Origin of the sequence: Pseudomonas sp. NPDC086278 (genome assembly GCF_050280905.1) — a bacterium.
Classification (GTDB): domain Bacteria; phylum Pseudomonadota; class Gammaproteobacteria; order Pseudomonadales; family Pseudomonadaceae; genus Aquipseudomonas.
Window position 1 is genome coordinate 1 of record NZ_JBNNWE010000035.1, and the last position, 54,965, is coordinate 54,965.

A 54,965-nucleotide genomic window follows, 5' to 3' on the forward strand; every position below is an offset into this window, starting at 1 on the left:
CAGTCGATCAGTGCATGAAGGAAATGCGCGAAGTGGTGCGCACCGATGACATGGATGCCGGCCTCGCCGCTTTGCTTCCACGGCTGGAAAAAGCCATGCACAAACCACGCGGCGGCATCGCCTTGAAACCCTGGGTCACGTGTTGCACCAGCGTCTCCATACCTTTCGCCAACCTCGGCGTCCAAGCTTCCTGATCGCCCTTTTGAGGGGCCATGGGGAGTTGGCCGGAATGACAGGCACCACAAACACGGTTGTACACAGCTTCCGGATCCTGTGTAGCCTGAGCGCTGTAAAGCGGTATCAAGACACCGGCAGCTAGCAGCCATTTCGTCATCAAACGACCTATTCAGGGTTGAGAGCGTTCTGCGTTCTGATGCGCAATCAAGGTCAATCGCTCCCGTGAACTTCATCCTACGCTGGGACAAAGCGCACACAAAATCTGCGGCATTATATACTGGCGTCACTGAAACGGAAACGACACCGCTTGCCGCGTCCATTCCCGGCGCCGCCCACATCGGAAATCCCATGCAACTCAAGAACCCCATCCTCGGCCTGTGCCAACAGTCCACCTTCATGCTCAGCGCTGCCAAAGTCGACCAATGCCCCGACGACGAAGGCTTTGAAGTGGCCTTCGCCGGGCGTTCCAACGCCGGTAAATCCAGCGCGTTGAACACCCTGACGCATGCCAGCCTGGCGCGGACCTCGAAAACCCCGGGTCGCACGCAACTCTTGAACTTCTTCAAGCTAGACGATGATCGTCGTCTGGTCGACCTGCCGGGTTACGGTTACGCGAAAGTACCCATTCCGTTGAAGCTGCACTGGCAGCGTCACCTGGAAGCTTATCTGGGTGGTCGCGAGAGTTTGAAGGGGCTGATTCTGATGATGGACATCCGTCATCCAATGACCGACTTCGACCTGTTGATGCTCGATTGGGCGGTCGCCAGCGGCATGCCGATGCATATTTTGCTGACCAAAGCCGACAAGCTGACCTACGGCGCCGCGAAAAACGTCTTGCTCAAGGTTCAGTCGGACATCCGTAAAGGCTGGGGCGATGCGATCAGCATTCAGTTGTTCTCGGCCCCGAAACGCTTGGGCCTGGAAGACGCCTACACTGTACTGGCAGGCTGGATGGAGCTGGCGGACAAAGGCTCGGAACCTGCCGAGCAATAAATCGCGGGCAAAAAAAACCCCGGACTTCTTATGGGGAGGGGGAAGTTCCGGGGTTCAAGTTCCGGACCGCTAGGGCGGGGTCCAGATATCTGCCAACACTTAACACAACATAGGAGCATCGAAGGGCTTCACCAGCCATTCAGTAACTCTGAGTGGCGGTTCACAGGTTTAGTTCCGACGCTTCAAAAAACCATTTGAAATAAGCCGGGTAATTTTCCGAACTAAGCACCCTTCCTGATTTTCTGCCGCGGCACTATGCCGCAGCAGAAAACCTCTGTTCAGACGGCTCAGTGAGCCTCATCCCAGTTATTGCCGACGCCCACTTCAACCAAAAGCGGTACATCGAGCTTCGCGGCGTCGCTCATGTGAACGCGAATTTCATTGCGAACCTGGTCGACCAGATCCTCACGCACCTCAAGCACCAATTCATCGTGTACCTGCAGGATGACCTTGGCGTCCAGGCCCGAGGCCGTCAGCCAGCTGTCCACAGCCACCATGGCTTTCTTGATGATGTCCGCCGCAGTGCCTTGCATCGGGGCGTTGATCGCCGTGCGTTCGGCACCTTTGCGCAGGGCCGGGTTTTTCGCGTTGATTTCCGGCAGATACAGACGACGTCCGAAGATCGTTTCAACGAAACCTTGCTCGGCCGCCTGCGCGCGGGTGCGCTCCATGTATTCCAGCACCCCCGGATAGCGCGCGAAGTAGCGGTCGATGTAAGCCTGTGACTGTTTGCGGTCCACGCCGATCTGCTTGGCCAGGCCAAACGCGCTCATGCCGTAGATCAAACCGAAGTTGATCGCCTTGGCGCTGCGCCGTTGATCCGTAGTGACCTCGCTCAGTTCAACGCCGAAAACTTCGGCAGCGGTGGCTCTGTGCACGTCCAGGTCATTACGGAACGCATGCAGCAAACCTTCATCCTTGGCCAGGTGCGCCATGATCCGCAGTTCGATTTGCGAGTAGTCCGCCGCCAGCAGCTTGTAGCCTTTTGGCGCAACGAACGCCTGACGAATCCGCCGGCCTTCGGCGGTGCGGATCGGAATGTTCTGCAGGTTTGGATCAATGGATGACAAGCGTCCGGTGGCCGCGACGGCCTGCTGGTAGTTGGTATGGATGCGGCCTGTGCGAGTGTTGATCTGCTCGGGCAGGCGGTCGGTGTAAGTGCTCTTGAGTTTGCTCAGCGAGCGGTACTGCATCAGCACCTTGGGCAGCGGGTAATCCTGTTCCGCCAACTCGGCCAACACTGCTTCGGCCGTCGAGGCCTGGCCCTTGGCGGTTTTGCTGAGGACTGGCAAACCGAGCTTTTCGTACAGGATGACGCCCAGTTGCTTCGGCGAGCCAAGGTTGAATTCCTCGCCGGCGATGGCAAATGCCTCACGCTCCAGGGCGACCAGTTTCTCGCCCAGCTCCACGCTTTGAATGCCTAGCAGTTTCGCGTCCACCAGCGCGCCTTGCCGTTCAATCCGGGCCAGGACGGGCATCAGGGGCATTTCAATTTCGTTAAGCACCTTGCCCAGGCTTGGCGTTGCCGCCAGTTTTTCCTGCAAGGCCAGATGCAGGCGGAACGTGACATCGGCATCTTCGGCGGCATACGGGCCGGCCAGCTCAAGGGAGAGCTGATCGAAGGTCAGCTGCTTGACGCCTTTGCCGGCGATTTCCTGAATGTCGGTCTTGCTCTGGCCCAGGTACTTGAGCGCAAGGCTGTCCATGTCGTGCCGGGTGGCGGTCGAATCGAGTACATAGGACTCGAGCATGGTGTCGTAGGCAATGCCCCGAACCGTGATTCCGTTGTTCTGATCGCCGCCGATTGCGCAGTTGGCGAGGATGTTGGTATCGAACTTGGCGTGCTGGCCGACCTTCAGCTTGTTCGGGTTTTCCAGCAACGGCTTCAATGCCAGCAGAACGGTGTCGCGATCCAGCTGTTCCGGCACGCCCATGTAGGAATGGGTCAGCGGAATGTAGGCCGCTTCGTCGGCAGCGACGGAAAACGACAAGCCCACCAGTTGCGCGTGCTGAGCATCGGTGCCGTTGGTTTCGGTGACGAACGCGATCAGCGGCGCCTTGTCGAGTTTGCCCAGCCAGGCTTCGAAACGCTGCATGTCGAGGATGGTTTCGTACTTCGCTTCGACAGCGCCCGGCTGCTCCTGAGCAACCTCGACAATCTCCTGGCCTGAACGCTTGGCGTCGCGCTGGTTCTCGTCGAACCAGCTCTTGAATTCCAGCAGGGTGTAGAGCTCGGCGAGCTTGTCGTGATCCGGCTGGCCCATTTGCAGGTCATCGAGACCGATGTCCAGCGGCACGTCGATCTTGATGGTCGCCAGCTTGTAGGAGAGGAACGCCATCTCCTTGTGCTCTTCGAGTTTGGCCGGCAGGGTTTTTGCGCCGCGAATCGGCAGGGTCGGGACGATGTCGAGCTGCGCGTACAGCTCGGTCAGCCCGCCGTTGACGCCAACCAGCAAGCCCGAAGCAGTCTTTGGACCGATGCCCGGAACGCCGGGAATGTTGTCGGACGAATCGCCCATCAGCGCCAGATAATCGATGATCTGCTCGGGAGCGACGCCGAATTTCTCCTTCACGCCTTCTACGTCCAGCGCGCTACCGGTCATGGTATTGACCAAGGTAATGTGGCCGTCGACCAATTGCGCCATGTCCTTGTCGCCGGTGGAGATGACGACCGGACGATCAGCGGCCGCGCTGCTGCGGGCCAACGTGCCGATCACATCATCGGCCTCGACGCCTTCGACGCACAGCAGCGGGAAGCCCAGCGCGATCACGCTCTGGTGCAGCGGCTCGATCTGCACGCGCATGTCATCGGGCATGCTTGGGCGGTTGGCTTTGTATTCGGCGTACATGTCATCGCGAAACGTCCCACCCTTGGCGTCGAACACCACGGCGAACGGACTGTCCGGGTACTGCTTGCGCAGACTCTTGAGCATGTTCAACACGCCTTTGACCGCGCCGGTCGGCAAACCTCGGGATGTGGTCAGCGGTGGCAGGGCGTGAAAAGCGCGGTACAGGTAAGAAGAACCGTCCACCAGGACGAGGGGGGCTTGGCTCATGAGCAGGATCAACCTTTTCGGCGGGGCCGGCGCTAGAATAGCGGGACCGTTGACGACAAAGGGACAAGGTTATCATGCGCACACTAAATCGCCTGTTGCTGGCTGGCATGTTTGCAATCGCACCATTGGCCGTCATGGCGGCGGACGATGTTTCGAAGTCGGAGCCTGAAGTCACGATTCACACGGAAGGTGACAAAGTCATTCAGGAGTACCGTCAAAACGGTTTCCTGTATGCGATCAAGGTCACTCCGAAAGGCGCACCCCCGTACTTTCTGGTGCGCGCGGACGGTAGCGATGCGAACTTCATCCGCTCGGATCAGCCGGATATGCTGATTCCGTCGTGGAAAATTTTTGAGTGGAAGTAGTTTCTTAATTTCAATTGGCGCCGGCTCAAGCAGCGGCGCCCGTACTGGCAGTTAAAACATGTCTGTGTTCACCCCGCTGGCTCGGCCCGAGCTGGAAACCTTTCTCGCCCCTTACGGGCTCGGCCGCCTGCTTGATTTCCAGGGAATTGCCGCTGGCAGTGAAAACACCAATTTCTTTATCAGCCTGGAGCAGGGCGAGTTCGTCCTGACCCTGGTCGAGCGCGGTCCGGTTCAGGAGATGCCGTTCTTCATCGAGCTGCTCGACGTGCTGCACCAGGCCGACCTGCCGGTGCCTTACGCCCTGCGCACCACCGACGGCGTCGCCCTGCGTGAACTGGCCGGCAAACCGGCGCTGTTGCAACCGCGTCTGGCGGGCAAACACATCAAGGTCGCCAACGCGCAGCACTGCGCTCAGGTCGGCGAACTCCTGGGTCATCTGCATCTGGCGACTCAGGCCAACATGATCAAGCGCAAAACCGATCGTGGTTTGGACTGGATGCTGGAGGAGGGCAAGCAATTGCTCTCGCACCTGGATGCCGAGCAAAGCGATCTGCTGCAACGGGCGCTGGACGAAATCGCCGAGCAGAAGACCAAGATCCTGGCGCTGCCGCGGGCCAATATCCATGCGGACCTGTTCCGCGATAACGCGATGTTCGAAGGCACGCACCTGACTGGCTTGATCGACTTCTACAACGCCTGTTCGGGGCCGATGTTGTACGACGTGGCGATTGCCCTGAATGACTGGTGCTCGGATGACGATGGATTGATCGACGGGCCGCGAGCGCGGGCGTTGCTCGGCGCTTATGCCGCGTTGCGACCGTTCACGGCTGTCGAAGCGGAGCTGTGGCCGACCCTGTTGCGCGTGGCGTGCGTGCGGTTCTGGCTATCGCGGTTGATTGCCGCCGAGTCGTTCGCCGGGCAGGACGTGTTGATTCACGATCCGATGGAGTTTCAGCTGCGGCTGGCGCAACGGCAGAAGGTCAGCACACCGTTGCCTTTCGCTCTTTAAGTTGTGGCCAACAAGCTCCCCTGTGGTGAGGGGGGCTTGCCTGTGGCGAGGGGGCTTGCCCCCGTTGGAGTGCGAAGCACTCCCATGCAATCTGATGGGTTTGACCTAATTTGGGGCCGCTCCGCAGCCCAACGGGGGCAAGCCCCCTCGCCACAAAAGCCCCTTCACCACAAAAGTTCTCTCACCACAGAAGCCCCTTCACCACAAAAGCCTCCTTACCAAAGAAGCTCGCTGGCCACCAACGGGGCTGTGTGTGGGTTACAGCGACTCCAGGCACCCCGCCAAATCATTCCCCAACTTCTCCAGCACCTGCTCATACCCTTGGGCTGTCGCCGGCGTGTATCCGCCCAGCGCATCCAGTTCCGCCAGCTTCACCGGCAAACCTGCCACCAGCGTTTCCGCCAGGCGGGGGCGAAGCGGCGGCTCGCTGAATACGCACGTCTTGCCCACTTCCTGCAACCGCGCGCGCATCGCTGCAACGTGCTGGGCGCCCGGCTGGACTTCGGCCGCTACGCTGAACACGCCGGTGTGCTTGAGCCCGTAAGCATCTTCGAAGTAGTCGAAGGCTTCATGGAACACGAAATAGGGCTTGCCGGCGATACCCGCCAGACGTGCCTTCAGGCGCAGGTCCAGCGCGTCCAGACGGTCATCGAACGCCTTGAGGTTGCTCTGATACCGCGCGGCGTTGGCCGGATCGGCTGCGCTCAAGTCTGCGGCCATTTTGCTGGCGATCACCCGTGCGTTAACTGGCGACAACCACAAATGCGCATCCAGCGTGCCCGGGCGGTGATCGTGATCATGCTCGTCGGCGTCTTCGGCGTGGGAGTGACTGTCTTCGGCGAATCGACGCAGTTTCAGCCCCGGTAGATCCTGCACCGCGACGCTTGGCAGCGTACGACCATTCAGTACGCGAGGCAGGAAACCTTCCATGTCCGGGCCGATCCAGTAAACCAGGTCCACCGATTGCACCTTCCGTACGTCGGAGGGGCGCAGGGCGTAGTTATGCGGTGAAGCGCCGGGTGGCAGCAAGACTTCCGGAACCGCCACGCCATCCTGCACCGCCGCGGCGATCAGTTGCAGCGGCTTGATGCTGGTGAGGACTGTGACCTCGGCGTGAGCCGCACCGATCATCAGGAAACTTGCGAGAAATGCGACACAGATAGAAAAAAGTCGGGACACGGTGACCACTCGAAGAGGCGAGAACGGGTAACATAATAACGTCTCTCACAAAACTCGTCGCCGCTCATGCCTAAAACACCGATTGCCAGCCGTCCCCACGACCATTCTCATTGCGTGCACAGCGCTCTGACGGAGGCCGATGCCTTGTGCGCGCGTCAAGGCCTGCGCCTGACGGCCTTGCGCCGGCGAGTGCTGGAGCTGGTGTGGCAAAGCCACAAACCGCTGGGGGCCTACGACATTCTGGCGGTACTCAGCGAGCAGGACGGCCGCCGCGCTGCGCCGCCCACCGTGTACCGTGCGCTGGATTTCCTGCTGGAAAACGGCCTGGTGCACCGCATCTCCTCGCTGAACGCCTTCGTCGGCTGCAATCACCCGGAGCACGCCCACCAGGGGCAGTTCCTGATTTGCCGCGAATGCCACGCCGCCATTGAACTCGAACAGAAGTCCATCAGCGACGCGATCATCGGCAGCGCCAAGGATGTCGGGTTCATCGTCGAAGGCCAGACCGTTGAAGTGGTCGGGCTCTGTTCAGGTTGCCAGGGGGCTTGATGAGCAACGCGCTGATCCGCCTCGAGCAGGTTGCCGTCACGTTTGCTGGCCAAGTCGTGCTGGATAACATCGAGCTGAGCGTCGAGCCGGGGCAGATTGTGACCCTGATCGGCCCCAATGGCGCCGGCAAAACCACGTTGGTGCGCGCCGTGCTCGGCCTGTTGAAGCCGGACAGCGGCAGCGTGTGGCGCAAGCCCAAGCTGCGCGTCGGGTACATGCCGCAAAAACTTCACGTCGATCCGACCTTGCCGCTCTCGGTGCTGCGCTTTTTGCGTTTGGTGCCCGGTGTAGACCGCACTCGCGCCTTGGCCGCCCTCAAGGAAGTCGGTGCCGAGCACGTCATCGATAGCCCGGTGCAAAGCGTGTCGGGCGGTGAAATGCAGCGCGTGTTGCTGGCCCGGGCGCTGCTGCGTGAACCGGAACTGCTGGTGCTCGACGAACCGGTGCAAGGCGTCGACGTGGCCGGCCAGGCCGAGCTCTACAGCCTGATCACCCGACTGCGCGACCGTCACGGCTGCGGCGTATTGATGGTGTCCCACGATCTGCACCTGGTCATGAGCACCACCGACCAAGTGGTTTGCCTCAATCGTCACGTCTGCTGCTCCGGGCATCCCGAGCAGGTCAGCGGCGACCCGGCGTTCGTCGAATTGTTCGGCAAAAACGCGCAAAGCCTGGCGGTTTATCACCACCACCATGACCACGCCCATGACTTGCATGGCTCGGTGGTCACCGCTCCCTCGGCGGCCCAACCCCACGTTCATGGAGATAGCTGCAAGCATGGCTGATTTTCTGCTTTACGCCCTGCTTGCAGGTCTGGCGCTGGCGCTGGTGGCGGGCCCGTTGGGGTCGTTCGTGGTCTGGCGGCGCATGGCTTATTTCGGCGACACCTTGTCCCACGCGGCGCTACTCGGCGTGGCGCTGGGTTTCTTGCTCGATGTCAGCCCGACCGTTGCGGTCACCGTGGGTTGCCTGCTATTGGCGGTGCTTTTGGTGACTTTGCAGCAGCGCCAGCCGCTGGCCTCTGACACCTTGTTGGGCATTCTTGCGCCGAGCACGCTCTCGCTGGGCCTGGTGGTACTAAGCTTCATGCATGAAGTGCGGATCGACCTGATGGCTTACCTGTTCGGCGACCTGCTGGCGATCAGCCCGACCGATCTGGCCTGGATCCTCGGCGGTAGCGCGGCGGTGCTGGCGTTGCTGGTAGTGTTGTGGCGGCCGTTGCTGGCCATCACCGTGCACGAAGAGCTGGCGACGGTCGAGGGTCTTCCGGTGGCATCGTTACGCCTGACGCTGATGTTGCTAATTGCCGTGGTGATCGCGGTGGCGATGAAAATAGTCGGGGTCTTGCTGATTACGTCGCTGTTGATCATCCCGGCGGCTGCGGCACAACGTCACGCCCGCTCGCCGGAGCAGATGGCGCTGGGCGCGAGCCTGCTGGGCGTGCTCGCGGTGTGTGGCGGGCTGGCGTTGTCCTGGTTCAAAGACACCCCAGCAGGGCCCTCAATTGTTGTGACGGCCGCCGCACTGTTTCTGCTGAGTTTTGTCCTGCCCCGTCGAGGGGTGTAGACTTGCTCGTTTTTTGCGCAAATAGAGAGTCGCAGGAATGAAGCTGTTAGCCTCCCGTTATCTGCTCCTTGTCGCATTTTCGCTGCTACTGGGTGCATGCCAAAGCACGCCCCCGGCGGCCAACGAGCCCGCCGATGCACGGGCCACGGCCATCGCGCAGCTGGAACAAAACCTGGCCAGCAGCGAGCTGGCCACGGCGGAAGATCAACTGGCTGCCTTGCAGGCCCAGTCGCCCAACGATCAATCCCTTGAGCAATACCAGCGGCAACTGGCCGAAGCCTATCTGCGTCGCAGCCAGATCGTGCTGCAAAAAGGTGATGTGAATGCTGCCGCCACGGCCCTGGCCCGCGCTCGGGCATTGATGCCCAAGGCCCCGGCGCTGACCGGAGGGGTGAATAACGCCATCGTCAATGCGCGCAAGGCCGAGCTGGATAAAGCCGAAGCTGCGCTCATGGCTGCCGAGGCCCGGCCAAAGGCCAAAGTGATCGACCCGACTGCCGAAAGCACCACCGTTGCACTGAACCTCAGCGATATGGGCAAACTTCGTCGACAACTGGATGCCATCGCCGCCGATGTGGTGAATTACCAGTGTGACGTGAGCATTCAGGCGCCACGCACTGAAGATTTCCCGTGGTTGACCACGTTGCTGTCCAATCGGGTGAAGAAACTGGATGCGGATTTTGATCTGAAGCTTGAGAAGCAGCTTCTGCGCAATATTCCGGCACAGATGGTTTTGAGTCCGCGTAAACCTTAAAAGCTTCGCGAGCAAGCCCGCTCCCACAGTTGACCGCGTTGTTGAATTGAACGCGGTCTACATATGGGAGCGGGCTTGCTCGCGAAGGCATACTTCCTATCGATACAAAACCTAAGCCGGAATCGCCTTGGCCTTAGGCTCCCTATCCCACACCCGATGCTGCCCGATCGCGGCAAAAAACGGCTTGATCAGCGTCGCATCCTTGCCAACGATCAACCCCGCATCAGCCTCCAGCTTCAACACATCCAGCAACTGCTTCGCCTCGCCATGCAGGGCAATCGCTTTCAAGTGCTTGTACGCCTCAAGCAGGTAATGCAGCGCCACGCCATCGCCGCTCAAGGCCTTGATCGACGCCGCGCCACCCGGCACAAACACCGCGTCAAACGCCACTGAAGGCAAGCCTTCCATCGAAGCGTCCACAGGCAACGACTTGCCGTCGGCGGTTTTCACCGGCGCCGAGGTCGGGCCCAACAACTTGGCGTGCGCGCCCTCGGCCTCCAACGCTTTCTTCATTGCGTCAATCGCCGCACCATCGACGCCGTTCGCGGCAAGAATCGCCACTTTCCGGGTTTTTATGTCGCCTGGCAGCAGGTTGGCCTGGCTCAAGGCCGGCGAGCGGTCCAAAGAGGTTTTCGGCACCTCGACGGTCCCGGCTTTCGGCGCTGGCAGGCCGAGGTTCGCCGCCACGCGCTTGGCCAATTCCAGGTCGATGTTGGCCAGAATCTCATTCACCTGACGCGCGCGGATGAACTCACGTTCTACCTTGCCCAGCTCGAAGCTGTAGGCCGCGATGATGTGTTCCTGCTCGTGCTTGCTCATGCTGTGGAAAAACAGCCGCGCCTGGGAGAAATGATCGCCGAACGACTCGCTGCGTTGACGGATCTTGTTGGCGTCAATGCGTTCCGGGTAGGTCTCGAAACCGCCATCCTTCGCGGCGGGCGGTGTTTCTTTCGGCCAGCCACCATCGATGGAATTCGGCTCGTAGGACGCGCGCCCCTTGTCGATGGTGCTGCGGTGCTGCGCATCGCGTTGACCGTTGTGAAACGGTGCTACCGGACGGTTGATCGGGATCTCGTGAAAATTCGGCCCACCGAGTCGGCTGATCTGCGTATCGGTATAGGAAAACAGTCGGCCTTGCAGCAATGGATCGTTGGAGAAGTCGATCCCCGGCACGATGTGGCCAGGGCAGAACGCGACCTGCTCGGTTTCAGCGAAGAAGTTGTCCGGGTTGCGGTTGAGCACCATTTTGCCCAGCGGCGTGATCGGTACGATTTCTTCCGGGATCAGCTTGGTCGGGTCAAGGATGTCGAAATCGAAGGTGTGTTCGTTTTCTTCTTCGATGATCTGCACGCCCAATTCCCATTCCGGGTAGTCGCCCATCTCGATCGATTCCCAGAGGTCGCGCCGGTGGAAGTCGGTGTCCTTGCCGGCAAGCTTTTGCGCCTCGTCCCACACCAGCGAGCAGGTGCCGGCGGTAGGGCGCCAGTGGAATTTGACGAAGCGCGATTTACCCTCGGCATTCACCAGGCGGAAGGTGTGCACGCCAAAACCCTGCATGCTGCGCAGGCTCTTCGGGATCGCGCGGTCGGACATGGTCCAGATCACCATGTGCGCCGATTCCGGCACCAGCGAGACAAAGTCCCAGAAGGTGTCGTGCGCCGAGCCGCCGGTAGGAATCTCGTTGTGCGGCTCGGGTTTTACCGCGTGCACAAAGTCAGGGAACTTGATCGCGTCCTGAATGAAGAACACCGGCATGTTGTTGCCGACCAGATCGAAGTTGCCTTCGTCGGTGAAAAACTTCACGGCGAAACCGCGGACGTCGCGCACGGTATCGCCCGACCCGCGTGGGCCCTGCACCGTGGAAAAGCGCGTGAACACCGGGGTTTTCTTGCCCGGATCCTGCAGGAAACCAGCTTTGGTCAAAGCGGAGTGGTTTTCGTAAGCCTGGAAGTAACCATGAGCGCCGGTCCCGCGCGCGTGGACGATGCGCTCCGGAATGCGTTCATGGTCAAAGTGCGTGATTTTCTCACGCATGATGAAGTCTTCAAGCAACGAAGGCCCGCGAGCGCCGACCTTCAACGTGTTCTGATTGTCCGAAACCTTCACGCCCTGATTGGTGCGCAGCGCCTGTTCGGTGGCGTCGGAGCGAAACTTTTCCAGGCTGTCGAGCTTGGCGTTGGTGTTGCCGCGGTCCAGGGTGTCGGTCCCGGCCATTGCGCTTTTCGGAGCGGCAGGCTTCTTGATACTCATCGGTCTAAACTCCTCGTTGCGATTCCCGCCGTAGCCAGGATTCTTATGCATTCCCCAGGCACGGCACCGGGGGCGTTGTCGAGTTGCCTTATTAGTGACTGATGGGGTTTTTAGCCGTTCCTTTTTTATGACCTTTGATCGCGTTATTGCCAAATCGAAGGTTGAATGCGGAATAAATGCTAATAACCTCTATACGGACAGGCTAAAATGCGCGCCCGGCTAACCGCTGATCCCTTTCTAACGCGCCCCACAAGGTTCGCTACGTGATCGAGTTCCAAAACGTCCACAAAACCTACCGCGTCGCCGGTAAGGATATTCCCGCCCTGCACCCGACCAATCTTTCGATTGAGAATGGCCAGGTCTACGGTCTTATCGGCCATTCCGGTGCGGGAAAAAGTACCCTGTTGCGTCTGATCAATCGCCTGGAAGAGTCCAGCGGCGGCAAGATCTTTGTCGACGGCGAAGAAGTCACCGCGCTCGACGCCAACAGCCTGCGGCGCTTCCGTCAGCAGGTCGGGATGATTTTCCAGCACTTCAACTTGCTGGCATCCAAGACCGTGGCTGACAACGTTGCGCTGCCGCTGACCCTCGCCGGCGAGCTGTCGCGCAGCGACATTGACCAGCGTGTGGCCGAGTTGCTGGCGCGAGTAGGTTTGTCCGACCACGCCAAAAAGTACCCGGCGCAGTTATCCGGTGGCCAGAAGCAGCGCGTCGGCATCGCCCGCGCCTTGGCGACCAAGCCGAAAATCCTGCTGTGCGATGAAGCCACCAGCGCCCTGGACCCACAGACCACGGCGTCGGTCCTGCAATTGCTGGCCGAGATCAATCGCGAGCTGAAGCTGACCATCGTCCTGATCACCCACGAGATGGACGTGATCCGCCGCGTTTGCGACCAGGTGGCCGTGATGGACGCCGGCGTCATCGTCGAGCAAGGCTCGGTGGCCGAGGTGTTCCTGCACCCGAAACACCCGACCACCAAGCGTTTTGTGCAGGAAAGCGAGCAGATCGACGAAAGCGAACAGCGCGACGACTTCGCTCACGTGCCGGGGCGCATCGTGCGTCTGACTTTCCAGGGCGAAGCGACCTACGCACCGCTACTGGGAACCGTCGCTCGGGAAACGGGCGTGGACTACAGCATCCTGGCCGGTCGTATCGACCGCATCAAAGATATCCCCTACGGGCAATTGACCCTGGCTGTCACCGGCGGCGACATGGAGGCGGCGTTTGCCCGCTTCACCGCGGCTGACGTCCACATGGAGGTGCTGCGCTGATGGAAGCTCTGACAAGTTTCTTCGTCAATATCGACTGGTTCGAAATCTGGCTGGCGACCGGCGACACCTTGATGATGCTTGGCGGTTCGCTGCTGTTCACGGTGCTGCTGGGCCTGCCACTGGGCGTGCTGCTGTTTCTGTGCAGCCCGCGGCAGTTGCTGGAAGCCAAAGGCGTCTACGCGATGTTGTCGCTGATAGTGAATATCCTGCGTTCGCTGCCGTTCATCATTCTGCTGATTGTGATGATTCCGTTCACCGTGTTGATTACCGGCACGTCGCTGGGCGTCGCCGGGGCGATTCCACCGCTGGTGGTGGGCGCCACGCCGTTCTTCGCTCGACTCGTGGAAACGGCATTGCGTGAAGTGGATCGCGGCATCATCGAAGCGACCCAGGCCATGGGCGCCACCACGCGGCAAATCATTACCAACGCCTTGCTGCCGGAAGCCCGTCCAGGCATCTTCGCAGCGATTACGGTGACCGCCATTACACTGGTGTCCTACACGGCGATGGCCGGTGTGGTCGGCGCCGGTGGCTTGGGCGACCTGGCGATCCGCTTCGGTTACCAGCGTTTCCAGACCGACGTGATGGTGGTGACCGTGGTGTTGCTGCTGGTGTTGGTTCAAGTGCTGCAGACCGTTGGCGATAAGCTGGTCGTACATTTTTCGCGTAAATAAGCTTTTGAAATTAACAGCATGAGCCGGCCATTCGCTGGCAGGCGCCACGAATGGCGCCCAGAAGGAGTTCGCTAAATGAAAAAACTACTCGTCGCGTTCGCAGCCATTGCAGCGTTCTCTGCCCAGGCGGCTGAAACCCTGACCGTCGCAGCCACGCCGGTTCCGCACGCTGAAATCCTCGAATTCGTGAAGCCGACCTTGGCCAAAGAAGGCGTGGACCTGAAGGTCAAGGTCTTTACCGACTACATCCAGCCAAACGTGCAAGTGGCCGAAAAACATCTGGACGCCAACTTCTTTCAGCACCAGCCGTACCTGGATGAGTTCAACAAGGCCAAGGGCACTGACCTTGTCGCCGTCGCCCGTGTGCACCTTGAACCGTTGGGCGCTTACTCGAGCAAGTACAAGACCCTGGCCGAGCTGCCGGGCGGCGCAAAAGTGGTGATCCCGAACGATGCCACCAATGGTGGCCGCGCCCTGTTGCTGCTGCAGAAAGCGGGCCTGATCAGGCTGAAGGAACCGAACAACATCCTGTCGACCGTCAAGGACATCACCGAGAACTCCAAGGATCTGAACTTCCGCGAACTGGAAGCCGCGACCATCCCGCGTGTGCTGACCCAGGTTGACCTGGCGCTGATCAACACCAACTACGCGCTGGAAGCCAAGCTCGATCCGTCCAAGGATGCGCTGGTCATCGAAGGCAGCGATTCGCCATACGTGAACATCCTCGTTGCCCGCCCGGACGACAAGGACAGCGACGCGATGAAGAAACTGGTCGCCGCGCTGCACACCCCGGAAGTGAAAGCGTTCATTCTCGAGAAGTACAAAGGCGCGGTAGTGCCGGCGTTCTGATTGACTGAAAGCAATGGAAAGGGGACGCCAAATGCGTCCCCTTTTTTGTGCCTGAAACACGGACCCTGTGGGAGCGGGCTTGCTCGCGAAGGCGGTGGGTCAGCTGACATGGATGCTGAATGACACACCGTATTCGCGAGCAAGCCCGCTCCCACAGGGGGGTTGTGTAGCCTCGACTATTTGCGGTTTAGCATCACCGGCAACTGCGCCACCAGCTTCGCGTTGTTCAACGGTGCGCGAATAAATCCGCGCTGCGTGCCGTCCGGCCCGATCACCGCGAGGTTGCCGCTGTGATCCACCGTGTAATTGGGCTTGCTGGTGTCCGCCGGAATGAACGGGATGCTCACCGCGTTGGCCAGTTTCTGAATGTCTTCCACCGACGCGGCGGTCAGCCCCTGAAACTGCGGGTCGAAGTAACCCAGATACTGCTTCAGTTGTTTCGGCGTGTCGCGATTCGGGTCAACGCTGACCAGGATGATCTGCAACTTAGCCGCCGCTTCCGGCGGCAGTTCGCTCTTGATCTGGCGCAGTTGGGCGAGGGTGGTCGGGCAGATGTCCGGGCAGAAGGTGTAGCCGAAAAACAGCAGGCTCCACTTGTCTTTCAGCTCGTTGACCGTCACCGGTTTGCCGTCCTGATCGGTCATCGTCACGTCCGGCAGGTTGCGGCTCTGCGGCAGCAGGATGATCCCGGCGTCGATCAGTGCCGTCGGGTCGCCCTGGCCTTTGCCGGACAGCACTTTATTGATGGTCAGGCCCAGAACCAGCGCGATCAGGGCGACGAGGATGAAGACGGTTTTCTGAGTTCGAGTCATAGGTTCAACAGTAAGTAGTGGTCTACGAGCAGGGCGATAAACAGCAGGAACAAGTAGTAAATAGAGTACTTGAAGGTGTTGATCGCCGCGTGCGGCCGAACGCCACGGTACAGCACCACGGCCCATTGCAGAAACCTCGCGCCCAGGCCCAGCGCGCAGAACAGGTACAGCAGGCCGCTCATGTGAATCACGTACGGCATCAGGCTGACCGCCAGCAGCACGAAGGTATAAAGCAGGATATGGATTTTGGTGTAGTGCTCGCCGTGGGTCACCGGCAGCATCGGGATGTCGGCCTTGGCGTATTCCTCTTTGCGGTGAATGGCCAGCGCCCAGAAGTGCGGCGGCGTCCAGGCGAAGATGATCAGCACCAGCAACAACGGTTCGGCGCCGATATGCCCGGTCGCGGCGGTCCAGCCCAGCAGCGGCGGGGCGGCTCCGGCCAGACCACCAATGACGATGTTCTGTGGCGTCGCGCGCTTGAGGAATCCGGTGTAGACCACCGCGTAACCGAGCAGCGAGGCCAGCGTCAGCCACGCCGTCAGCGGGTTGGTGAAGGCCAGCAGCAACGCTTGACCGAGCACCGCCAGCACCAAGGCAAACGTCAGCGCAGCCGTCGGTGAAACCCGGCCTTCGGCCAAGGGCCGTTTGTGCGTGCGGGCCATGACCGCATCGATACGTCGGTCCACCACATGATTGACCGCCGCCGCCCCCCCGGCGCACAGGGCAATGCCCAGATTGCCGAACACCAGCACCGTCCACGGCACTCCGGCGCGGGTCGCGAGAAACATGCCGACCAGCGAGGTGATGAGCATCAGCACCACCACTTTCGGCTTGGTCAGCTCCAGGTAGTCACGCCAGATCGCTTGGCTGTGACGTGCGCCGATCAGAGTCGCCATGGCATCTCTCCTTTTATTGTTATGGGCCCGGCTGAGTGTTTGCGCGGGCTGAACCGCCAGCGCGCGGGGGATTGTTGTTTGACCCGAACCAGGCTGGTTCGCGCGTGATAATTGACCAGCACCAACGTCAACAACAGCGCCGCGCCGCCAGCGTTGTGCGCAACGGCTACCGGCAGCGGCAAGTGGAACAACACGTTGCTGATGCCCAAGGTGATTTGGGCGGCGAGGGCGATCAGCACCAGCCCCGCGAGGCGTGTCATGCCCACCACTTTCAGTTGCCAGGCGAGGCCGAGCAGCACCAGCGTGACCATCAATGCGCCGATGCGGTGAGTCAGGTGAATCGCGGTGCGGGCATCGCTGTCCAGTTGCCCGCCGAGGTAGTTGGGGCCGATGTGTTGGGTCAGGTGAAAACCGTTGGCGAAGTCCGCTGGCGGCAGCCATTGCCCGTGGCAGGTCGGGAAGTCGATGCAGGCCACGGCCGCGTAGTTGGAGCTAACCCAGCCACCGAGGGCGATTTGCACGATCACCAGCAGCAACCCCGCCGTCGCCCAGTACTGCAAACGTTTCGGAACGGTCAGCGCGGGCAAGACGCCGGACAGGCGCAACGTCAGCAGAAACAGCAGACTCAAGGTCGCGAATCCGCCGAGCAAATGCCCGGTGACCACTTGCGGCCAGAGCTTGAGCGTCACCGTCCACATGCCGAACGCCGCTTGGGCGAACACCACCGCCAGCAGAAATAACGGCAACTTCACCGGTTGTCCCGGATGACGACGATGCACCCAGGCGCGGCCGGCCAGCACCGAAATCAGCAGCCCGAGCGTGCCGGCGAAGTAGCGGTGGATCATCTCGTTCCAGCCTTTGTGCGCCACTACCGGTGTGTCAGGAAAATGCAGCTCGGCATGGGCCAGTTGGGCTTCGCTTTTCGGCACGCTGATAAAGCCATAGCAGCCCGGCCAGTCCGGGCAGCCGAGGCCGGCGTGGGTCAGGCGGGTGTAGGCGCCGAGCAACACCACAATCAGTGCCAGCAGGGTGGCAAACAGCGCGAGGCGAAATCCAGGTTTGGCCATGACGATGCCCTTATCCGATGTTCGACAGTTTCAACAGTTGGCGCAGGTCGTTGAGCAGATCCTTGCCCTTGACCGTCGGGTCGTAGCGCAGCACCAGATTGCCGTGGGGGTCGATGATCCACAGTTGCGGCGCGCTCTTGTCGCCCGCCCCGGCTGCTTTGTTGAAAGCGCTGAAGGTGGTCAGGTCCATCGGGTAGCGCTGCAGTTGCGGGTATTCGCGGGTCAGCTTGGCCTCATAGTCGGCAGTCAGCGGTTGCGCGGCGGCCAGTGCATGGCTGGCGCGGGATGCATCGCGGCCGAGGCCGATCTGGATCTGGCGCGCCAGGTACACCAGTTGTTGGCAATCCACCGCGCAATCCTTGGGCGCCGTTACCAGCATCTGCCAGCGATCCTCTTGCGCCTGCACGCCGATGTCGGCGCGGGTCTGGCCGTTGCCGATCAGCTCGCCGTGATAACTGCGGCCCTCCGGCACCCAGAAATTCAGTTTGTACATGCCGGTGGCGAGGATCATCGGGCCGACGACCCCGAGCACGATCAGCAATAACTGCAAGCGGCCCTTGCGCCGACTTGCCGGCGTGTTCGCCTCAGACATGCTGGGTGGATTCATGGCCGCTCCCATGGTGTTTCTCCTTTGCGTTGTGCAACCCGAGGTAGATAAAAAGGCCTAGCAGGGCGATCGCCATGGCGAACCACTGCACGGCGTAAGCGATGTGTTTTTCCGGCCCCATGGCCACCACCGGCCAATCGGCCTGATAGGACGACGGGCCGGTTTCTTCACGTAATTCGTAGGCAAAACCCTCGCGATCCAGCGAGGTCCAGAGCTTCGCCGGTTCGACCGCCGTCACCAGTTTTGGCCAGGTGGTGGTGGTTGGGTCCGCGTGTAATTGAAAGGTCGCGCCGGGTGGCACATACACCCAGGCATCAAGGCTCAAGGTCTCGGTCGGCGTTGTGAATTGCGCTGGCGTGCGGCGCTCCGGCCAGGGTAGCCAGCCGCGATTGACCAGCAACCAAAGCCCGGTCGCCTGATCGTGGAAGGGTTGCAGCAACTCGACGCCGACCTTGCCGTCACGCTGGCGGTTGTCCAGCAACACGCTGTGCTGCGCGTCGAACTGGCCGTGCAGGCGAACGCGGCGGAAGGCCGGGTCTTCGGTGTGCAGCAGCTCGGCGCTGGCCATCGGCTCGGCGGCGCGGCGCTCGGCATAGGTCTGCAGCAGCGCTGTCTTTTCCGCGCCCCGACTCAATTGCCAGAACCCGAGCGACACCAGAATGGGCAGCAGCACCGCGACCACCAGGGTCGGCACGATGCCTGGCACAAAGCGCTTCATGGCGTCGCCAGAAAGTCGGTCATCGCGATAGCTATACTCAAGTGCATCGCCTTTCCCCCGGAGCCTCACCATGCTCAAAGCAGCCATCGTCCTGATGCTGATTGCCACGGTTGTCAGCCTGTTCAGCGGCCTGTTTTTTCTGGTCAAGGACGACAGCAGCTCGAACCGCCTCGTCATTGCCTTGAGTGTCCGTGTTGCACTGGCCGCCACCACCGTCGGCTTGATCGCCTGGGGTTTCTACAGCGGCCAGTTGGTCTCGACTGCGCCTTGGTAACGCCTCAGAGCACGTAGACGAAAACGAACAGCCCGATCCACACCACATCCACAAAGTGCCAATACCAACTGGCCGCTTCGAAGCCGAATTGATGCTCGTTGTCGAAGTGCCCGCGCATGATCCGCATCAGCATCACAAACAGGATGATGGTGCCGATGGTGACGTGGGCGCCGTGGAAACCGGTGAGCATGAAGAACGTTGCACCGTAGATGCCCGAACCCAGGGTCAGGCCCAGTTCGTGGTAGGCGTGCATGTATTCTTCGGCCTGGAAGCCGAGGAACGCGCAGCCCAGCAACACGGTGATCGCCAACCAGATTTTCAGCGCGCCGCGATGGCCTTTTTTCAAGGCGTGGTGGGCGATGGTCACGGTCACGCTGGAGGTCACCAGCAGGATGGTGTTGATCAGCGGCAAGCCCCATGGACTGATGACTTCCTTGGGCGGCGGGAACAGTTTCGGGTCCGGGGTGTGCAGCAGCGGCCAGGCGAACTGAAAGTTCGGCCACAACATGTGCGCGATGCCTTTGGAGCCTTCACCGCCGAGCGCCGGGCCGGAGACGTGCCGCACGTAAAACAGCGCGCCGAAGAAGGCGATGAAGAACATCACCTCCGAGAAAATGAACCAGCTCATGCCCCAGCGGAACGAGCGGTCCATCTGCGCGCTGTACAGCCCTGCGCGTCCTTCCTTGATCACCGTGCCGAACCAGCCGAACAGCATGTAGGCCAGCAGCAGGCCACCGACGAAAAAGATCAGCGGGCCGTGGGATTCCGGGCGCGCGGCTTTGAGGTCGTTGAACCACGTTGCCAGGCCGAATACGGTAACCAGCATGCCGACCGTGGCGATGATCGGCCATTTGCTCTGGGCCGGTACGTAATAGTGTTCATGAGTTGCCATTTATTGTTCTCCTTATCGGGCACGCTCAGCGCCTAGCCACCGGTGCTTGCAGCAACAGCCACGGGCGGATGACGTGCGGTGATATCGAACAGCGTGTAGGACAGCGTCAGGTGCTTCACATCCTTGGGCATGTCTCGGTCAACGATGAAACGTACCGGCATCTCGATCCGTTGACCGGGCTGCAGCACTTGCTGGGTAAAGCAGAAACATTCGGTCTTGTGGAAATACGCGGCGGCCTCGCTGGGGGCGATACTTGGCACGGCCTGGGCGCTCATCGGGCGGTCAGTGGGGTTGTAAGCGACGAAAATCATCTCGTTCACCGCCCCCGGATGGGTCGTCAGTTCATTGCCCTTGGGGTAGAAGTCCCAGACCATGTCGGCGGAATTGGTCGACAGAAACTGCACACGCACCTGCCGCGATGTGTCGACCACTTGCGAGCCTTCGTACTGCCCGGCGGTTTTGCCGTTGATGCCGAACGCCTTGCACATCACGTCGTAGATCGGCACCAGGGCAAACCCGAAAGCAAACATCGCCACCACCACCACCAGCAGGCGGGTGACCAGTTTCTTCATCGAAATCGAGTCAGCCATGATTTCTGCCCTCCGCGCATATCCCTGTGGCGAGGGGGTTTAGCGAAACGTCGCACCGCCCCGTTCGGCTGCGCAGCATTGGTAAAACCAGCGATTGCGATCTGCCTGAGACACTACGACCACAGGTTTTGGGGCCGCTTTGCGACCCAACGGGGGCAAGCCCCCTCGCCACAAAGGTTTGGCCAGCTCGAGTCAGGCGTTTCATTTCACTTCCGGAGGCGTGGTGAAGGTGTGATACGGCGCCGGCGACGGCACGCTCCACTCCAGACCTTCGGCCCCGTCCCACGGTTTGGCCGGTGCAGGCGGGCCGCCGCGAATGGTCTTGATCACGATGAACAGGAAGAAGATCTGCGTGGCACCGAACATGAACGCGCCAATCGACGACACCATGTTGAAGTCGGCGAATTGCAGGTTGTAGTCCGGAATCCGCCGAGGCATGCCCGCCAGTCCCACGAAGTGCATTGGGAAGAAGGTCATGTTCATGCCGACGAAAGACAGCCAGAAATGCAGCTTGCCGAGGGTTTCGTCGTACATGTGCCCGGTCCATTTCGGCAGCCAGTAATACGCCGAGGCGAAGATCCCGAAGATCGCACCGGGCACCAATACGTAGTGGAAATGCGCGACCACGAAGTAGGTGTCCTGGTACTGGAAGTCGGCCGGGGCGATGGCCAGCATCAACCCGGAGAATCCGCCGATGGAGAACAGGATCACGAACGCCACCGCGAACAGCATCGGGGTTTCGAAGGTCAGCGACCCTTGCCACATGGTGCTGGCCCAGTTGAACACCTTCACGCCGGTCGGCACCGCGATCAGCAGCGTCGCGTACATGAAGAACAACTCACCCACCAGCGGAATGCCCACCACAAACATGTGGTGCGCCCAGACGATGAACGACAGGAACGCAATGCTTGCCGTGGCATAGACCATCGAGGTGTAGCCAAACAGCGGTTTGCGCGAGAAGGTCGGGATGATCGAGCTGACGGCACCGAAGGCCGGCAGGATCATGATGTACACCTCGGGGTGACCGAAGAACCAGAACACATGCTGGAACAACACGGGGTCACCGCCACCGGCGGCACTGAAGAAACTGGTGCCGAAGTGGATGTCCATCAGCATCATCGTCACGCAACCGGCCAGTACCGGCATCACCGCGATCAGCAGGAACGCGGTGATCAGCCAGGTCCAGACGAACAGCGGCATTTTCATCAACGTCATGCCGGGGGCGCGCAGGTTGAGGATGGTGGCGATCACGTTGATCGCGCCCATGATCGAACTGATCCCCATCAGGTGAATGGCGAAGATGAAGTAGGTGACGCTTTCCGGCGCGTAGGTCGTCGACAGCGGGGCGTAGAACGTCCAGCCGAAGTTCGGCCCGCCACCGGCGGTGAACAGGGTCGAGATCAGCAGGATGAATGCCGCTGGCAACAGCCAGAAGCTGAAGTTGTTCATCCGTGGCAGGGCCATGTCCGGCGCGCCGATCATCAACGGGATCATCCAGTTGGCGAGGCCGACGAAGGCTGGCATCACCGCGCCGAACACCATCACCAGACCGTGCATGGTGGTCATCTGGTTGAAGAATGCCGGTTCGACGATTTGCAGCCCGGGCTGGAACAGTTCGGCGCGAATCACCATGGCGAACGAACCGCCCACCAGGAACATGGTGAACGCAAACCATAAGTACAGCGTGCCAATGTCCTTGTGGTTGGTGGTCAGCACCCAACGCATCAAGCCTTTGGCGGGGCCGTGGGCATGGTCGGCGGCATGACCGTGGTCATCGATTACAGCGCTCATGGCCGTTCTCCCGAGAACGAATGGGCTGGGCAGGCCGGGGCGCACTGCCCCGACCGGTTCCTGACGTGCGTAATAGACCGGGTCATTTGCTTTCCGCCTGTTTCAGCTCCAGCACTTCTTTAGGAGTGACCATGTCGCCTTTGTTGTTACCCCAGGCGTTGCGTTCGTAGGTCACGACCGCCGCGATATCGACTTCCGACAGCTGCTTGCCGAACGCCGCCATCGCGGTGCCAGGCTTGCCGAAATAAACGCGGTGCAGGTGATCGGCTTTCGGCCCGGTGGCAATCGGCGAGCCTTTGAGCGCCGGGAACATCGGCGGCAAGCCTTGGCCTTCGGCCTGGTGACAGGCCACGCAGGTGGTGTGGTAGATCTTGTCGCCGCGTTCCTTGAGCTCGTCGAGGGTCCATTCCTTGGTGGTCAACTCTTTGAGTTGCGCGGCTTCGGCCTTGCGATCGGCCAGCCATTTGTCGTAATCGGCCTTTTCCTTGACCTCGACCACAATCGGCATGAAGCCGTGATCCTTGCCGCACAGTTCCGCGCACTGGCCACGGTAGATGCCGGGCTTGTCGATGCGGGTCCAGGCTTCGTTGACGAACCCCGGAATCGCGTCGCGCTTGACCGCGAAGGCAGGCACCCACCACGAGTGAATGACGTCGGCGGAGGTCACCAGGAAGCGCACTTTGGCGCCAACGGGCAGCACCAGCGGCTGGTCGACTTCCAGCAAGTAATGCTCGCCCTTGGCTTCCTTGTTGTGGATTTGATCCTGTGGCGTAGCCAGGTTGCTGAAGAACTCGACGTCCTGGCCCAGGTATTTGTAGTGCCACTTCCACTGATACCCGGTGATCTGGATATCGATATCCGGCTCACTGGTGTCGTACATCTTGATCAGGGTCGCCGTCGCAGGAACCGCCATCGCCACCAGAATGATGAACGGCACGATGGTCCAGAGGATTTCGACGGTGGTGCTTTCGTGAAATTTTGCGGCCACCTGTCCGGTCGAGCGACGGTGGACCATCATCGACCAGAACATGGCGCCGAAGACGATGATGCCGATCACTACACAGATCCAGAAAATGGTCATGTGCAGGTCAAATACTGCGTGACTGATTTCAGTCGCTCCAGGCGCCATATTTACAGTCCAGGCGGCTTGCGCCTGACTGAAAATCGACCACAACAGGAGGCCCATCCAGACGTGTGGATGTCGCATCATTGCGGGTTCCCCTTATCGTTCTTGTTATCCCGCCGGCTTTCACCTGCGGCAAGGGAGCGGCATTTTCAGACTACGAACTTGAATCGCCGGGTCTTGCTGCGTGTGCAGTCGGACGTCATCAGCTAACTCCATTTCCAACCCGAGTATAGACAGCGACTGCGACCTCGCAACGTGAGGGCGTAAATGATCTGAAACAGCTGGCACTTGCGTTCAAGGCCACGAATGGAGAAGGATGCAGACGAGTGGTGGCAAATCGATATAACTGTGATGTCTCAAGGATGAAATAATTATGACAAATGCGTCTTAGCAGTTTTCGTAAGCCAGCTAAGTTATGTCTTCCCTATTTCATTGCCTTTGTTTCCTGGAGTTTTCATGAACACCGCCGCATTGCGCGAGCAGATCCAAAAAGCCCAACAACATGAAGCCGAGACCGGCCTCCTGACACGCCAGCTGGAAAGCAAACTGCCTCATCTACACCCTTCTATCCAATTACCTGAAAACGATGCCAATGGCGTGTTGACGCGTTTTGTCGCTGCCTACATCGACGAAGTGCCTGATCTGCTGGACGCAGCCAATGAAGTGGCCAGGGAAGCGGGTATCGAGTCGCAGATCAAACCGGTGCTGAAAATCGCCGAGCATTATTTTCTGCAGCCGCCGGCGGTCATGAATGGCCACGTCGGGCTCGACAGTCTGCTGGACGAAGCCTATCTGGCTCATCGGTTTGTCGAAGAGGTCAATGACCTGTACATCAAGCATTTTGGCCAGCCACTGATCCCATTGGACATGACTGTCGCCAACCTGATTGCTCACCAATTGATCGGTGAAGAGTTCGCCAACCAACTGGATGAGGTGGTGCATCACGCCGTGGACGAGATGCTCGACGACGAAAGCTTTGCACTGGAGTCGGTGGAAGCCTACCGCGAGAAACTCCGCAGCCCGGACACTGGCGCCGCATGGAAGCGCTGGCCGTGCATGTCGCGCCGGTTAGGCGTAGGCCTGGAGCTGGATCAGCCGGCCGCTTGATCTTGCGGTAGGAACCGAATCCCTGTGGGAGCGGGCTTGCTCGCGAAGGCGGTTAATCATTCAACATTAATGTCGACTGATACACCGCATTCGCGAGCAAGCCCGCTCCCACATTTGGTTTTCCTAACCCGCCGAACCAACGCCGGAAGTGGTACGCAACCGCCCCTCCAACCGACGCTTCAACCCCCGCGCTTCAATCAGCAGCTTCGAGCCCTTGGCCGCATTGGCCCGGCCCCATTCCTCAAGCAACTCCAGACACGAGTGATCGATGTAGCTCAGGTTATTGAGCGGCACATGCACGGTCGCACCCGGCGGAATCGTCCCCAGCACCTGAGTCAGCGCCGGCACCTTGAGAAAGGTCGCTGCGCCGATCAAGCGCAACTCCATTTCGCCGTCTGCCGGCAGGTCGATCAAGCTGATCTTCAGCCGCGAAGCTTTCCACGCCAGTTTGGCCAGCGTCAGGCCGAAGCCGATCAGCACGCCGGTCAACAGGTCGGTGAAGATGATCGCCAGCGCGGTCGCCGCGTAGGTGAACATCGGCATTCGGCCATAACGGCCCAAACCGCGAAACGCCTTGAGGTCGACCAGTTTGAAACCGGTGTAGACCAGCACGCCCGCCAGGCTTGCCACCGGAATGCTTTGCAGCACGCTCGACAGCAGCAACACAAACGCCAGTAGCCACAGGCCATGAAATATCGTTGAAAAGCGCGTGGTCGCGCCGGCCTGAACGTTGGCCGAACTGCGCACGATCACCCCCGTCATCGGCAGCGCGCCGAGCAAGCCGCAGAGCATGTTGCCCACCCCTTGCGCCGACAATTCACGGTCGAAATCCGAACGTTGGCCGCTGTGCATCCGGTCGACGGCGGCGGCCGAGAGCAGGGTTTCGGCGCTGGCGATGAAGGCCACGGCGAAAGCGGCGATCAGCAGCGTCGGGTCCGCCAGGTTGAGCAGGTCGGCGGGTTTCAGCCAGTCGATGGCTTCCGCCAGATTGGCCGGGACTTCCACACGTTTGACCGGCAAGGCGAGTATCAGGCTGGCGACAGTCGCCAGACCCACGCCGAGCAAGGCGCCGGGAATAAAACGCAGCGAATGCGGACGCAGTTTTTCCCACAGGTACATCACTGCAATCGTCGACAGCCCGAGCAATCCGGCCTGCCAGCCAAATGACGGCAGGGCTTGCGCCACCGCAGCGGGGAATGCAGCCAGGTTATCCAGCCCCGACGGTTTGGGCACGGCGTCGAGCATCACATGCACTTGTGAGAGCACGATCAGCACGCCGATCCCGGCGAGCATGCCGTACACCACGGCGGGCGCCGTGACCCGAAACCAGCAACCCAGCTTCAAGCGTCCGGCGACCAATTGCAGAAACCCCGCCAGCAGCAGGATCGGCCCGAGCATCGCAATGCCATGCTGGCGCACCAGTTCAAACACCAGCACCGCCAAACCCGCCGCCGGACCGCTGACTTGCAAGGGCGAGCCGGCCAGCCAGCCGACGACCAGACCACCGATGATCCCGGTGATCAAGCCTTTGGCTGGCGGCAGACCCGAGGCGATGGCGATACCCATGCACAAGGGCAAGGCCACAAGAAACACAACCACGGACGCCAGCAGCTCCCGTGGCAGAACAGCTTTTAGTTGAGCAGCACGCATGGTGACTCTCCCGAAGTTTTCTTCAGGCATGGCAAAGCCGGGCTGCGTAAACAGCAGCCTGGGCTAAACCACACTAATTTTTAGGAGGATTCAGAAGCGCGCTTTGGGCGTCGCCACCGGGATCGGATGGCTGCCGTCGAGGGGCAGGAAACATCCCTGATCCGCGTCATACGCTTTGATTTCGCTGGTGTCGATGCTGTAGACCCAGCCATGGATAAAGAGCTGACCGTTGGCCATGCGCGAGGCAACCGACGGGTGCGTGCGCAGATGCTGAAGCTGAGCGATCACATTCTCTTCGGTCAGAACGTGCATGCTTTCGCTTTCGTCGGCGCAGTTGCAGTTTTCCTGGACCATGGTTTTCGCCACTTCTGCATGACGCAGCCAGGCTTTGACCGTCGGCATTTTTTCCAGGCTTTGCGGGTTGAGTACCGCGCGCATCGCGCCGCAATCGGAGTGGCCGCAAATGATGATGTGCTGCACCCCGAGCGCCAACACCGCGTACTCGATCGCCGTGGACACACCGCCGTTCATTTGCCCATAAGGCGGCACAACGTTGCCGACGTTACGGGTGACGAACAGGTCGCCGGGTGAGCTTTGGGTAATCAGTTCGGGAACAATGCGCGAATCGGCGCAGGTGATGAACATCGCCCTTGGGTTCTGGGCCGTGGCGAGTTTTTTGAAGAGCTCTTCCTGCTGCGGAAAGACCTCGTGATGAAAATGCAAAAAGCCGTCAACGATATGCCGCAGCGCTGCATCGGCGGTTTCCGCCTCTGGTTGGGCTGAAGCCGACGCAGCCAACGGCTGTTTATCCTTGTCACTCATGAATTCATCCTCTTTGGCGGAGTCAGGGAATTTTCCCGTTTTGTCCGGTGCGAAGCCAGTGGCTGTTTAAAAAACGTCCGGGTCAAAAAACCAGACCCGTCAGTCACTCGATGAACAAGGTAACTGCCGAAACTTAACTCAAACTGAATCAACCGCTCTAGAACGAGTGTTCCAGGTCGAAAAAAACGTGACCAGGCTAAAAGCGCCGAGGGTACACACTAAACAACCATAGGCCAGTTGTCCTCAAATCAACGACATCTGGCGACCCGGCGGACAAAAGGCTTCGCAGTCCAGATTGAAACCTTCCCGACGATTGAGCCCCAGGCGCTTGATGGTTTTGGCAAAACGTTGCGCCAACAGATCGGCGAACGGTCCTTCGCCACGCATCCGGCTGCCAAACCGGCTGTCGTAGAGTTCACCGCCCCGGCTCTGGCGGATCAGGCTCAACACATGCGCGGCACGTTGAGGATAGTGGGCCGCCAGCCATTCTTCGAACAGCGGCGCCACTTCCAGCGGCAGGCGCAACATCATGTAGGCGGCACTCTGCGCCCCCGCGTCGTGGGCCTCGGTGAGCAAGCTTTCGAGCTCGCTGTCGTTGATCATCGGAATCATCGGCGAACACAGCACGCCCACCGGAATGCCGGCTTCACGCATCACGCGGATCGCCCGCAATCGCGCCTTGGGCGCTGCCGCACGGGGTTCGAGGATGCGTTTGAGTTCGTCGTCCAGCGTAGTGAGGCTGATCATCACCGCCACCAGCTGTTGCTCGGCGAGTTCGGCCAGCAGGTCCAGATCGCGAAGGATTAGCGAGCCTTTAGTGATGATGGTCACTGGATGTCGGTAACGCAGCAGAACCTCAAGGGTTTTTCGGGTGATCTTGTGCTCACGCTCTATCGGTTGATACGGATCGGTATTGGAGCCCAGGTTGATCGGCGCGCATTGATAGCCGCGTTTGCACAGCTGTTCCTCCAGCACATCGGCGGCGTTGGTCTTGGCGATCAGTTTGGTTTCGAAATCCAGGCCCGGCGACATGTCCCAATAAGCGTGACTGGGCCGCGCATAGCAGTAGATGCAACCATGCTCGCAGCCGCGATAGGGATTGATCGAGCGATCAAAGGGCAGGTCCGGGGAATTGTTGCGGGTGATGATGGTTTTCGCCGTCTCGATGCGCACTTGCGTGCCTTGGGTCATCGGCGCTTCCTGATACCAGCCGTCATCCTCGGCCACCGAACGGTTCGGCGCGAACCGATTGTGCGGGTTGGTGGCGGTGCCGCGACCGCGTGGGGGCAAAGGTGTGGACATTGAGATGTGCTCGATTGCTGTATGGGCATACAGTACATCGTACTGAATCCCCATGCGAGCACCGCTCGGCGCTCAATTTTGCCGGGGTGCTCTGCTGTGAGCTCCACAGAACCATGTCTCACGCCGTCTTGAAGAGACTCCCAGCCAACCAACCCAAGCACGGCACAAATTAATTTTTGCGACCTTCAGGGAAAAAACCGACGATACATAGAAACATAAATCACTCACAGCACTTACTTTGTCTAACGCTTCCAGAAATGAATACGAATCGGCCAGTGCCGTTCGGCAATTGACTGTTGTTAATCCTTCGTTAGTTATTTTTTTCAATTCATTTGTCATTCCAGGAAACAGATCGGTCGTAGCCAGATTTAAACTTCACTCTTATTATTCGACCCACACGAAGTTTGTCGTGTTCTTATTATTAAAAGGATTTTATATATGTCGAACTACAATCAGCGCGGTATCTTTCTTCAACTGCTGGCCCCTTCTATCGTCAGTCCGAAAGAAGTTCGGGTGTCCATGCAGTTCGCTTTGAAAGAAGAGGGTTACGATCCGGAAAATCGCCTGCCCACTTACTCCCTGCTTGATTCCAGTACCCGCGAGGCCGTTTCCAATGACGGTGGTGTGACGTTTACCCTGCGGACTGCCGCTGACGTGGACGGTGACGGCGATATCGACGGTAATGACCAGGCAACCTTGTTGGCACTGGCCAAGGCGTATTCAACTATTGTCAATCCTTGATACTTGACGTCCCACTAACCCTGCATGCATGACGCATGCAGGGTTAGTGGGTGGTCATGGCTTAGTTGTGTTGCGTCAGTTGGCCAAGGTCGTCACTGGATGTACTTTTCATATCATCCTTGCGAAGTTTGGCTACATCGCCGGAACTTACTGGCGCGCCTTTATTACCCCAACTTGTGCGGATGAAACTTACAACATCCGCCACTTCCTGATCCGACAGCCGCCAGGCAAAGGCCGGCATGGTGAACGTTGACGGTGCGGTGTGCGTCGCCGGCAAGGTGCCGCCCTTGAGCACGATATGAATCAGCGACGTCGGGTCATCGGACTGCAACACCGGGTTGCCGGCCAGTGCCGGGAACACCCGCGTGTAACCGTGACCATCCGTACGGTGGCAGGCCGCGCAGTTGTCGATGTACACCGAGGCCCCAGGCTTGCTGTCGTCACCCTTCCACAGTGCCTGAGCGACTTGCTTGTCGTACTGGTGTGGCGTGTCGTTGGGGTCATTGGCGGGCAGTGACTTGAGGTAGCGGGCGATGGCCGTCAGGTCGGCGTCAGTCATGTATTGCATGCTGTGGGTCACCACATCGCTCATGCCACCGAATACCGCACTGCGGTCGCTGCGTCCGGTCTTGAGAAATTGCACCAGTTGCTCCTCGCTCCAGCTGCCGAGGCCGTCCTTGTGATCACCCCGCAGACTTTTCGCGATCCAGCCTTCCAGTGGCGCGCTGCCTGACAGAAACGCACTGCCTTCACCGGCATTCAGGGCTTTTTCCTGCATGGTCAGGGCACGCGGCGTATGGCAAGCGCCGCAATGTCCCAGGCCTTCCACCAGATACGCTCCACGACTGACGACCGCATCTGCGCCGGGCGGCGCCTGGTAGTCGGCCACGGCCGGGGCGAACAGCCAACGCCAGCCCATCAGTGGCCAACGCATGCTCAACGGCCAGGGAATGTCGCTGGCCTTGTTCTCTTGGGCAACCGGCGCCACGCCGTGCATGAAGTAGGCATACAAGGCCTGCATGTCGGTTTCGTTGACGCTGGCGTAGGACGGATACGGCATGGCCGGGTACAAGGTACTACCGTTTTTGGCGACACCGTGGCGCACGGCTTTGTCGAAGTCTTCGAAGCTGTAATCGCCGAGGCCGGTTTTGTCCGGGGTGATGTTGGTGGAGTAGATCGTCCCGATCGGCGTTTCCATCGGCAGGCCACCGGCGAACGGTTTGCCGTTTTTGGCCGTGTGGCAAGCCACGCAGTCGCCGGCACGGGCGAGGTATTCACCCTGCTTGACCAGATTGTTATCGACGTCGGCGGCGTAGATCGAACCGCTGCCGAGCAGCGCGAAGGTCGCGATAACGAGTGCTTTCATGGTTATCGCTCCTTATGCCTGAACCAGCGGGCCGGGGTTTTTCAGGTATTGCTCGCGAATCGCCCGGGCCGACCAGTAGGTCAATGCGGCGACCAGGCCTGTAGGGTTGTAGCCCAGGCCTTGTGGGAAAGCGGAAGCGCCAGGGACGAATACGTTGTGCACGTCCCAGCTCTGTAAGTAGCGATTGAGGGCGCTGGTTTTCGGGTCGGTGCCCATGATTGCGCCGCCGTTGAGGTGCGTGGTCTGGTAGGCCGCGGTGTTGAAGTGATCACCGACCTGTTTGCCGATCACAGCGATGGCTTTCGGCCCCATCGCTTCGGCGATCTTGCCCATTTTCTCGACCATGAAGCGGTTCATCTTGATGTCGTTTTCCTGCCAGTCGAACGTCATCCGCAGCAGCGGCAAGCCGTAGGCATCGCGGTACACCGGGTCGAGATCGAGGTAGTTGCCACGGTAGGACTGATGCGCGCCGTGGGCGTCCATCGAGACCTGGTGGGTGTAGTAATCGGCGGTGGCGCGTTTCCATGCACTGCCCCAGGCTGGCGTGCCGGGCGGGTTGGAGGTTCCGGCAATCGGCCGGCTGCCGGCCTGGTTGACCCACATCGGCGAGCCGCCGACGAAGCCATGCGGCCCGTGGTCGAAGTTGTCGGCGTTGAAGTCGTCCACCGCCACGCCGTTACCGCCAGCGCCGATGAAGTTGTTGGTGTGGGTGTCCTTGTCGAAGAACGCCTTGATCGTGGCCATGTTCTGGTAGGCGAAATTCTTGCCGACCACGCCTTCACCGCTGATCGGGTCGTAAGGCTTGCCAATGCCGGAGAGCAACATCAACCGTACGTTGTGAAACTGGAACGCGCCGAGGATCACCAGATCGGCAGGCTGTTCAATCTCCCGGCCCTGGCCATCGATATAGGTCACACCCGTGGCTTTGCTCTTGGTGCTGTCGAGGTTGACCCGCAACACGTGGGAATTGGGCCGCAGCTCGAAATTCGGCAGCGGGTTGAGGGCCGGCAGAATGTTCACGTTGGGCGATGCCTTGGAATACATGTAGCAGACGTAACCGCTGCAAAAACCGCAGAAGTTGCACGGCCCCATCTGTGCGCCGTAGGGGTTGGTGTACGGGCCTGACGTATTGGCCGACGGCAGGTTGTAGGGTTTGTAACCCACGGCTGTGGCTGCTTTCTGAAACAGCTGTGCGGAAACGGTGTTCTTCTGCGATTGCAGCGGGAACGGGTTCGAGCGATCCGGTGCGTAAGGGTTGCCGCCCTTGCCTTCACCGACCAACTGACCGTTCACCGTCCAGGCCTGGCCCGACGTGCCAAACACCTTCTCGGCGTAATCGAAAAACGGTTCCAGCTCTTCATAGCTGACGCCGAAGTCCTGAATGGTCATGTCCTTGGGAATGAAGTGTTTGCCATAACGTTCTTCGTAATGGCTGCGCATCCGCAGCTCGATCGGGTCGACCCGAAAATGCACGCCGGACCAGTGCAGCCCCGCGCCGCCGACACCGTTACCGGGCAGGAATGCCCCGAGTTGGCGGTTAGGCAGGGCGATGTCATTCACGCTATGGCGGATGGTCACGGTCTCTTTGGAGATGTCCTGGAACAGTTTCTTGCGCACGCTGTAGGTCAGTTCGTCGATCACCTGGGGATAGTTGCCGTCGGGGTAGGTGTCCTGCATCGGTCCACGCTCCAGCGCCAACACGTTCAGGCCCGCCTCTGTCAGCTCTTTGGCCATGATTGCGCCGGTCCAGCCAAACCCGACGATCACCGCGTCGACCTTCTTCATTACGGTTGCCATGCTCAAGCCCTCTCGCCGCGAATCGACACTGCCGGGAAGGGGTATTGCTCGTTGCGTTCCACCCAATCCATGAAATCGGCGCGCGCGCCGGGGAAGCCGATCATGGTCCAGCCGACCAGGCCTTTATTGCCACCGTGGACCGGGTCGCAGAAGAACCCTTCCTTGGTGTTTTGCAGCAGCAAGTTGAAGAAAATCTTCGACGGCACGCTGTCGAACTCAGGCTTTCCGGCCTCGAGTTGTTTCAGCAAATCGTCTCGGGTAGCGCTGTCTTGCTCGGCAAAGACTTTGCCGTTGAATGCCTTCGACCACGCATCCGTCGCGGCGATGCCCAAGCGGTAGATTTCCTTGGGCACCAGTTTGCTCTGCCAACCCATTTCCGGCGCCGCGTCGGCGTTGAACGGTCCCTGCATGAACCACAGCGCACCGGCGGCGTACGGCGTGCTCATTTGGCGGTCGATGTATTCGGGTACGCCGGCTTCCAGAGCGCCGGGGCCTTGCGCGTCCTTCGGGATCAATTGGGCGACCGCCGCGTTGATGAACGTCCACTCTTCGGCCGTGAAGTAGGCGGGTTCATAAGTGCCGCTGCTGACGGGCGTTTTGTCGGGCGTGGCGGGCGTCGCTTGCGGTGCGGCCATCAACACGGCGCTGCCCAGCCCGGTGCTGGCGACGGTGACCACCGGGATCAAGGTCAGGGATTTGAGTAAAAAATCACGCCGCGGGTTATCTCGATCTTGATCGGACATGGGGGTACACCTCATCAGGCATTGATGGTTTTCAGTCGTCTCATGGGACGACTTTTCGTTTTGATCGCGGATGCGGTTCGCGTGACGACGCAAAAAAGGACGCATCTGCAAACTTTGGTAACAAATGGTAGCAGCCTAAGTATCAAGATGAATCGATTCAGCCAAAAAACTTGGGTTTTTTCGACGAAAGCCGCTTCAGACCCACGATTCACAATTCTTTGACAGTTGCCTCACAGGTCTTTGACTGTTCACGGCCCACCCTGCATGGCATTCACCAACTTCTTCCCACACGGTCGTCCGAGCATGTCCCGATTGCGCCTTTTCCCTGCGACATTCCTTGTGTCGCTGTTCGCACTGTTCACCCAGATCCAGGCCCATGCGGATGACACCACTTCCCCCCGCCCGGCGGATTGGGCGCAATCGGTCGAGGTGCAATACAACCTCTATCAAATGTCCCCGACGTTGTACCGCAGCGCGCTGCCCGACAAAGGTGTCGTGCCGTTGCTGCAAAAGCTCAAGATCGCCACCGTCATCAGTTTCCTGCCAGAGCAGGATTCGAGCTGGTTATCCACCCCCGGCATTGCGCAGGTGCAACTGCCTTATCGGACCAATCACGTCGACGACGCGCAGGTGCTCAAAGTCCTGCGCGCGATCAAGACGGCTGAGGCCAATGGCCCGGTGCTCATGCACTGCAAACATGGCTCGGACCGCACCGGGCTGATGGCGGCGATGTACCGTGTGGTGGTGCAAGGCTGGAGCAAGGAAGACGCCCTGAACGAAATGACTCAGGGCGGTTTTGGTGAGAGCAACGGCTTCAAGGATGGCGTGCGTTATGTGATGCAGGCCGATGCCGACAAGCTTCGGACCGCAATGGCCAACGGCGACTGCAGCACCAGCCCTTTCGCCGCGTGCTCGATGAAGAGCTGGTTGAAATCAGCCAACGTTGAATAAACGTCCGTTCAATGGGTGACCGCTGCGGGCGGCGCCGCAAAAATGTCTTCAGTCATCGAGCGTCCCAGGAATTCGTCCAGGGCAATCAGCAACGAGCGCGAATCGCCGGGTGAAAAAAACGCTTCGCGAAAGGCGTGGCCCGATTGTGCATTGAACACCCAATCCTTTTGAAACCGGCTGAACGCTTCGGTCGCCAATACCCCCGACCACGCGTACGCGTAAACCGACGCGGCATATCCCGTCACCACATAGTCAAAACTGTTGGCGAACCGACAGTAAGCCGGCAGTTGCATATGGGGAATCTCGCGCATTACGTCGTCGAAAACCTGCTGAATGTCTCGACCGTCACCACGGCTGCGGTGCAATTCGAAGTCGAACAATGCGCCCATCAACACATGCGCGGTTTGCTGGCTGGTCTGGGCTTGAATGGCGGTCAACGCCGCATCGACCCGCGCTTCGGTCAAGCGCTCGCCGGTCTGGTAATGCGCGGCCAGCCACAGCAGAAGTTCGCGAGACAGACACCAGCGTTCAAACAACTGCCCGGTAAATTCCGCCGTGTCGCGTCCCAACTGAGAGATGCCCGACAGGCGATGGTGAGGCGAGCGCGTCAGGATGTGTTGCAGGCAATGGCCGAACTCATGAAACAGAATCCGCAGGTCGAGGTGCTTGAGGAGGCAGGGCTGTTCGTTGTTCCCTGGCGTGAAGTTGCCGAAAAGAACGGCTATCGGCAACGTCAACCGGCCCTCGGCGTCTACCCGGCGATTGCGCAGGGTTGCGGTCCAGGCATAGTCCGGGGCTTGCACTCTATGGAACGGGTCAAGGTAGATATGCCCGATCACCTGGCCGTGCTCGCTGATTTCAAACAGGCGCACGTTGTCATGCCAGCGGCTGAACACGGTCTGCTCGACGATCTGAATGCCGAACATGCGCTCGCTGAACAGGCAGAGCCTGTGCAACGTGCCGTCCAGCGCAAAGTAGCTGCGCAATTTTTTCAAGGCCCCGCCCAGACGGTGCTCGCGCAATTGGTCGGCGAGAAATTCGTGATCCCACGGCTGCACGACCGTCATGCCACGTTCCAGCGCAAAGGCCTTGAGCTCTTGCGCGTCGCGTTCCAGCGCTGGCGTCGCCAGCGCGATTTGCCGTCGCAGAAAAGCGCTGACCTGGCCGGTTGATTCGGCCATTTCAGTCACGAGATTCAATTGCGCGAAATTGTCGAACCCCAGCAATTGCGCTTTTTTGTGACGAGTGGAAAGCAGCAATTCCAGCACCGGACCATTATCGAATGCCCCGGCATTCGGGCCTTGATCGGAAGCGCGTGTGGTGTAAGCCACAAAATATTCTTCGCGCAGGGGCCGGTTTTCGGCGTAGGTCATGATGCGGTTGAAGGTGTCCTGATCCAGGCGGATCAGCCAGCCCGAATGCCCCGCCTGTTGTGCATTGAGTGCCAGACGATCCTTGGTTGCCTGGGACAACCCGTTCAATTGCGCGGGGTCGTCGACCCGTTTGCTCCAGGCTTTGCTGGCGTTTTCCAGATTGCTCAGGAACAGGCTTTCGAGCAGGTTGATGTCGCGGGTCAGTTGCGCCAGTTTCTGCTGTCGCTCCGGGTTCAAGTCGATTCCGGACAAGCGAAACCTTTGCAGAATCTTGTTCAGCACCGCTTTGCGGGGTTCATCGAAATTGCGCGCGACCGGACTTTGCGCCAGTCGCTGATACGTATGGAACAGCGCCTGATTGTTCATCTTTTCCGATTTGTATTGCGCAACGGCATCGCTGCAGGCGGCGCTCGCCGCATCCCAGGCATTGCCGTCGTTGACCGTCGTGAGTGTTTCGATCAGGCCCATGGCTTCATCCAGGCGCGCATCGATTGCATCCACCGCCAGTACCAGATCGTCCCAGTTCGGGTGCACGGTTTGGCTGGCGATCACCTGCGCCAGGGTTTGACGATGGTCGGCAATGAGGGCGTCGATGGCCGGCACCAGATGGTCGGCACGGATGCGCGACCAGGGCGGCAGGCCCCAGTGCTGCAACAACGGATTGGTATCAGGCATGGCGTCTTCCTTGAGGATGGCTGAAAGGATCAGCCTAAGCAGGAAGCGCAGGGCAAGGGTGGTAAATAGATACCACCTTCCACCCGGTCAAAAGGTGGAAGGTGGTGGCGACTCAGTGTTGCTCGTCAGGCTTTTTCTTCAGTTTCGGATTCGGGAAAAACTGCACGGCCTGAACCTTGGTGTCCGGCGCTTTCAACGCCGAGGTATTGACCCGCGTGCCCAATTCCTTGGGCACCGACAAACCTTGTTCATTGAGGGTGTCGGAATAACCGCAGGCCACGCATTCGCGATGCGGGACCTCGTCTTCGTTCCACATCATCAATTTGTCCGGCTCGCTGCACGCCGGGCAGACCGCCCCGGCGATAAAGCGTCTTTTGGTGATCACAGGCCCCTCGCTCATGCTGCCGCGTCCTCACTCAGGCCGCTGTGGCGCAAGAGTGCGTCAATCGATGGCGCACGGCCACGGAAGTCGACGAACAGCACCATCGGTTCCTGAGAACCACCGCGCGCGAGGATCGCTTCACGGAACGCGCGACCGGTCTCGGCGTTCAGCACGCCGTCTTCCTCAAACTTCGAGAAGGCATCGGCGGACAGCACTTCAGCCCATTTGTAGCTGTAGTAACCCGCCGCGTAACCGCCGGCGAAGATGTGCGCAAAGCTGTTGGGGAAACGGTTGTAGGCCGGTGGACGCATGACCGACACCTCGTTGCGCACGCCTTCGAGCACTTGCGCCACGCTGCGGCCGTCGCCGTGAGTGGCATGCAGTTCGAAGTCGAACAGCGAGAACTCGATTTGGCGGACCATCATCAGGCCCGACTGGAAGTTCTTCGCGGCGAGCATTTTGCCCAGCAGGTCTTGCGGCAGCGGTTCGCCGGTCTCGTAGTGCCCGGAAATCAGCGCCAGACCTTCCGGCTCCCAGCACCAGTTTTCCATGAACTGACTCGGCAACTCGACCGCGTCCCACGCCACGCCATTGATGCCGGAGACACCGGCATGTTCGACGCGGGTCAGCAGGTGATGCAGGCCGTGACCGAATTCGTGGAACAGCGTGGTGACTTCATCGTGCGTCAGCAGCGCGGGTTTGCCGCTGTCGGCCGGGGTGAAGTTGCACACCAGATTGGCCACCGGGTTTTGCAGTACACCCTCAGCGGTGCGGCGACGGTCTCGGGCGCCGTCCATCCAGGCACCGCCGCGCTTGTTGGCGCGCGCATAGAGGTCGAAGAAGAAGCGACCGACGTGCTGGCCGTTTTCCTTGATTTCGAACAGGCGAACATCCGGGTGCCAGGTGTCGAAGCCTTTCTGCTCGGCGATCTCGATGCCGTACAGGCGCTGGACAATGGCGAACAGGCCGCTCAGCACCTTGTCGATCGGGAAGTAAGCGCGAAGGGCTTCCTGGGCAACGCTGTAACGTTGTTCACGAAGTTTTTCGCCGTAGAAACCGCTGTCCCAGCTTTGCAGGTCCGGGCAGCCTTGTTCGGCGGCGTAGGCTTTGAGCTGTTCCAGGTCCTGAGCGGCGAACGGTTTGCTGCGCTTGGCCAGATCGCGCAGGAAACTCAGCACCTGATCGCTGGACTCGGCCATTTTGGTGGCCAGGCTCAGTTCAGAAAAACTGGCGAAGCCGAGCAGTCTGGCCAGTTCCTGACGCAGGTCGAGAATTTCTTCCATGACCGGGCCATTGTCGTTCTGACCGGCATTCGGGCCTTGGTCCGACGCACGGGTGCAGTAGGCGGCGTAGACTTCTTCGCGCAACGCACGGTCGTGGGCGTAGGTCATCACCGCGAAATAGCTCGGGAATTCCAGGGTGATCAGGAAGCCTTCCAGGTCTTTGGCCTGTGCCGCAGCGGCCATCTGTGCCTTGGCCGAATCGGTCAGGCCGGCGAGGGTGGCTTCGTCGGTAACGTGTTTGGTCCAGGCTTGGGTCGCGTCGAGCAACTGATTGGAGAAGCGGCTGCCCAGCTCCGAAAGCTTGCTCTGCACATCGGCGTAACGTTTCTGTTCGGCTTCCGGCAGGTCGATACCCGACAGACGGAAGTCACGCAGCGAATGTTCCAGGGTAGTTTTCTGCGCCACATCGAAACCGGCCGCTTCGGGGCTGTTGGCCAAGGTTTCGAAGGCCTGGAACAGTTCGCGGTTCTGGCCCATTTCAGTGGAGTAGGCGCTCAGCGCCGGCAGGCAGGACTCGTAGGCTTCGCGCAGTTCAGGGCTGTTGCACACGGCATTCAAATGACTGACCGGGCTCCAGGCGGCACCGAGGCGATCGTTGAGTTCGTCCATCGCCAGCACCAGGCCGGCCCAGGTCGGTTGTTTGCCTTGGGTCTTGAGGATCTCGACAATGGCGGCGCGGTTGTCAGCCAGGATCTGTTCGATGGCCGGTTGCACGTGTTCGGCACGGATTGCCGAGAACGGCGGCAGGTCGTAGGACTGCAAAAGAGGGTTGTTCACGCTCACGGTTGGCACCTTGGCTGGAAGAAACATGCGGCCATCTTAATTACAATCGACGCTCACCGCAGCTATCAGCGACAGAGAGAGAACCTATCGTGACCCTTCGCAAGTATCAGAACCACACGCCACTGTTGGCTAAAGGCGCCTTTGTCGACGGCTCGGCGGTGGTGATCGGCGACGTCGAAATCGGTGAAGACAGCTCGGTCTGGCCGCTGACGGTGATCCGTGGCGACATGCACCGCATCCGCATCGGTGCCCGCACCAGCGTTCAAGATGGCTGCGTGCTGCACATCACCCACGCCGGCCCGTTCAATCCGGATGGTTTTCCCTGCTTGATCGGCGACGACGTGACCATCGCCCATAAAGTGATGCTGCACGGGTGCAGCGTGGGCAACCGGGTGCTGATCGGCATGGGCAGCATCGTCATGGATGGCGCGGTGGTGGCGGACGACGTGATCATCGGCGCCGGTAGCCTGGTGCCACCGGGCAAACGCCTGGAAAGCGGTTTTCTGTATGTCGGCAGCCCGGTGAAACAAATCCGCCCACTGACGGACAAGGAACAGGCCTTTTTCACCTACAGCGCCGGGAATTACGTGAAGCTCAAGAATCTGCATCTGGCTGAAGGCTACGACCGGCTATAAGCCTTCTCACGATTGCCCAGGAAATTTTCATGCATTACCAAACCGTTTTGTTCGACCTCGATGGCACCTTGACCGACCCGCGCGAGGGCATCACCCGCTCGATCCAGTTCGCCCTGGCCAAATTGGGCATCGATGAACCCGACCTGACCAAACTCGAACACTTCATCGGGCCACCGTTGTTGCAGGCCTTCATCCAGTTCTACGACTTCGACGAGCCCAAGGCCTGGGAGGCGGTGAATTTCTACCGCGAGCGTTTCAAAGTGACCGGCCTGTACGAAAATCGCGTGTTCGACGGTGTCACGCCGCTGCTGGAAACCCTCGGCGGGCAAGGGCGCCAGCTGTACATCGCGACCTCCAAGCCATGGATTTTCGCTCGGGAAATCGCCCGGCATTTCGACTTCGCCAAACACTTCAAAGTGATTTACGGCAGCGAACTGGATGGCACGCGCACCAACAAGGTCGAGTTGATCGCCCATCTCATGGCCGAAGAAGGCCTCGACCCGGCCAACACGCTGATGATCGGCGACCGCAAACACGACCTGATCGGCGCGCGCAGCAATGGGCTCGACGCGGCGGCGGTGGGTTACGGGTTTGGCAGCCACGAAGAACTGAGCGCCGAGGCGCCGGCGTATCACTTTGAAACCCTGGATGAGCTGCACCGGGCGTTTTTGCGGCGCTAGGCAAATTGCCTTCGCGAGCAAGCCCGCTCCCACAAGGATTTCCGTGCACCGCAGATCCACTGTGGGAGCAGCCGCGAAAGCCCGCTCCTACAAGGATTTCCGTGCGCCGCAGAGACCCTGTGGGAGCGGGCTTGCCCGCGAAGAGGCCGGATCAGGCACCGCGACCCTCCTACCGTGCCAGTGCTTTCAATGCGGACTTGCGTTCATCCACCGGCAAGGCGCCGAGCTTCTCGGCGGCAGCATAAAACTTCAGCCAATCCCCGCCCTCCTGCTTGAACAGTGCCGCAAACGCCGGCACCCATTGGTCATACAGGCCAAACGGCAATAACCGGGCATTGTTCATCGGTGCGTTGATCCAGGCGTCGTACCGCTTGTCCCCGGCCCATTGGCTGTCGCGCAGCTTTCGGTATTCGCTGCGCAACCGGTCGAATGTTTCGGCTTTGCGCTGACGCATCACCTGCGCCGGCAGCGGCAGGGCGTAGAGCCGTTCAAGTTGCGTGCGGGTGTCCAGAACCAGCTGAACGAACTGATCCTGTCGCTGCGCCTGTGCGCCGTTGTCCGCAGGCAAGTCGCGAAATGCACGCCATTGCCGGGTGCCTTCCTGCTCGACGAAGGTGGCAAACGACTCGTTGAACTCCGTGTCGTCCTGCACATAAACGCGTTGGTGCGCCAGCTCGTGGAAAATCAGCGTGGCCAAGCGCTCATCGCCCCAGCCCATCATCGAGCTGATGATCGGGTCGTCGAACCAGCCCAGTGTCGAATAGGCCTCGACACCACCAATCCAGACGTCCATGCCTTGCAGGCGCTGCAAAGCGGCTTCCCCGCGCGCCGCGCTTTGGCTGTAGTAGCCGCGATAGGCGACGCAACCGGCGATGGGGAAACAGTGGTTCTGCGGTGACAGGGAGAATTCCGGCGTGGCAAACACGTTCCAGACGACGAACGGTCGGCCAATGTCGGCATACAGCCGATAGCTCTGGTTATCCGGCAGGTGCAACTGCTGGCTGGCGAATGTCCGGGCCTTCTGCGATTGGGCCAGATGCGCGCGCAGCTTCTGATCGCGGGATGGGTCGGCAATCACCTCGGCAACGGGCTCGCGCGCCCGCAACAGTTGCAGCTGACCACTGGCCAATTGGCTGTAGTAGCTGACGCTGGCGCAACCGTTGAGCAACAAAAACAGCGCGCCCGGAAACAAAACGCGCAAAACGCGATCAAGTAACCCAAGGCTTGGAAGCGGCCTGATCAAAATAAAATCATCCCCGGAAAGTCTGCCCGCAAGACTATCCCGCTGACTGGAGCTGCGCCATGCACAAGATGATGCTGACGGGAGGCCTGTTGTTGCTGACCGGCTGCGCCGGATTTGGATTGCCTCACCCCGATCCGTCGCAAGCGTGGATCGACCTCGACTCCCGGCAACAAGACACGGCGCTGCAAGCGCTGGAAGTCGACGACAAGGCTTCCACCGACAAACGCTATTTCGAGGTCCAGCCAGGCAGCCATGAGCTGACGGTGCGTTACCAGTTTGCGGTGCAGCCCACCAATATCGGCCCTGACGCGCAGCCTTTGTGGCGTGACTGCCAGTTGAATCTGAAATTCAACGACTTCAATGCCGGCCAGCGCTACCAACTGCAAGCGGGGAACATAGGCTTCCGGCCGTGGGCGAAACTCTACGATCAACAGCAAAAACTGATTGGCCAGGCCAAACCGGCAGGCTGCCAACACACCTGATCGGCGTTATGCTGCATGACCACTTCTCGGGACATTGATCATGCGCAGGTTGTTGCTGTTACTCGCGGCCAGTGTGGTTGCCGGCTGCCAGAGCCCCTTACCGGCGGTTAACCCGCAAATGGCCTGGGTAGACTTTTCGACACCGACCCCCGGTGGGAAATTGCTGATGGCCGAACGCCTGGACAATCAGCGCTTGCGCGACGGGCGTTTCTTCCAGGTCACGCCGGGCAGCCACGAGATGATGGTGCGTTTCGATTTCGAAGTGTTCGGCGGCGGCGGGAGCTTGATGACCGGCCCGATAGAGCGGCTGTGCTACCTGACCATCCGGTTCGACCACTTTGAGGCCGGCCAGCGGTATTTGCTGGAGGGGCGTTCGCTGGCGTTTACCCCCAGCGCCCGGCTGTACAACGCCAAGCGGGAGATTGTCGCTGAAGACAGCGAGGTCAACTGCGTCATCTAGCGTCGATCAGCGGTCGTTCTTCTGATAGATGATGGCTTTCCTGCCGTAATCACACGTGCCGACGATCATGGCAATGTCGTGTTTCTTGGCCTCTTCGCTGGAAACTATCTCCAGCGTGTACGAGGGTACGGCCTTTGCTTGAATCTTGATTTCGATCTCTTGCTTGAGTTCTTCGCAATCTTTGGGCGCCGCGAAGGCCGAGGTTGCCAGCGCACCGCAGATAACCGCCAAGGCAATACGTTTCATCGTTGAAGCTCCTTTGAGGCAGCGCGCAGGGTGATGCGCTTCAGCTGCTGTCATTTATCCGACCACAGCGACACTCGCCGGGTTTTCTTTGCGCGCAAAAAAATCGCAGCCTGTCGAAGGCTGCGATCTTTTATCACGTCAACGCCGGTTTAGCTGATCAGCGTTGCATCCAGGCTGATCTTCGCGTTCAACACTTTCGACACCGGGCAGCCTTCTTTGGCTTTATTGCTCAGTTCTTCGAATTGCGCCTGGGTCGCTCCCGGGATTTTCGCCTTGAGCGTCAACTTCACAGCGGTAATCGCAAAACCGCCGTCCACCTGGTCCAGCGTGACGTCGGCGTTGGTATCGATGCTGTCAGCCTTGAGGCCGGCATCGCCGAGGATCATCGAAAACGCCATGGAGAAACAGCCCGCGTGGGCCGCGCCGATCAGTTCTTCCGGGTTGGTGCCTTTGCCGCCTTCGAAGCGCGCCTTGAAGCCATAAGGGGCTTCCCGCAGCACACCGGTTTCGGTGGAAATGGAGCCGATGCCGGTTTTCAGGTCACCTTCCCAATGCGCCGATGCTTTCTTGGTAATAGCCATGTCTGCCTCCTCAAAGTCCGGCGCGAAGTGTCGCGCCTTCGTGGTTATCGGTTGCTAGGGTTCTGAGGATAGACGGTGGTGCAAAGTTCACCCGATCTGATTAGTCCTACTAATTTCGTAGGTTTTTTTGCCTTGGCTATTGAAACTCGGGTATATGCCCTCATTGCATGAAACACGCTTATGGATCCGGCAGGTTTTCGTTTACAAGAAAAAACCTGCGGCCCTCAATTGGAGAAGCAGGTTTATGAAACATCTGTCCGATATCAAATTCTCGACCCTCGATCTGGTGCCCGTGCGCGAAAACGGCAGCCCGGCCCAGTCGCTGCGCAACTCGCTGGACCTGGCGCAGCACGTCGAAAAATTCGGCTACACCCGCTTCTGGGTGGCCGAGCACCACAACATGGACGGCATCGCCAGTTCGGCAACGTCGGTGCTGCTGGGCTATCTGGCTGGCGGCACTTCGACCATTCGCGTCGGTTCAGGCGGCGTGATGTTGCCCAACCACGCGCCGCTGGTGATTGCCGAGCAGTTCGGCACCCTCGAAAGCCTTTACCCGGGCCGGATTGACCTCGGTTTGGGACGCGCGCCTGGCTCCGATCAAATGACCGCTCGCGCGCTTCGTCGCGAGCGCTCCGGCAGCGCCGACGACTTCCCCGAGGACGTCTCCGAACTGATGCGCTACCTCGGCCCGCGCACCCCGGACCAGCGGATCATCGCGATGCCCGGCACCGGCACCAACGTCCCGGTGTGGCTGCTCGGTTCGAGCCTGTTCAGCGCACAGCTGGCCGGTGAACGCGGTTTGCCCTACGCGTTCGCCTCCCATTTCGCACCGCGCTTCATGCATGAAGCGATTCGCGTCTACCGCAATCACTTCAAGCCTTCAGCGACCCTGGACAAGCCTTACGTGATGCTCGGTGTGCCGCTGGTGGCCGCCGACACCGACGAGCAGGCCGACTACCTGGCGACGTCGGTCTACCAGCGCATTCTCGCGTTGATGCGTGGCCAAAGCCTGGTGCAGCGTCCGCCGGTGAAAACCATGGACGGGTTGTGGCTGCCGCACGAGAAAGAAGCGGTTGGCGATTTCCTCGGTCTGGCCATGGTCGGCAGCCCGCAGAAAATCCGCGCCAAGCTCGAAGTCCTGATCGAACAGACCCAGGCCGACGAGCTGATTTTCACCAGCGACCTCTACGAACACGCCGATCGCGTGCGTTCCTACGAGTTGCTGGCGCAAGCCATGAAAGGCTGAGGCCCGAGCGGCGCTTACAAAAAAGCCGACGCATTGCGTCGGCTTTTTCATTTAAAGCGCGATCGGCCTACTTCTTGTAGACGATCTCCTTGGCACCGCCTTCGCATTTGCCGACAACGTTGCCGCCTGCGGCCGCGCCTTTATCGACTATTTCCAGTGAGTAGCCAGAAACGCCCTTGGCATCCAGCTTCGCGGCGATTTCGGCTTTCAGCTCTTCGCATGGCTTGCCGGCAGCAAACACTGTGCCTGCAAGGCTCAACAAACCTACCGCCAAAATAAACTTCTTCATCGGTCGCATTCCCTGGTCGGATCAAAAGGGTATCCAGCCATCGGCCGGATGCACACATGTAGCGCTTTGCCATTCCCTATGGCACTCGGCCAGCGCGCAAGTTCAGAAGACTAGCTCAAACTCAGCTGCTGGCAATCCGGAACCCGACTTTGAGCGTCACCTGAAAGTGCGCCGCCTTGCCGTCCTTGATGTGGCCGCGGGTTTCCGTCACTTCAAACCATTCCAGGTGCTTGATGCTTTTGCTGGCTTCAGCCAGCGCATTGTTGATGGCGTCTTCAATGCTGGTCGCGGATGAGCCAACCAGCTCGATTTTCTTGTAGGTGTGATGGTCAGACATGGCGTTCTCCTTGGGGTGTGAAATACAGCCTAGCAGTGATTTTTCGTATTACTTCTGTCGGCCAATACAAGGCAGAAGTTCAGATTTACTGCACTTTCTCGAACCCGTGAAGTCCCAACCAACACACGCTACTCAACCAATGCAGGAGAGCCACCATGGCCAACACTTCTTTACGTAAAGCCTCATTGCAAAGCATGGAAGCCGAGATCGAGAGTCTGCTGAAATCTTTGGAAAGCCTGAAAGACGACGCCTCCGACGAGTCGCGCAAAACTTTGAAAGCCTTGAAAAGCAACGCCGAGAACGCGCTGAAGCATTCGCGTCACCTGCTCAGCGATGCGTACGAAGAAGTCAAAGTCAAAACCCGCGAAACCGGGATCGCCACCCGTGACTACGCTCAGGAACACCCTTGGACCACCGCGGGTGTCGCTGTCGGCGCGCTGGGTCTGCTCGCGGCGTATCTGCTGTGCAAACGCGGCGATTAATCCGCTTGGCGCAGCTCGTTTTTCAGCCACTGCGCCAATTGCCGAGCGCGCCCGTCCGCGGCGCGCTTGGGTAGCCACAACGCCAGTTGCGCCGGGGTTTCCCTGAAACCCCATGGCGCAACCAGGCGGCCGGCCTTCAAGTCCTCGGCCACCAGCGGTTGCGGCGCAATCGCCACGCCCAGCCCGGCGACGGCCGCTTCCAGCAAATAATACAAATGCTCGAAACCTTGCCCGACCTTCAACGCCTTGGAGTCGAGGCCGCTTTGCCGCGCCCAGCTCGGCCAGGCTTGCGGGCGCGAGGTGGTGTGCAGCAAGGGTTCGTCGAGCAGCGCGGTGGCTGGCGCATGTTGCAGCCTGTCGAAGCCGGCGAATCTCGGGCTCATGACCGGGCCGATCCGCTCGCTGGTCAATTCATAGACTTGCATGTCCGCGGGCCATGGCGGCTCCGCGAACACCAGCAATGCGTCGAGACCCGGCCGGCGCGGATCGAGATCACCTTCTCCGGCGGACAGGTGCAGGCGCAGGTCGGGCAGGTCCGCGTTGAGCCGTCCCAGGCGCGGGATAAACCAGCGCGCCAGCAAACTGCCCGAGCACCCGAGGACGAACGGCGCATCGGCAGTGCTTTGGGTCAACTCCGCGCACACCGTGCGTAGCCGTTCGAACGCTTCGCCGCTGGCATCGCGCAACCGGATGCCGGCATCTGTGAGTTTAAGGCCGCGCCCCTCCTTGATGAAAAGGCTGACGCCGAGGTGTTCTTCGAGCAGCTTGAGCTGACGGCTGACCGCACCATGAGTGACATGCAGCTGTTCGGCCGCCTGACTGACGCTGTTCAGGCGGGCGGTCGCTTCGAAGGCGCGAAGGGCGTTCAGCGGTGGAAGGTCGTGGCTCATGGTATTTGTGAGTTTTCCTGACAGGTTGCGGCGATCTTATCGGTTTTCAGCTCAAGGCGTCAGGGGTAGAGTGGGCGCCATTGTCATCTCACGCACTCAACTGGAGCGACCCATGACCCAGACAAATTTGCGCACCGGCCCCGACACCAACGGCATGTTCGGTTCGTTTGGTGGCCGCTACGTTGCCGAAACCCTGATGCCGCTGGTGCTCGACCTGGCCCGTGAATACGAATTGGCCAAGGAAGATCCTGCGTTCAAAGAGGAATTGGCCTACTTCCAGCGTGACTACGTCGGACGTCCTAGCCCACTGTATTACGCTGAACGCCTGACCGAGTTCTGCGGCGGCGCGAAGATCTACCTCAAGCGTGAAGAGCTGAACCACACCGGCGCGCACAAGATCAACAACTGCATCGGCCAGATCCTGCTGGCGCGGCGCATGGGTAAAAAACGCATCATCGCCGAGACGGGTGCTGGCATGCACGGCGTGGCGACCGCCACCGTGGCGGCGCGTTTTGGCCTCGATTGCGTGATCTACATGGGCACGACCGACATCGAACGGCAGCAGGCCAACGTGTTCCGCATGAAGCTGTTGGGCGCCGAAGTGATCCCGGTCGTGGCCGGCACCGGCACCCTGAAAGATGCAATGAACGAAGCGCTGCGTGACTGGGTGACCAACGTCGACAGCACCTTCTACCTGATCGGCACTGTCGCCGGTCCGCACCCTTATCCCGCTATGGTTCGCGACTTTCAGGCGGTCATCGGCAAGGAAACCCGCACTCAACTGCAAGACCAGGAAGGCCGTCTGCCGGACAGCCTGGTGGCGTGCATCGGCGGTGGCTCCAACGCCATGGGCCTGTTCCACCCATTCCTCGACGACAAAAGCGTCGAAATCATCGGCGTCGAAGCGGCCGGCTACGGCATTGAAACCGGTAAGCACGCGGCCAGCCTGAACGGCGGCGTACCGGGTGTGTTGCACGGCAACCGTACCTTCCTGCTGCAGGACGATGACGGCCAGATCATCGACGCGCACTCGATTTCCGCCGGCCTCGACTACCCGGGCATCGGCCCTGAACACGCCTGGTTGCATGACATCGGCCGGGTCCAATACACCTCTGTGACCGACGACGAAGCCCTCGACGCGTTCCACAAATGCTGCCGCCTGGAAGGAATTATCCCGGCACTGGAAAGTGCTCACGCCTTGGCCGAAGTGTTCAAACGCGCACCGAACCTGCCGAAGGAGCACCTGATGGTGGTCAACCTGTCCGGCCGTGGCGACAAAGACATGCAAACCGTGATGCACCACATGGAGCATTCTCAACAAGAGCAATCCAAGCAGGAGAAACACTAATGAGCCGCCTGCAAACGCGTTTTGCCGAACTCAAGGAACAGAATCGCGCCGCCCTCGTGACCTTCGTCACCGCTGGCGACCCGAGCTATGACACGTCGCTGGCGATCCTCAAAGGTTTGCCGGCGGCCGGTGCCGATGTGATCGAGCTGGGCATGCCCTTCACCGACCCGATGGCCGACGGCCCGGCGATCCAGCTCGCCAACATCCGTGCCCTGGGTGCCAAGCAGAATCTGGCGAAAACCCTGCAAATGGTTCGCGAATTTCGTGAAGGCAACAGCGATACGCCGCTGGTGTTGATGGGCTATTTCAACCCGATCCACATGTACGGCGTGCCACGGTTTATTGCCGATGCGAAAGAGGCTGGGGTTGACGGTCTGATCGTGGTCGACATGCCGCCCGAGCATAACGGCGAACTGTGCGACCCAGCGCAGGCGGCGGGCATCGACTTCATCCGCCTGACCACGCCGACTACCGACGATGTGCGGCTGCCGACCGTTTTGAACGGCAGCTCCGGTTTTGTCTATTACGTCTCGGTGGCCGGGGTAACCGGCGCGGGTGCAGCGACGCTGGAACACGTTGAAGAAGCCGTGGCGCGGCTGCGTCGTCATACCGACCTGCCGATCAGCATCGGTTTTGGCATTCGCACGCCAGAGCAGGCGGCGTCCATCGCCCGTCTGGCCGACGGTGTGGTGGTGGGGTCGGCGCTGATCGATCACATCGCCAATGCGACGACGCCGGACCAGGCAATCGACGGCGTGCTGGGCCTTTGCTCGGCGCTGGCCGAAGGCGTGCGCAAGGCACGCGTCAGCTGAAGGTAAAGGGCCTGATTCAGAGGAATCAGCGCCTCGCGGCACAGTGTAAACAGCAAGACTGAGGGCTTCGGGGCTATGTCCCGAAGCCCTTTTTCATGGCAGCTCCAATCCGCCCGCTGCTTTGTGCAGCTTCCTCAGATGCTCACCCACCTGCTTCAGGTTGGCTTCGTTGGCTTCCATCTCGGCTGCACGACTGGGTTCGAGCAACGCTCTCACTTCCTTGTCCAGATCCCCGGTCAGCACTTGCAGTTGCTTCTGGCGCAGGTTGCTTTCCGATTCCAGGCGTTGCCATTCGCCTGGCTGGGGCAAACCGTAGCCTCCAGTGCCGAGCAGTTCCGCCGGACGGCTGAGGAAGCCGCTGTTCTCCAGAATCTGCTGCAAGGTCTTGTTGGCCTTGTCCATGCCGCCGTTCTTCAATTCACGGGCGCCTAGATACCGTTGCTTCACTTCGTCCTGAGCCAACACCAATTGCTGGCGGAACGCCGCTTGTTCCAGCAGCAGCAATGCCGCGCTGGTGCGCAAATCAGCTTGTTCGAACCATTGCCGACGTTCTACGGCTTTTAATGCCAGCCAGTCTTCGACTTTTTCCTGTTTGATCGGCAAGTGCTTCTTCAGCACGTCGAACATCGCTTGGTAACGATCGCGGAAAGAGTCGAAGCGATAGCCCAGGCGCAGCGCCTCGCGAGGATCGTCCAGCACGCTGGTGTCGGCCAGTCCGCGTCCCTTGAGCACTTCGAGCAAGCCATTGGGCATGATGCTGTCGAGCCCGACCAGTTGCGCGTTGTTGGTGCCGCTGCGGAGCAATTTCAGGCCTTCTACCGCGCAGTTGTTGGACAGGAAGAAATAGTTGCCGTCGTAGCTCCAGTGCATCTCGGCGGCGTGTTCCACCACGTCTTCGATTTCGCTGCGCGACAGGTTAAGCGGTACCGAGGCGAGGCTGCGCAGTTCGGTTTTGGTGTACTCGTCGATCACCTGCGCCAGGGGCAGCACAAACAGCCGCGAGGGATATTTGCCGACCAATCCGTCCCAGCTTGAGAGCTGCACATCACCGACGAAGGCGCGGTAGGACAAGACCAGGTGCTGATCGAGATCGAGACGGCAGTCCGGCCCGCGTGGCCGCCCCGGCGCGCAGATCACCAGCCGCAACATGCTGTGGCCCCAGCGGCTGACCCAGTTCTGATTGGCTTCGGCCAATAAATAGTCAACGGCGTAAACCCGTTCGGGATCGACTTGCCCGAGGGGTTGTTTGACGAAGTCATTGCCAGCATTCAGGAAGGCGAAGGATTTGGCACAGGAATCCTTGGCGGCCGGTGCCCAACCGAAGTGTTCCTGGTAATAGCGATACAGCGCCGGCCGACGGCAGGCGTAGCTTGGGTCGAGGAGGAAATACTCCATGTTGACCGCCACAAATTCCTTGGGGCTGCTGATCTCGTAAATGTCCGGGCTGCGGGCGATCTGCCGATTGTGCTGTTCGCGCTCGCCACGACGCCCGACGTATTGCTGCCAACCGGCGAGATCCAGCAGGCGCGGATCATCGCTGAGAGTAAAGCGCCGATCGGCCTGGCCGCGGCACTCGTCCGGGATGCCAACCAGTCCGGCGCTGTTGCTGCGCCGGGTACAGCGTTGGATCAACGTGCGCTCGGCGTCTGGCCACAAGCGTGAGCGGTCGTAAATGTGGGTGAGTTCGTGCAACACCGTGGCGAGCATCTCGCGGCGAACGGTGCCGTGGGGGCGATAGGTTTTCTCGGTTGCGGCGCTGCCATCGGTCAGGCTGGCGAGCAGGTTGCGGTTCAGGTCGAGTTCGGACACCAGCGACGCCTGGCCGTAGGCATTGCTCGGCATGTCGTCTGTCCAGCCGACGTCGATGCGCCGGTCCAGTTGCTCAATGAAACGCGGCGGCAGCGCCTGCATGGCTTCATCGAGCAGTGCCTGGCTGGCCTGCTGTTGCGCTGGCGTCAGGCCTTCAGTCTTGAGCTGTAGTTGCAGACCGGCGTGGGCCGTGTTGCCGAACAGCAACACGACCCCGGCCAGAAGCCAGGCATTCAGCAACCTCACAGTGCGAGGATGGCTTCGGCGAGTACCTGATCACTGGCGTCGCGTGCTTCCGGCACCCGGATGCGCAATGTGTTGAATGCCGCTTCCAGATGGGCGCCACGAATATCGCCATCGCTGGCGACGAAACTGGCGGCATCGTCATGGGCTTCGCGAATGATCTTCGAGTCGCGGATGGACGTCGTGGTATCGGAAGTGAAATCCAGGGTACGCCGTGTGGCGTTGATGAGGATGTTACTGGTGGCAACCAGGGTGTGCGCCTGGGCCACGTCAGCCAGTAACAGCAAGCCAAGGGTGGCGGCAATCAGCGGGCTACGCATGGAACGACTCCGGAGGAACAAGGGATAACTATTGGACGAGAATTGCCTGTGCCAGTTCAAGGTCGCTTGCATGAAGTTTTGGCTGGGTTCGGCGCAGGTGAGCCAGAGCGGATTCCAGTCGTGCTCCCCGCCATTGGCCGTCACTGGCGACGAAGGCTGCGGCATCATCGTGTGCCGCCAACAGTAGCCGACGGTCGAAGGGCGCGGAGGTCACCACACTGGTGGCATACCCCGTGGCCACAATGCCTTGTGTCGAAAGGTTGAAGGCGTCGTAGGCATGAGCCGAACCCGACCAGCCGGCCGTCAGAAGTATCGGGGTGAGCAACAGCTTCGAATAAAAACGCATGAGACTCGATAGTTGACAGCGAGGCCCAAGGCTAGCGCAACGCCCGGTCTAGAGCCAGCGCCGAAACATCGGGACACGCGGAGGTGCCCCTTGTCGCGCGTATGGCTCAGATGGTCAGGATGGCTTGAGCCAACTGAGCATCCGTCGCGTTCAATTGCGGTGCCTGGTGGCGGATGTGGTCGAGAGCGCTTTCCAGTTTCACACCACGAATAGCGCCTTCACTGGCTACGAAGCTGGCTGCGTCGTCGCGGGCTGCGCGCACGATCTTGTCATCACGGAAAGAGGAGGTGACGTCGGAGGTTGCGTCGGAACTGGATTTCAGTGCGCCAACGACGGCGTCGGTGGTCACGATAAAACTGGAGGCCTGGGCATTGGCTGCCAGGACGAGCAGAGCTGCGGCGCTGAGCAGACGAAGACGGGACATGGTGTAACTCCTTTGAATAAAACCGATTGAGAGGTGGCGCAGTGTCTGATGGATCAGACGCCTGTTGCGCAGCCTTCGCCACGTTCTGGCCTGATATTAGGCTGCACGTCTCGGTTAGAACAGTCCCGCTTGGCCAGGCAGAACCGTCAGCGCCAGAACGGTTTATCCAATTCACTTGCACGATCCGCGTCGCTGATGCCCAGGTCAGAAAGCTGGCGGCCATCGAGTTGACTCAGCAATCGCCGGGTTCTGGCTCGTTCCAGGCTGTTGGCGATGGCGCGAGGCAATGAGCGAAGCCATTGGAAGCGAGGCGTTGATCGGGGCGTTGAGGCAGAAACATCCAGTAAGTTATTCATGGCGCTGTCCTTGTGCTGATGAAGGAAGGCTTTATGTTGAGCCGGTCCTCGCCACCTAAACAGACACACCGTGAAGAAATTGTACTGGTTCAATTAGTTAAATTTGAAAACTGTACCTGTTGTATCAAGTGCCTATTGTTTTGCCGTCACGGAACGCCCAAACGACAAAGCCCGCCGTGGTTTCCCACGGCGGGCTTTGTTTTTTCAATTTGGAGTGCTGGCGGTGGACCCGGTGGGTCAGGGCCAGCGACGCTAACTTAGCGCCAGAACGGCTTGCTCAGCTCTTCGTAGCGTTGTGCTTCGCTAATCCCTGCGTCAGCCAGCAGACGCGAATCCAGACGAGCCAGTTGATGGCGGCTGGAGATGCGGCGCTGCCACAGCATCAGGTTGGCGATAGCGCGAAGAGGCATGGAGCCTTGGGATTTTGCAGCAGTATCTTCGAAGAACAGCTCGGAACTGAGTGTACGTTCCATGGTTGACATCCTTCCGCTTATGGCGGGATTAGGTAGTGGTTTGACTGGTGCCCATGATCCTCTCGTTTGGCCAGTCTCTCTAGATACAGTTCACCTGTATTGTGAGGGACCAGTTAACTGTTAATAGCGGGTGTACTGGTCGAAATTGAGGCAACTGTACCTATGCGCACTAAATAAGTGCAATTTTGCCAATTTGACTCAAATGTGTAGCCGATCACTGTAGGAAAAGACCGGTACAGCAGTACAGTTTTTGACGGTCGAGGCCGTCATCAAGAACGGCTGACACAACTGTGTGTGCGCCAGCTGTTTTTTCCTGCGATCAGCTGGTCAACATCCGCCCGGTTTCTTCCAGGTTTATGTGCCAGCGCAGGGCGTCGCGCAGGATATGCGGGGTGTGCCCACCCAGTGCACAGGCCGCCGTGAAGTAATCATCCAGTGCCTGGCGATAGTCGGGGTGTACACAGTTGTCGATGATCACCCGGGCACGTTCACGCGGTGCGAGTCCCCGCAGGTCCGCCAGACCCATTTCGGTCACCAGGATGTCGACGTCATGTTCGGTGTGATCAACGTGGCTGACCATCGGCACCACACTGGAGATTGCGCCGTTCTTGGCGATCGATTTGGTGACGAAGATTGCCAGGTGCGCATTGCGTGCAAAGTCACCGGAGCCGCCGATGCCATTCATCATGCGAGTGCCGCAAACGTGGGTGGAGTTGACGTTGCCGTACAGGTCGAATTCCAGCGCGGTGTTGATGCCGATGATACCCAGGCGACGCACCACTTCCGGGTGGTTGGAGATCTCCTGTGGGCGCAGCACCAGTTTGTCCTTGTAGTGTTCAAGGTTGCCGAACACTTCGGCGTTGCGCCGGGCCGACAAGGTGATCGAACTGCCCGAGGCAAAGCTCAGCTTGCCGGCGTCGATCAGGTCGAAGGTCGAATCCTGCAACACTTCGGAATACATGGTCAGGTCGTCGAACGGTGAATCGATCAGGCCACACATCACCGAGTTGGCGATGGTGCCAATCCCGGCCTGCAAGGGACCGAGCTTGTTGGTCATGCGCCCGGCCGCCACTTCTTGCTTGAAGAAATCGATCAGGTGATCGGCAATCGCTTGAGTGTCGACGTCTGGCGGCAAAACCGTCGACGGCGAGTCGGACTGATGGGTGATCACAATGGCGACGATTTTTTCCGGCGGGATCGGGATGGCAGTGCTGCCGATACGATCGTCGACCTTTACCAGCGGAATCGGCGTGCGGGTCGGGCGGTAAGTCGGAATATAGATGTCGTGCAGGCCTTCCAGATTCGGGTTGTGCGCCATGTTGATCTCGACGATTACATGTTTGGCGAAAATCGCGAAGCTGGCCGAGTTGCCGACTGACGTGGTCGGCACGATGTGGCCCTGTTCGGTGATTGCCACTGCCTCGATCACCGCGATGTCCGGCAGTTTGAGTTGCTGGTTGCGCAGTTGCTCAACGGTTTCCGAAAGATGCTGGTCGATGAACATGACTTCGCCAGCGTTGATGGCCTTGCGCAATGTGCTATCGACCTGAAACGGCATGCGTCGTGACAATACGCCGGCTTCGGTGAGCTGTTTGTCGAGGTCGTTGCCCAGGCTGGCACCGGTCATCAAGGTGATTTTCAGCGGGCTGACTCTGGCGCGTTCGGCCAATGCGTGCGGGACGGCTTTAGCTTCGCCGGCGCGGGTGAAGCCGCTCATGCCGACGGTCATGCCGTCCTCAATCAGCGCGGCAGCGTCGGCGGCGCTCATCACCTTGTCCAACAACGAAGGCAAGCGAATACGGTCACGGTACATGGATTGTTATCTCGGGTAACGGAAGCAAGGCACGCAGTCTAGTGAATTTGCCGGCTGCCCGTCCCGCTACCAAGGTCGCATTCGACGCGTCTATTCAGGGGTTTTCAGACAAAACACCGTTACGCGATCGGTAACAGACGCAAACAAAAACGCCCCGACGAAGCGGGGCGTTCAGGTTGCAGCAGGGGATTACTCGACGGCTTTAACCATGTCTTCGATGACTTTCTTCGCGTCGCCGAACACCATCATGGTCTTGTCCAGATAAAACAGTTCGTTGTCCAGACCGGCATAGCCGCTGGCCATCGAACGCTTGTTGACGATGATCGTCTTGGCCTTGAACGCTTCGAGAATCGGCATGCCGGCAATCGGCGATTTCGGGTCGTTCTTCGCGGCCGGGTTGACCACGTCGTTGGCGCCCAGCACCAGTACCACGTCGGCCTGACCGAACTCGGAGTTGATGTCCTCCATCTCGAACACCTGGTCGTAAGGCACTTCGGCCTCGGCCAGCAGAACGTTCATGTGGCCAGGCATCCGACCGGCAACCGGGTGGATCGCGTACTTCACGGTCACGCCGCGATGGGTCAGCTTCTCGGTCAGCTCTTTCAATGCGTGCTGCGCTCGTGCCACTGCCAGGCCGTAGCCCGGAACGATGATCACGGTATCGGCGTTGGTCAGCAGGAAGGTTGCGTCGTCAGCCGAACCGGATTTCACCGGGCGGGCTTCCTTGGCGCCGGCTGGACCGGCATCGGCGGTGTTGCCGAAACCACCGAGCAGCACATTAAAGAAGGAACGGTTCATCGCCTTGCACATGATGTACGAGAGGATCGCACCGCTTGAGCCCACCAGCGAACCGGCAATGATCAGCATCGAGTTGTTCAGCGAGAAGCCGATCCCCGCCGCCGCCCAGCCGGAATACAGGCCGGTGATGCCGGCACCGATCACCAGCCAATCGGCTTTTTGCGAGCCCTTGAGACGATCACGCGAGGGCGCGCTCCCTGCTTGCGCGATCC

The 54,965-nt window shown here is 59.9% G+C and carries 57 protein-coding genes and 2 pseudogenes; 23 read left to right on the top strand and 36 right to left on the bottom strand.

The window, feature by feature from the left end; translation table 11 throughout:
* Positions 1–98: pseudogene (locus tag ACQKP4_RS13235) on the top strand (hypothetical protein); the annotation flags it as partial.
* On the opposite strand, the pseudogene ACQKP4_RS13240 reads toward ACQKP4_RS13235, so the two are convergent.
* Positions 68–334, bottom strand: a pseudogene (locus ACQKP4_RS13240) (c-type cytochrome); the annotation flags it as partial. The pseudogenes ACQKP4_RS13235 and ACQKP4_RS13240 overlap by 31 nt on opposite strands.
* Before the next feature lie 191 nt (positions 335–525).
* Between ACQKP4_RS13240 and yihA the strand changes: the two are divergent.
* On the top strand, positions 526–1,170 hold the full coding sequence (gene yihA / locus ACQKP4_RS13245; RefSeq protein WP_427633740.1) for a ribosome biogenesis GTP-binding protein YihA/YsxC: 645 nt from the start codon (positions 526–528) through the stop codon (positions 1,168–1,170).
* 287 nt (positions 1,171–1,457) lie between these two features.
* On the opposite strand, the gene polA is transcribed toward yihA, so the two are convergent.
* The gene (gene polA, locus ACQKP4_RS13250) at positions 1,458–4,226 is read right to left on the bottom strand and encodes a DNA polymerase I (RefSeq protein WP_427633742.1); all 2,769 of its coding nucleotides are present in this window, start codon (positions 4,224–4,226) and stop codon (positions 1,458–1,460) included.
* Between the two features lie 74 nt (positions 4,227–4,300).
* On the opposite strand from polA, the gene ACQKP4_RS13255 reads away from it, so the two are divergent.
* Positions 4,301–4,591, top strand: coding sequence for a DUF2782 domain-containing protein (locus ACQKP4_RS13255; RefSeq protein ID WP_427633744.1), 291 nt, complete (start codon positions 4,301–4,303; stop codon positions 4,589–4,591).
* A gap of 58 nt (positions 4,592–4,649) precedes the next feature.
* Entirely contained in the window at positions 4,650–5,600 is a 951-nt protein-coding gene (locus tag ACQKP4_RS13260; protein ID WP_427633746.1) for a homoserine kinase, read from the top strand.
* Positions 5,601–5,858: 258 nt separating this feature from the next.
* Here ACQKP4_RS13260 and ACQKP4_RS13265 read toward each other — a convergent pair whose 3' ends face one another.
* The gene (locus ACQKP4_RS13265) at positions 5,859–6,779 is read right to left on the bottom strand and encodes a zinc ABC transporter substrate-binding protein (protein ID WP_427633748.1); all 921 of its coding nucleotides are present in this window, start codon (positions 6,777–6,779) and stop codon (positions 5,859–5,861) included.
* A gap of 66 nt (positions 6,780–6,845) precedes the next feature.
* On the opposite strand from ACQKP4_RS13265, the gene zur reads away from it, so the two are divergent.
* Genes zur through ACQKP4_RS13285 form a run of 4 tightly spaced genes read left to right on the top strand, consistent with a single transcriptional unit; the run spans position 6,846 to position 9,648 of the window.
* Positions 6,846–7,328 carry a zinc uptake transcriptional repressor Zur gene (gene zur, locus ACQKP4_RS13270; RefSeq protein ID WP_427633750.1) on the top strand — a complete coding sequence of 161 codons (483 nt, stop codon included), beginning with the start codon at positions 6,846–6,848 and terminating at the stop codon, positions 7,326–7,328.
* Complete coding sequence (gene znuC / locus ACQKP4_RS13275; RefSeq protein WP_427633752.1) at positions 7,328–8,113, top strand: zinc ABC transporter ATP-binding protein ZnuC; 786 nt, start codon at positions 7,328–7,330, stop codon at positions 8,111–8,113. The genes zur and znuC overlap by 1 nt, the downstream gene beginning before the upstream one ends.
* Positions 8,106–8,894: a zinc ABC transporter permease subunit ZnuB gene (znuB, locus tag ACQKP4_RS13280; protein WP_427633754.1), complete on the top strand. Its 789-nt coding sequence runs from the start codon at positions 8,106–8,108 to the stop codon at positions 8,892–8,894. The genes znuC and znuB overlap by 8 nt, the downstream gene beginning before the upstream one ends.
* Before the next feature lie 37 nt (positions 8,895–8,931).
* Entirely contained in the window at positions 8,932–9,648 is a 717-nt protein-coding gene (locus ACQKP4_RS13285) for a PA5502 family lipoprotein (RefSeq protein WP_427633756.1), read from the top strand.
* A 111-nt stretch (positions 9,649–9,759) separates the two neighbouring features.
* Here ACQKP4_RS13285 and katE read toward each other — a convergent pair whose 3' ends face one another.
* Positions 9,760–11,949 carry a catalase HPII gene (gene katE, locus ACQKP4_RS13290; protein ID WP_427633758.1) on the bottom strand — a complete coding sequence of 730 codons (2,190 nt, stop codon included), beginning with the start codon at positions 11,947–11,949 and terminating at the stop codon, positions 9,760–9,762.
* Positions 11,950–12,161: 212 nt separating this feature from the next.
* Between katE and ACQKP4_RS13295 the strand changes: the two genes are divergently transcribed.
* The 3 genes from ACQKP4_RS13295 (at position 12,162) to ACQKP4_RS13305 (ending at position 14,692) form a co-directional block, all read left to right on the top strand.
* On the top strand, positions 12,162–13,169 hold the full coding sequence (locus ACQKP4_RS13295; RefSeq protein ID WP_427633760.1) for a methionine ABC transporter ATP-binding protein: 1,008 nt from the start codon (positions 12,162–12,164) through the stop codon (positions 13,167–13,169).
* Positions 13,169–13,843: a methionine ABC transporter permease gene (locus ACQKP4_RS13300; RefSeq protein ID WP_427633762.1), complete on the top strand. Its 675-nt coding sequence runs from the start codon at positions 13,169–13,171 to the stop codon at positions 13,841–13,843. Before ACQKP4_RS13295 ends, ACQKP4_RS13300 begins: the two co-directional genes overlap by 1 nt.
* Positions 13,844–13,918: 75 nt before the next feature.
* On the top strand, positions 13,919–14,692 hold the full coding sequence (locus ACQKP4_RS13305; RefSeq protein ID WP_427633764.1) for a MetQ/NlpA family ABC transporter substrate-binding protein: 774 nt from the start codon (positions 13,919–13,921) through the stop codon (positions 14,690–14,692).
* 176 nt (positions 14,693–14,868) lie between these two features.
* Here the strand turns inward: ACQKP4_RS13305 and ACQKP4_RS13310 are convergent, their stop codons facing one another.
* Genes ACQKP4_RS13310 through ACQKP4_RS13330 form a run of 5 tightly spaced genes read right to left on the bottom strand, consistent with a single transcriptional unit; the run spans position 14,869 to position 18,792 of the window.
* The gene (locus ACQKP4_RS13310; protein ID WP_427633766.1) at positions 14,869–15,504 is read right to left on the bottom strand and encodes an SCO family protein; all 636 of its coding nucleotides are present in this window, start codon (positions 15,502–15,504) and stop codon (positions 14,869–14,871) included.
* Positions 15,501–16,400 carry a heme o synthase gene (gene cyoE, locus ACQKP4_RS13315; RefSeq protein WP_427633767.1) on the bottom strand — a complete coding sequence of 300 codons (900 nt, stop codon included), beginning with the start codon at positions 16,398–16,400 and terminating at the stop codon, positions 15,501–15,503. The genes ACQKP4_RS13310 and cyoE overlap by 4 nt, the downstream gene beginning before the upstream one ends.
* A complete protein-coding gene (locus tag ACQKP4_RS13320) occupies positions 16,388–17,467 on the bottom strand; it encodes a COX15/CtaA family protein (protein ID WP_427633769.1) in 1,080 nt (359 codons plus the stop codon). The genes cyoE and ACQKP4_RS13320 overlap by 13 nt, the downstream gene beginning before the upstream one ends.
* Before the next feature lie 10 nt (positions 17,468–17,477).
* Complete coding sequence (locus ACQKP4_RS13325) at positions 17,478–18,086, bottom strand: hypothetical protein (protein ID WP_427633770.1); 609 nt, start codon at positions 18,084–18,086, stop codon at positions 17,478–17,480.
* Entirely contained in the window at positions 18,052–18,792 is a 741-nt protein-coding gene (locus ACQKP4_RS13330) for an SURF1 family protein (RefSeq protein WP_427633772.1), read from the bottom strand. Before ACQKP4_RS13330 ends, ACQKP4_RS13325 begins: the two co-directional genes overlap by 35 nt.
* Positions 18,793–18,862: 70 nt before the next feature.
* Between ACQKP4_RS13330 and ACQKP4_RS13335 the strand changes: the two genes are divergently transcribed.
* On the top strand, positions 18,863–19,066 hold the full coding sequence (locus ACQKP4_RS13335) for a twin transmembrane helix small protein (protein WP_027926133.1): 204 nt from the start codon (positions 18,863–18,865) through the stop codon (positions 19,064–19,066).
* Positions 19,067–19,070: 4 nt separating this feature from the next.
* On the opposite strand, the gene ACQKP4_RS13340 is transcribed toward ACQKP4_RS13335, so the two are convergent.
* The 4 genes from ACQKP4_RS13340 to coxB form a co-directional block, all read right to left on the bottom strand.
* Positions 19,071–19,958, bottom strand: a complete 888-nt coding sequence (locus ACQKP4_RS13340; RefSeq protein ID WP_427633774.1) for a cytochrome c oxidase subunit 3 — start codon at positions 19,956–19,958, stop codon at positions 19,071–19,073.
* 32 nt (positions 19,959–19,990) lie between these two features.
* A complete protein-coding gene (locus ACQKP4_RS13345) occupies positions 19,991–20,548 on the bottom strand; it encodes a cytochrome c oxidase assembly protein (protein WP_427633775.1) in 558 nt (185 codons plus the stop codon).
* Positions 20,549–20,749: 201 nt separating this feature from the next.
* Complete coding sequence (gene ctaD / locus ACQKP4_RS13350; protein WP_427633777.1) at positions 20,750–22,339, bottom strand: cytochrome c oxidase subunit I; 1,590 nt, start codon at positions 22,337–22,339, stop codon at positions 20,750–20,752.
* 82 nt (positions 22,340–22,421) lie between these two features.
* Positions 22,422–23,549: a cytochrome c oxidase subunit II gene (gene coxB, locus ACQKP4_RS13355; protein WP_427633778.1), complete on the bottom strand. Its 1,128-nt coding sequence runs from the start codon at positions 23,547–23,549 to the stop codon at positions 22,422–22,424.
* Between the two features lie 372 nt (positions 23,550–23,921).
* On the opposite strand from coxB, the gene ACQKP4_RS13360 reads away from it, so the two are divergent.
* Complete coding sequence (locus tag ACQKP4_RS13360; RefSeq protein ID WP_427633780.1) at positions 23,922–24,572, top strand: hypothetical protein; 651 nt, start codon at positions 23,922–23,924, stop codon at positions 24,570–24,572.
* A gap of 123 nt (positions 24,573–24,695) precedes the next feature.
* Here the strand turns inward: ACQKP4_RS13360 and ACQKP4_RS13365 are convergent, their stop codons facing one another.
* From ACQKP4_RS13365 to ACQKP4_RS13375, 3 genes are all read right to left on the bottom strand, one after another.
* The gene (locus ACQKP4_RS13365; protein WP_427633781.1) at positions 24,696–26,222 is read right to left on the bottom strand and encodes a SulP family inorganic anion transporter; all 1,527 of its coding nucleotides are present in this window, start codon (positions 26,220–26,222) and stop codon (positions 24,696–24,698) included.
* A 90-nt stretch (positions 26,223–26,312) separates the two neighbouring features.
* Positions 26,313–27,044 (bottom strand): carbonic anhydrase, encoded by a 732-nt coding sequence (locus ACQKP4_RS13370; RefSeq protein ID WP_427633783.1) that lies wholly within the window; start codon positions 27,042–27,044, stop codon positions 26,313–26,315.
* 243 nt (positions 27,045–27,287) lie between these two features.
* A complete protein-coding gene (locus ACQKP4_RS13375) occupies positions 27,288–28,346 on the bottom strand; it encodes a PA0069 family radical SAM protein (RefSeq protein WP_427633785.1) in 1,059 nt (352 codons plus the stop codon).
* Positions 28,347–28,784: 438 nt separating this feature from the next.
* Between ACQKP4_RS13375 and ACQKP4_RS13380 the strand changes: the two genes are divergently transcribed.
* Positions 28,785–29,087, top strand: a complete 303-nt coding sequence (locus ACQKP4_RS13380) for a hypothetical protein (protein WP_427633787.1) — start codon at positions 28,785–28,787, stop codon at positions 29,085–29,087.
* 61 nt (positions 29,088–29,148) lie between these two features.
* Here ACQKP4_RS13380 and ACQKP4_RS13385 read toward each other — a convergent pair whose 3' ends face one another.
* From ACQKP4_RS13385 to ACQKP4_RS13395, 3 genes are read right to left on the bottom strand one after another with little or no spacing between them, the layout of a single operon-like run.
* Positions 29,149–30,453, bottom strand: a complete 1,305-nt coding sequence (locus ACQKP4_RS13385) for a c-type cytochrome (RefSeq protein ID WP_427633789.1) — start codon at positions 30,451–30,453, stop codon at positions 29,149–29,151.
* Between the two features lie 12 nt (positions 30,454–30,465).
* Positions 30,466–32,250, bottom strand: a complete 1,785-nt coding sequence (locus ACQKP4_RS13390) for a GMC family oxidoreductase (RefSeq protein WP_427633791.1) — start codon at positions 32,248–32,250, stop codon at positions 30,466–30,468.
* 2 nt (positions 32,251–32,252) lie between these two features.
* Positions 32,253–32,993 (bottom strand): gluconate 2-dehydrogenase subunit 3 family protein, encoded by a 741-nt coding sequence (locus ACQKP4_RS13395; RefSeq protein ID WP_427633793.1) that lies wholly within the window; start codon positions 32,991–32,993, stop codon positions 32,253–32,255.
* A gap of 303 nt (positions 32,994–33,296) precedes the next feature.
* Here ACQKP4_RS13395 and ACQKP4_RS13400 point away from each other — a divergent pair, with 303 nt between their 5' ends.
* Positions 33,297–33,944: a tyrosine-protein phosphatase gene (locus ACQKP4_RS13400; protein WP_427633836.1), complete on the top strand. Its 648-nt coding sequence runs from the start codon at positions 33,297–33,299 to the stop codon at positions 33,942–33,944.
* 8 nt (positions 33,945–33,952) lie between these two features.
* Here the strand turns inward: ACQKP4_RS13400 and ACQKP4_RS13405 are convergent, their stop codons facing one another.
* The 3 genes from ACQKP4_RS13405 to prlC form a co-directional block, all read right to left on the bottom strand.
* A complete protein-coding gene (locus ACQKP4_RS13405) occupies positions 33,953–35,992 on the bottom strand; it encodes a M3 family metallopeptidase (protein WP_427633795.1) in 2,040 nt (679 codons plus the stop codon).
* A 112-nt stretch (positions 35,993–36,104) separates the two neighbouring features.
* Positions 36,105–36,392 (bottom strand): YheV family putative zinc ribbon protein, encoded by a 288-nt coding sequence (locus ACQKP4_RS13410; RefSeq protein WP_427633797.1) that lies wholly within the window; start codon positions 36,390–36,392, stop codon positions 36,105–36,107.
* Positions 36,389–38,467, bottom strand: coding sequence for an oligopeptidase A (prlC, locus tag ACQKP4_RS13415; protein ID WP_427633799.1), 2,079 nt, complete (start codon positions 38,465–38,467; stop codon positions 36,389–36,391). Before prlC ends, ACQKP4_RS13410 begins: the two co-directional genes overlap by 4 nt.
* A 62-nt stretch (positions 38,468–38,529) precedes the next feature.
* Between prlC and ACQKP4_RS13420 the strand changes: the two genes are divergently transcribed.
* On the top strand, positions 38,530–39,075 hold the full coding sequence (locus tag ACQKP4_RS13420) for a gamma carbonic anhydrase family protein (RefSeq protein ID WP_427633801.1): 546 nt from the start codon (positions 38,530–38,532) through the stop codon (positions 39,073–39,075).
* A gap of 29 nt (positions 39,076–39,104) precedes the next feature.
* Positions 39,105–39,755 carry an HAD family hydrolase gene (locus ACQKP4_RS13425; RefSeq protein WP_427633803.1) on the top strand — a complete coding sequence of 217 codons (651 nt, stop codon included), beginning with the start codon at positions 39,105–39,107 and terminating at the stop codon, positions 39,753–39,755.
* A gap of 169 nt (positions 39,756–39,924) precedes the next feature.
* Here the strand turns inward: ACQKP4_RS13425 and ACQKP4_RS13430 are convergent, their stop codons facing one another.
* Positions 39,925–40,998, bottom strand: a complete 1,074-nt coding sequence (locus ACQKP4_RS13430) for an aminopeptidase (protein ID WP_427633805.1) — start codon at positions 40,996–40,998, stop codon at positions 39,925–39,927.
* Between the two features lie 59 nt (positions 40,999–41,057).
* Here ACQKP4_RS13430 and ACQKP4_RS13435 point away from each other — a divergent pair, with 59 nt between their 5' ends.
* Together ACQKP4_RS13435 and ACQKP4_RS13440 are read left to right on the top strand one after the other, a co-directional pair.
* Positions 41,058–41,480, top strand: coding sequence for a hypothetical protein (locus tag ACQKP4_RS13435; RefSeq protein WP_427633806.1), 423 nt, complete (start codon positions 41,058–41,060; stop codon positions 41,478–41,480).
* A 40-nt stretch (positions 41,481–41,520) separates the two neighbouring features.
* On the top strand, positions 41,521–41,940 hold the full coding sequence (locus ACQKP4_RS13440) for a hypothetical protein (protein WP_427633808.1): 420 nt from the start codon (positions 41,521–41,523) through the stop codon (positions 41,938–41,940).
* A 6-nt stretch (positions 41,941–41,946) separates the two neighbouring features.
* Here ACQKP4_RS13440 and ACQKP4_RS13445 read toward each other — a convergent pair whose 3' ends face one another.
* Positions 41,947–42,186 carry a DUF1161 domain-containing protein gene (locus tag ACQKP4_RS13445; RefSeq protein WP_427633809.1) on the bottom strand — a complete coding sequence of 80 codons (240 nt, stop codon included), beginning with the start codon at positions 42,184–42,186 and terminating at the stop codon, positions 41,947–41,949.
* Between the two features lie 149 nt (positions 42,187–42,335).
* On the bottom strand, positions 42,336–42,767 hold the full coding sequence (locus ACQKP4_RS13450) for an OsmC family protein (protein WP_427633811.1): 432 nt from the start codon (positions 42,765–42,767) through the stop codon (positions 42,336–42,338).
* A 244-nt stretch (positions 42,768–43,011) separates the two neighbouring features.
* Between ACQKP4_RS13450 and ACQKP4_RS13455 the strand changes: the two genes are divergently transcribed.
* Positions 43,012–44,013, top strand: a complete 1,002-nt coding sequence (locus tag ACQKP4_RS13455) for an LLM class flavin-dependent oxidoreductase (protein ID WP_427633813.1) — start codon at positions 43,012–43,014, stop codon at positions 44,011–44,013.
* 67 nt (positions 44,014–44,080) lie between these two features.
* On the opposite strand, the gene ACQKP4_RS13460 is transcribed toward ACQKP4_RS13455, so the two are convergent.
* Positions 44,081–44,302 (bottom strand): DUF1161 domain-containing protein, encoded by a 222-nt coding sequence (locus ACQKP4_RS13460; protein ID WP_427633815.1) that lies wholly within the window; start codon positions 44,300–44,302, stop codon positions 44,081–44,083.
* Positions 44,303–44,423: 121 nt separating this feature from the next.
* Positions 44,424–44,639, bottom strand: a complete 216-nt coding sequence (locus ACQKP4_RS13465; protein WP_427633817.1) for a dodecin — start codon at positions 44,637–44,639, stop codon at positions 44,424–44,426.
* A gap of 155 nt (positions 44,640–44,794) precedes the next feature.
* On the opposite strand from ACQKP4_RS13465, the gene ACQKP4_RS13470 reads away from it, so the two are divergent.
* The gene (locus ACQKP4_RS13470; RefSeq protein WP_090177306.1) at positions 44,795–45,121 is read left to right on the top strand and encodes a DUF883 family protein; all 327 of its coding nucleotides are present in this window, start codon (positions 44,795–44,797) and stop codon (positions 45,119–45,121) included.
* On the opposite strand, the gene ACQKP4_RS13475 is transcribed toward ACQKP4_RS13470, so the two are convergent.
* Positions 45,118–46,011 (bottom strand): LysR family transcriptional regulator, encoded by an 894-nt coding sequence (locus ACQKP4_RS13475; RefSeq protein WP_427633819.1) that lies wholly within the window; start codon positions 46,009–46,011, stop codon positions 45,118–45,120. The genes ACQKP4_RS13470 and ACQKP4_RS13475 overlap by 4 nt on opposite strands.
* Before the next feature lie 112 nt (positions 46,012–46,123).
* Here ACQKP4_RS13475 and trpB point away from each other — a divergent pair, with 112 nt between their 5' ends.
* Positions 46,124–47,359, top strand: coding sequence for a tryptophan synthase subunit beta (trpB, locus tag ACQKP4_RS13480; RefSeq protein WP_427633820.1), 1,236 nt, complete (start codon positions 46,124–46,126; stop codon positions 47,357–47,359).
* Entirely contained in the window at positions 47,359–48,171 is an 813-nt protein-coding gene (gene trpA / locus ACQKP4_RS13485; RefSeq protein WP_427633822.1) for a tryptophan synthase subunit alpha, read from the top strand. Before trpB ends, trpA begins: the two co-directional genes overlap by 1 nt.
* 93 nt (positions 48,172–48,264) lie before the next feature.
* On the opposite strand, the gene ACQKP4_RS13490 is transcribed toward trpA, so the two are convergent.
* The 8 genes from ACQKP4_RS13490 to ACQKP4_RS13525 all read right to left on the bottom strand — a co-directional run.
* Complete coding sequence (locus ACQKP4_RS13490) at positions 48,265–50,226, bottom strand: DUF4105 domain-containing protein (protein ID WP_427633824.1); 1,962 nt, start codon at positions 50,224–50,226, stop codon at positions 48,265–48,267.
* Positions 50,223–50,543, bottom strand: a complete 321-nt coding sequence (locus ACQKP4_RS13495; RefSeq protein ID WP_427633825.1) for a DUF2388 domain-containing protein — start codon at positions 50,541–50,543, stop codon at positions 50,223–50,225. Before ACQKP4_RS13495 ends, ACQKP4_RS13490 begins: the two co-directional genes overlap by 4 nt.
* A 28-nt stretch (positions 50,544–50,571) precedes the next feature.
* Positions 50,572–50,889 carry a DUF2388 domain-containing protein gene (locus tag ACQKP4_RS13500; protein WP_427633827.1) on the bottom strand — a complete coding sequence of 106 codons (318 nt, stop codon included), beginning with the start codon at positions 50,887–50,889 and terminating at the stop codon, positions 50,572–50,574.
* Between the two features lie 106 nt (positions 50,890–50,995).
* Positions 50,996–51,313, bottom strand: coding sequence for a DUF2388 domain-containing protein (locus ACQKP4_RS13505; RefSeq protein ID WP_427633829.1), 318 nt, complete (start codon positions 51,311–51,313; stop codon positions 50,996–50,998).
* 146 nt (positions 51,314–51,459) lie between these two features.
* Complete coding sequence (locus tag ACQKP4_RS13510; RefSeq protein ID WP_427633831.1) at positions 51,460–51,669, bottom strand: DUF1127 domain-containing protein; 210 nt, start codon at positions 51,667–51,669, stop codon at positions 51,460–51,462.
* 257 nt (positions 51,670–51,926) lie between these two features.
* Positions 51,927–52,079, bottom strand: coding sequence for a DUF1127 domain-containing protein (locus ACQKP4_RS13515; protein ID WP_427633837.1), 153 nt, complete (start codon positions 52,077–52,079; stop codon positions 51,927–51,929).
* Between the two features lie 382 nt (positions 52,080–52,461).
* Positions 52,462–53,955 (bottom strand): acetyl-CoA hydrolase/transferase family protein, encoded by a 1,494-nt coding sequence (locus tag ACQKP4_RS13520; protein ID WP_427633832.1) that lies wholly within the window; start codon positions 53,953–53,955, stop codon positions 52,462–52,464.
* A gap of 189 nt (positions 53,956–54,144) precedes the next feature.
* Positions 54,145–54,965 (bottom strand): NAD(P)(+) transhydrogenase (Re/Si-specific) subunit beta (locus ACQKP4_RS13525; protein ID WP_427633834.1); only part of this gene is annotated, 821 nt, incomplete at its 5' end.

Bases quoted from the DNA above. Each gene is read 5' to 3' on its own strand.
- ACQKP4_RS13345 (WP_427633775.1), bottom strand. From the start codon at position 20,548: ATGGCTGACTCGATTTCGATGAAGAAACTGGTCACCCGCCTGCTGGTG.
- zur (WP_427633750.1), top strand. From the start codon at position 6,846: ATGCCTAAAACACCGATTGCCAGCCGTCCCCACGACCATTCTCATTGC.
- ACQKP4_RS13445 (WP_427633809.1), bottom strand. From the start codon at position 42,186: ATGAAACGTATTGCCTTGGCGGTTATCTGCGGTGCGCTGGCAACCTCG.
- ACQKP4_RS13475 (WP_427633819.1), bottom strand. From the start codon at position 46,011: ATGAGCCACGACCTTCCACCGCTGAACGCCCTTCGCGCCTTCGAAGCG.
- ACQKP4_RS13340 (WP_427633774.1), bottom strand. From the start codon at position 19,958: ATGGCAACTCATGAACACTATTACGTACCGGCCCAGAGCAAATGGCCG.
- ACQKP4_RS13520 (WP_427633832.1), bottom strand. From the start codon at position 53,955: ATGTACCGTGACCGTATTCGCTTGCCTTCGTTGTTGGACAAGGTGATG.
- znuC (WP_427633752.1), top strand. From the start codon at position 7,328: ATGAGCAACGCGCTGATCCGCCTCGAGCAGGTTGCCGTCACGTTTGCT.
- ACQKP4_RS13470 (WP_090177306.1), top strand. From the start codon at position 44,795: ATGGCCAACACTTCTTTACGTAAAGCCTCATTGCAAAGCATGGAAGCC.
- ACQKP4_RS13495 (WP_427633825.1), bottom strand. From the start codon at position 50,543: ATGCGTAGCCCGCTGATTGCCGCCACCCTTGGCTTGCTGTTACTGGCT.
- ACQKP4_RS13410 (WP_427633797.1), bottom strand. From the start codon at position 36,392: ATGAGCGAGGGGCCTGTGATCACCAAAAGACGCTTTATCGCCGGGGCG.
- trpB (WP_427633820.1), top strand. From the start codon at position 46,124: ATGACCCAGACAAATTTGCGCACCGGCCCCGACACCAACGGCATGTTC.
- ACQKP4_RS13375 (WP_427633785.1), bottom strand. From the start codon at position 28,346: ATGTCCACACCTTTGCCCCCACGCGGTCGCGGCACCGCCACCAACCCG.
- polA (WP_427633742.1), bottom strand. From the start codon at position 4,226: ATGAGCCAAGCCCCCCTCGTCCTGGTGGACGGTTCTTCTTACCTGTAC.
- ACQKP4_RS13300 (WP_427633762.1), top strand. From the start codon at position 13,169: ATGGAAGCTCTGACAAGTTTCTTCGTCAATATCGACTGGTTCGAAATC.
- ACQKP4_RS13385 (WP_427633789.1), bottom strand. From the start codon at position 30,453: ATGAAAGCACTCGTTATCGCGACCTTCGCGCTGCTCGGCAGCGGTTCG.
- ACQKP4_RS13440 (WP_427633808.1), top strand. From the start codon at position 41,521: ATGCGCAGGTTGTTGCTGTTACTCGCGGCCAGTGTGGTTGCCGGCTGC.
- ACQKP4_RS13500 (WP_427633827.1), bottom strand. From the start codon at position 50,889: ATGCGTTTTTATTCGAAGCTGTTGCTCACCCCGATACTTCTGACGGCC.
- ACQKP4_RS13330 (WP_427633772.1), bottom strand. From the start codon at position 18,792: ATGAAGCGCTTTGTGCCAGGCATCGTGCCGACCCTGGTGGTCGCGGTG.
- ACQKP4_RS13460 (WP_427633815.1), bottom strand. From the start codon at position 44,302: ATGAAGAAGTTTATTTTGGCGGTAGGTTTGTTGAGCCTTGCAGGCACA.
- ctaD (WP_427633777.1), bottom strand. From the start codon at position 22,339: ATGAGCGCTGTAATCGATGACCACGGTCATGCCGCCGACCATGCCCAC.
- ACQKP4_RS13365 (WP_427633781.1), bottom strand. From the start codon at position 26,222: ATGCGTGCTGCTCAACTAAAAGCTGTTCTGCCACGGGAGCTGCTGGCG.
- katE (WP_427633758.1), bottom strand. From the start codon at position 11,949: ATGCATAAGAATCCTGGCTACGGCGGGAATCGCAACGAGGAGTTTAGA.
- ACQKP4_RS13455 (WP_427633813.1), top strand. From the start codon at position 43,012: ATGAAACATCTGTCCGATATCAAATTCTCGACCCTCGATCTGGTGCCC.
- znuB (WP_427633754.1), top strand. From the start codon at position 8,106: ATGGCTGATTTTCTGCTTTACGCCCTGCTTGCAGGTCTGGCGCTGGCG.
- ACQKP4_RS13255 (WP_427633744.1), top strand. From the start codon at position 4,301: ATGCGCACACTAAATCGCCTGTTGCTGGCTGGCATGTTTGCAATCGCA.
- ACQKP4_RS13360 (WP_427633780.1), top strand. From the start codon at position 23,922: ATGAACACCGCCGCATTGCGCGAGCAGATCCAAAAAGCCCAACAACAT.
- ACQKP4_RS13320 (WP_427633769.1), bottom strand. From the start codon at position 17,467: ATGGCCAAACCTGGATTTCGCCTCGCGCTGTTTGCCACCCTGCTGGCA.
- ACQKP4_RS13325 (WP_427633770.1), bottom strand. From the start codon at position 18,086: ATGGGAGCGGCCATGAATCCACCCAGCATGTCTGAGGCGAACACGCCG.
- prlC (WP_427633799.1), bottom strand. From the start codon at position 38,467: ATGTTTCTTCCAGCCAAGGTGCCAACCGTGAGCGTGAACAACCCTCTT.
- ACQKP4_RS13370 (WP_427633783.1), bottom strand. From the start codon at position 27,044: ATGAGTGACAAGGATAAACAGCCGTTGGCTGCGTCGGCTTCAGCCCAA.
- ACQKP4_RS13405 (WP_427633795.1), bottom strand. From the start codon at position 35,992: ATGCCTGATACCAATCCGTTGTTGCAGCACTGGGGCCTGCCGCCCTGG.
- ACQKP4_RS13395 (WP_427633793.1), bottom strand. From the start codon at position 32,993: ATGTCCGATCAAGATCGAGATAACCCGCGGCGTGATTTTTTACTCAAA.
- ACQKP4_RS13285 (WP_427633756.1), top strand. From the start codon at position 8,932: ATGAAGCTGTTAGCCTCCCGTTATCTGCTCCTTGTCGCATTTTCGCTG.
- ACQKP4_RS13465 (WP_427633817.1), bottom strand. From the start codon at position 44,639: ATGTCTGACCATCACACCTACAAGAAAATCGAGCTGGTTGGCTCATCC.
- ACQKP4_RS13390 (WP_427633791.1), bottom strand. From the start codon at position 32,250: ATGGCAACCGTAATGAAGAAGGTCGACGCGGTGATCGTCGGGTTTGGC.
- ACQKP4_RS13260 (WP_427633746.1), top strand. From the start codon at position 4,650: ATGTCTGTGTTCACCCCGCTGGCTCGGCCCGAGCTGGAAACCTTTCTC.
- ACQKP4_RS13400 (WP_427633836.1), top strand. From the start codon at position 33,297: ATGTCCCGATTGCGCCTTTTCCCTGCGACATTCCTTGTGTCGCTGTTC.
- ACQKP4_RS13515 (WP_427633837.1), bottom strand. From the start codon at position 52,079: ATGCCTCTTCGCGCTATCGCCAACCTGATGCTGTGGCAGCGCCGCATC.
- ACQKP4_RS13450 (WP_427633811.1), bottom strand. From the start codon at position 42,767: ATGGCTATTACCAAGAAAGCATCGGCGCATTGGGAAGGTGACCTGAAA.
- ACQKP4_RS13435 (WP_427633806.1), top strand. From the start codon at position 41,058: ATGCACAAGATGATGCTGACGGGAGGCCTGTTGTTGCTGACCGGCTGC.
- trpA (WP_427633822.1), top strand. From the start codon at position 47,359: ATGAGCCGCCTGCAAACGCGTTTTGCCGAACTCAAGGAACAGAATCGC.
- ACQKP4_RS13425 (WP_427633803.1), top strand. From the start codon at position 39,105: ATGCATTACCAAACCGTTTTGTTCGACCTCGATGGCACCTTGACCGAC.
- cyoE (WP_427633767.1), bottom strand. From the start codon at position 16,400: ATGGCGACTCTGATCGGCGCACGTCACAGCCAAGCGATCTGGCGTGAC.
- ACQKP4_RS13335 (WP_027926133.1), top strand. From the start codon at position 18,863: ATGCTCAAAGCAGCCATCGTCCTGATGCTGATTGCCACGGTTGTCAGC.
- ACQKP4_RS13380 (WP_427633787.1), top strand. From the start codon at position 28,785: ATGTCGAACTACAATCAGCGCGGTATCTTTCTTCAACTGCTGGCCCCT.
- ACQKP4_RS13310 (WP_427633766.1), bottom strand. From the start codon at position 15,504: ATGACTCGAACTCAGAAAACCGTCTTCATCCTCGTCGCCCTGATCGCG.
- ACQKP4_RS13505 (WP_427633829.1), bottom strand. From the start codon at position 51,313: ATGTCCCGTCTTCGTCTGCTCAGCGCCGCAGCTCTGCTCGTCCTGGCA.
- yihA (WP_427633740.1), top strand. From the start codon at position 526: ATGCAACTCAAGAACCCCATCCTCGGCCTGTGCCAACAGTCCACCTTC.
- ACQKP4_RS13305 (WP_427633764.1), top strand. From the start codon at position 13,919: ATGAAAAAACTACTCGTCGCGTTCGCAGCCATTGCAGCGTTCTCTGCC.
- coxB (WP_427633778.1), bottom strand. From the start codon at position 23,549: ATGATGCGACATCCACACGTCTGGATGGGCCTCCTGTTGTGGTCGATT.
- ACQKP4_RS13510 (WP_427633831.1), bottom strand. From the start codon at position 51,669: ATGAATAACTTACTGGATGTTTCTGCCTCAACGCCCCGATCAACGCCT.